Raw genomic sequence first — 47,124 nt, 5'->3', positions numbered from 1 at the left:
CGGCCTGTCCTGTGAAAGGACGACCAGGATCCTCTCGGTCTCCTTCCCACTTCAAACATAGCATGGGAACAACACACAGGATCCTAGGGTCTGCGCCGCGTCGCTGCGCTCCTTGCTCCGCCCTAGGATGACGAAGCGCGGTGATGGCTGCCCGGTATCAACGCGCGCGAATGAACTCCGCGAACGCTGAAACGGCGTTGCGCATCGCCTGCCGGTTTTCCGGCTCGGCCAAGACAGCCTCCACCTCCGGCGGCTTCTTGCCGAGCAGGGCAATCTCCAGCATTTCCTCGCAAAGCACGAACGACATGGTGCGCATGATCTCGGCCAGTGCGGCGCGGGCGAACAGCGAGCGTAACGAGGCATGCGCCAGCATGGCCGGCTTGGCGACGGCGGCGTCGCGCGAGACCAGCCAGTCGAGCGCATTCTTCAGCCCGCCGGGCACGCCGTGGGCATATTCGGGACACGAGACGATAACGCCGTCGGCTCGGGTGACGGCATCGATCAGCGCGGAGGCCTCGAGCGGTGTCCGCTCGCCCTCATCGTCGGGATTGAAGATCGGCAGACGGCCAAGTCCGTCATAGGCGGTGACGCGACAGCCTGGCGGCGCGTTGCGCGCCAGTGCGGCGATCAGCGCCGAATTGGTGGAGGCCGCGCGCAGGCTGCCGGAAATGGCAAGGATGTTCAGCAAGATATCGAACCGTTCAGGACGAATCGTCGTCCCGAAAGCCTACCACATCGTCTGCTTGTAGCCGTCGTCCAGCCAGCGGTCGGTCGCCTCGACCGAATCGGCAAGTGCCAGCTGGTCGCGCAGGATCTGGCCGAGCGTCGGCAGCGTCGCGCGGTCGTACCAGGTTTCCGGCTTCCACAGGTCCGAGCGCATGAAGGCCTTGGCGCAATGCATGTAGGCGGTCTTGACGCTGACCACGACGACGCTCTGCGGCTCCTTGCCGTCGACGGCAAGCCGTTTGCGCAAGCCCCCGTCCACGGTGATGCGGGCTTCGCCGTTGACGCGCAGCGTCTCGTTCATGCCAGGAATGAGGAACAGCAGCCCGACGGAGGGATTGACGAGAATGTTCTCAAGCGTGTCGAGCCGGTTGTTGCCGGGCCGGTCCGGAATGGCGATGGTCGTGTCGTCGAGCACGGCGGCGAAGCCAGGCTTGTCGCCCTTCGGCGTCACGTCGGCATTGCCGGCGCCGTCGGACGAGCCGATCAGTACGAACGGGCTCTTGCCGATGAAGGAGCGGCAATGGCCGTCGAGCGCCTTCAATTCCTTGCGGATCGAGCCGTCGGTCGGCCGCGGCGTCTTGTAGATCGTCCTCAGCTCATCGCGCGTGGTGACGAATTCCATCGCCCTCTCCCTATTTCCCGGCCTTGTCCTCGAGCGAATGGCGCAGGATCAGCGGCATCTGGCTGAAGGTGAACAGAAGCGTGATCGGCATGATGCCCCAGACCTTGAAGGTAACCCAGGTGTCGGTGGAAAAATTCCGCCACACCACTTCATTGGCAAGGGCCAGGAACAGGAAGAACAGGCCCCAGCGGAAGGTCAGCTTGCGCCAGCCTTCGGCATCGAGGCTGAAGGCCGAATCGAAGACATAGCCAAGCAGCGACTTGCCGAAATAAAGGCCGCCGAGCAGCACGCCGCCGAACAGCATGTTGACGATGGTGGGCTTCATCTTGATGAAGATGTCGTCCTGCAGATAGAGCGTCAGCGCGCCGAAGATGAAGACGACGACGCCCGACACCATCGGCATGATCGGCAAGGTGCGCATCAGCAGCCATGAGGCGATCAGCGCGATTGCCGTGGCGGCCATGAACAGGCCCGTGGCGACGAAGATCGGGCCGCCGAATTCGGCCAGAGCAGGGAATTTCTGCACCAGCCATTGGCCGCGCGCATTGGCGAAGAAGAACACCATCAACGGCCCCAACTCCAGCACCAGCTTGAGAAGCGGATTGACGCCTTCCTTCTTTTGTTTTTGCGGGTCGGACGGGTCGCGTTCGAGAATGGGTGGGTTCATGGAATCTCTTTCTTGCGCATGATCTGATCCAAAAAGTCTGCAACTTTTTGGGACATGCTTGCTACGCCACTCCAGCAATCGCCCTGGCGAATTCGCTTGCCGAGAAGGGTTCGAGGTCGTCGACCTGTTCGCCGACGCCGATGAAATAGACCGGCAATTTGTGCTTTGCCGCGATCGCCACCAGAATACCGCCGCGCGCCGTGCCGTCCAGCTTGGTCATCACCAAGCCGTTGACGCCGGCGACATTGCGGAAGATCTCTACCTGGTTGAGCGCGTTCTGGCCGGTGGTCGCGTCGACCGTTTGCAAAACGGTGTGCGGCGCTTCCGGATCGAGCTTGCCGAGCACGCGGACGATCTTTTCGAGCTCGGCCATCAGTTCGGTCTTGTTTTGCAGGCGGCCGGCGGTGTCGATGATCAGCACGTCGGAGCCGGCTTCCCTAGCCTTTTCGAAGGCGTCGTAGGCCAACCCTGCGGCATCGGCGCCGAGCTTGGAGGCGATGACCGGCGATTTCGTCCGTTCGCCCCAGATCTTCAACTGCTCGATCGCCGCGGCGCGGAAGGTGTCGCCGGCGGCGAGCATCACCGACAGGCCGCCATCGGTGAGCTTGGCCGCGAGCTTGCCGATGGTCGTGGTCTTGCCGGTGCCGTTGACGCCGACCACCAGGATGACATGCGGCTTATGCGAAAGATCAAGTTCCAGCGGCATGGCGACGTGGGTCAGCACCTTCTCCACCTCCGCCGCCATGATGGCGCGAACCTCGGTGTCGGAGACATCCTTGCCGTAGCGGCTGGCGGCCAGCGCATCGGTGACGCGCAGCGCGGTTTCCATGCCGAGATCGGCACGGATCAGCACGTCCTCCAGATCCTGCAGCGTCTCCTCGTCCAGCTTGCGCTTGGTGAAGACACCGGCAATGTTGCCGGTCAGTTCCTTGGACGAACGGGCAAGCCCGTCCTTCATGCGCTGGAACCAAGAACGCCTCGGCGCCGGTTCCGGCGCCTTCCGCGGCTCGGCCTTCTGCTCGACTTTCCTGGTGACGGTCACCTTGCCGGGCGCGGGAACGGATCTTGGCGCGGGTTGCGGGACGGCCTGCGGTTCGGGTGCGATCTCGGCGATGATCGGCTGCGATTCGATCGGCGCGGGCTGGCGAATGGGAGGTACGATCTCGGCCGACGGAGCTTCAGCCACGTCTTGCGCAGGTTTGCGCTGCCCCTCGCCCTCTCCCCGTGAAGGACGGGGCGAGGGGGGCGTCAGCGTTGAGGCTTCTTCCTCGAAGTCTGAAAGAGGAGGCGCGGCGTCACCGCTATCTCCCTTCTCCCCGTCTCTATACGGGGAGAAGGTGCCGGCAGGCGGATGAGGGGCTGCGCTGACCTCTGACGGTGGCTGAGCAGGGGCCGGCGCCGGTGTCGGCACCTCGATCGGAGTTGGTGTCCCTGCAGGGACCTCGACCGGCGGCGTCGGCACTTCGACCGGGGCCGGTTCCGGTTGCTTTTCCGGGCGCGACGGAACGATCTCAGGCTCGGACGGCGCGGGTGGCGGTACCTCTTGCGGCCGCGGTTTGGGAGCAGGCTCCGGAACGGCGGGAGGCGTTGGTATTTCCTCGGGCGCCGGCGGCTCGACGGGTGTCTCAGGCGCGGGTTCTTCTTCCGGCTCGGGCTCCGGCAGGGGTTCCGGCGCGGGCGGAACGGCAGGCTCCGGTGCTGGCGGAATGGTCGGTGCCGGCTCGGGCACCGGTTCCTCGATAGGCGCCGGTTTCGGCGCTGGAATCACCTCCGGCTCGACTGTCGGCGTCGGCGCGGCTTCCGCCTCGGGGTCCAGTTCGTCGCGCTTCAAAAACTCCGGAACGACCTGCTCGGCCGCCGGCTTCAGCGCATCGAGCGCTTCCCACTTGATCGGCGGCAGCGGGGCGGTCTCGTCGACCCGCTCCTCGACCACCTCTTTCTTGCCGAACGAAAATATCTTCTTGAAAAAACCAGCCATGCTTTGCGTTTCTCAGGCCGCGCGGGCGGCAAGGGGGGTCGCGATCAGCTTGGTACCGTCGTGGCCTGATATATCGGCCTCGACGATCTCACCCGGCACGCCCGTGCCGAGTGCGGCAAGCGTAAACCCTTCGGTGCGGCCAAGTCCGTCGCGCTCGATCAGGATCGACTGACGGGTTCCGGAAAGCGACGACAGATGGCGCCGATACGCGGCATCACCAGCGGCGCGCAGCCGGGCGGCGCGCTGCTTGACCAATTCGCGGCGGAGCTGCGGCATGCGCGCGGCGGGCGTGCCTTCGCGCGGGCTGAACGGGAAGACGTGGAGGTGAGTCAGGCCACACTCCTCGACGATTTTTTCCGAGTTCTCGAACATCTCGTCGGTCTCGGTCGGGAAGCCGGCGATGATGTCGGCGCCGAACACGATGCCGGGGCGCAGCTTGCGAACGTCCTCGCAGAAGCGGATCGACTGATCGCGCAGATGCCGGCGCTTCATGCGCTTCAGGATCATGTCGTCGCCCGACTGCAGCGACAGATGCAGATGGGGCATCAGCCTGGGTTCGGTGGCGATGGCGTCGAGCAGATCGTCGTCGGCCTCGATCGAATCGATCGAGGACAGCCGCAGGCGCTTCACGTCGGGCACCTGCCTGAAGATGGTTTTTACCAGTCTGCCGAGCTTCGGGGCGCCCGGCAGGTCGGCGCCAAAACTGGTCATGTCGACACCGGTCAGCACGATCTCGGCATAGCCGTTGCCGGCGAGCCGCTTGACCTGCTCGACCACGGCGCCCATCGGCACCGAGCGTGAATTGCCGCGGCCGTAAGGGATGATGCAGAAGGTGCAGCGGTGGTCGCAGCCGTTCTGCACCTGGACGAAGGCGCGTGCACGGCCCTCGATGGCGTCGACCATGTGGCTGGCGGTTTCGCGCACCGAAAAGATGTCATTGACGCGCGCCTTCTCGGTGTCGTTGACGCCGAAATCCGGCAGCGCGCGATAGGAGTTCGCCTTCAGCTTCTCCTCGTTGCCGAGCACGAGATCGACCTCCTCCATTGCGGCGAATTTTTCAGGCTCGGTTTGCGCGGCGCAGCCGGTGACGATGATGCGGGTTTGCGGGTTGTCGCGGCGCGCCTTGCGGATCGCCTGTTTGGCCTGGCGCACCGCCTCGCCGGTGACGGCGCAGGTGTTGAAGATCACGGCGCCGCCTTCCAGCGCGCCGAGGCCGGCGGTTTCAGCCTCGCGCCGCATCACTTCGGATTCATAGGTGTTCAGCCGGCAGCCGAAGGTCACCACATCGATGCCCCTGGACACCGGGCTCTTGGACAGAGCGGACATCAGGCCGCGCTTTCGGTGTCGCGAGCCCATGTTCCGGTCGCCGGATCGAAGCTGCCGGAAAATTCCCATTCGGCCGCGCCGGTGAGGATGACGTGGTCATCGCCGCGCCATTCGACATGCAGCGTGCCGCCGCCGGGGGTCAACAGGCTGACGCTGCGGCCGGTCCGATTGGTTCTGGCGGCTGCGACCACCGCGGCGCAGGAGGCCGAGCCACAGGCCTTGGTCAGGCCGGCGCCACGTTCCCATGTGCGGATGATCATGGTTTCGGGCGAAGTGACCTGAGCGATGGTGATGTTGGCGCGTTCGGGAAACATCGGATGGTTCTCGAGCAGCGGGCCGAAGCGGTCGAGTTCGTAGGACCAGACGTCGCGGTCGACCCAGAAGATGGCGTGCGGGTTGCCCATTGAGACGACAGAGGGTGAATGCAGCACCGGCGCGTCGATCGGGCCGATCTGCAGCTCGATCTTGCGGGTATCATGAAATTCCTCGGCCAGCGGAATGTCCTGCCAGCCGAAGCGCGGTATGCCCATGTCGACCGAGATCGAGCCATCGGCATGTTCGCGCGCGTTGAGAATGCCGGCGACGGTCTCGAAGGTGAAGGTCTTCTGGCCGGTCTCGGCGGCCAGCGCCTGGACGACGCAGCGCATGCCGTTGCCGCAGGCCTGCGCGCTGGTTCCGTCGGAATTCAATATGTCGATGAAAAAGGCGGTGCCCGGCGTCCTGGCGTCGTGGATCGCCATGATCTGGTCGAACCTTGTCGCGGCATCGGCGTTCAGCGCAATTGCCGCGGCCGCCGTCACCCGATCGGCACGGCCACGCATGTCGGCAACGATGATCTCGTTGCCGATGCCGTTCATCTTGGCGAAAGGGGCAGTGCTGGCCATTGCTCCGAAAGTTCCGTGTCCGATTGCCGCTATATGGCGGAAACGGGCAGGAATTACCAGTGCGGAGCCGCTTTACGTCACCGCGAAAATGCCAAGTACCATCAGCAGGAAGATGATCAGAACGATGCCGATGAGGATGCGCGCCCCGGTGGCGGCAGCACCTGCCAGCGCCGGCATGCCGAGCAAGCTCGCCGCCGCGGCGACGATCAGCAAAATGACGATCCATTTGAGCATGGGAATGCCTCGCAAACCGACAGATTTTGAAACCGTGTGAAAAACGCGGCTGCCGCGCTTGGGTTCCCGTCGGCTTGCGAGGCCGCTGCCCGTTGGCCGACCTAGCCGGCGATCTCGATATCGGTGGTGAAGGGCGCCGTCTTGTTCGAATTCTCGTCATGCATGAGAAAGTCGCACCGGTATTTGCCGGGCGGCAAGCCGTCGAGGGACAGGTCCAGCTTGAAGAACAGTTCGCGGTTGTGTGAGCGGGAGGCGACCTGGACACGGCCGACCTTCTCACTCGTGCCGAGAGTCTCGCCAGCCGCGGAAACGACGGTGATGTCGACCGAAAGCGCGATCATGCTGTTGCCGAGACCGTCCGAGCCGTAGCCATAGCCAACAGGCTCCATATAGAGCACGATCTTCTCGCCGGGTTTGTAGATGCGATTGGCACGCTCGCTGTAGATGCCGAAACCGCTTGCGGAATCGACCTGTTTGACGTTCTGGACGGCCAGCGGCATCGCTTGCCAAAGGGCTTCCTCGGCGCCGCGGAATTTGTCCAGCGCGCCGGCGCCATCACCCGACTGCAGCAGTTTTTCGGCCTCGGTGGCGCGATCGGTGATTTCGCCTGCGAAAGCGCATGGCGTCGAAAACGCCAGCGCCATCAGAATTGCCATGATCGATTTCATCTGAAATTCCCCCTCTGCCCGTTAGGCGGACCATCCGCGAAAATGATCGGTCCGTAAATGCCCAACGCAGATGTCAGCCGCGCCCGATCTCGGGCACGCTCCAGATCTCTCCGGGCCGCAAGGCGCGAAAGCGCCCTCGTGGGATGCCTTGATCGTCAAGTGCCTCGGTCAATTTCCGCGCCGGTTCGTCGATCGGTTCGTCGGTGAGCTGGAAGGTGCCCCAGTGGCAGCCGGCGGCGAAAGCGGCGTTGCACAGCGTCATGCCTTGCACCGCTTCCCCCGGATTCTGGTGCTGCGGCGCCATGAACCAGCGCGGCTCATAGGCACCGATCGGCAGGATGGCGAAGCGGAAACCGCCATGTTTCCCGGCCATCTGCCGGTAGTTGATGCCATCGTGAAAGCCGGTGTCACCGGCGAAATAGAGCTTGCTATCAGGCGTTTCGACGACGAAGCCGGCCCACAGCGCCATGCGCCGGTCGCGGGCGCCGCGCGCCGACCAGTGGTGCACCGGCTCGACATGGACGGCGATGCCGTTGCCGACCTCTACCCTGTCGCCCCAATCATGGGCCGACAGCCGCATGCCGGGAATCGCATCGCCGATCAGGGTATCGTTGCCGAGCGGGGTAAGCACCAGCGGGTCGTGGCCGGCCTTCAGCCGCTTCAGCGTGGCGAGGTCGAGATGGTCGTAATGGTTGTGGCTGACCAGCACGAGGTCGATCGGCGGCAGGTCGGCGAAGGCGATGCCTGGCGGATTGATGCGTTTTGGTCCGGCGAAGAAAAGCGGCGACGCACGCTGCGACCAGACCGGGTCGGTCAGGATGTTCAGACCGCCCGTCTGGATCAGCAAGGTGGAATGGCCCACCATCGTTACGTTCAGCGCCGCGCCTTCGACCTTCGCGGCCGGCCTTGCCTGCGGAAAGGGGCTTGGATTCGTCGCCGGCCATTTCGAGCGCTTGCCATTCAACTGCCATTTCAGCAGGTCGGCGAAACGGCCGGGCAGCTGGCCGTCGGGATTGAAGAACAGGGTGCCGTCGAAATGATCGCTGGGCGGGCCGCTATAGTAGCGATTGGCGGCTTTCTTTCTCGCGGCCAATTTTGCGGCTCCAGCAGGTTTCGTCCCCCTGACATAGGCGCTGTGCCTGCTTGCGCAAGCACTTGACCGCCGAATGGCAGGGGAGGGGGCGGCACGGTGTCGACCGGGACCTCAGGGCGATGCGCGACAAGTGGCCCGTGCCATCGCGATTGCGATAAATTTGCAACAAATCTTGCCGCAAACCGTATTTTAACCATATCGGGTTGAAATTTCGCCACCTTCTCCATCTTGGTGGAGGTGAGATTGTGCGGACGGCTTCCCCCAGCCGGATCCGACGGAGGTTGGAATGACTTTTTCGAAAACCGGTCTGGTGGCCGTATCGCTGGCCGCGCTCGTTGCGAGCGGCTGTTCGACGTCACGTTTCTCGTCGATGGATGATCAGCAGCCGGCACCGCTGGAGGCGGCGCCCGCCGGCAAGGTGACCGCGAACCAGTTGCCGCCGCCGGCTTCGCCCGGCACCACGGACCCGTCGCAATTCCCGACCGCGCCGGCGAACACGCAGGTCGCCTCGCTGCCGCCGGACGGCACGGCACCGGCCGGCGCTTCGGACCTCAACGCCGCCAGCGTCGCGGGTGTCTGGAATGCCAACGTTTCGGGCCAGAGCTGCAAGGTGGCGACGCCGCAGACCAAATTCGGCGCCGGCTTCCGCGCCGGGCCGCTGCATTGCCCGGCACCGATCGACGGCATCAAGTCGTGGAACGTCGCCGGCAAGCAGCTCACGCTCTATGACGAGAATGGCGGCGCGCTGGCGCGGCTCTATTCCTCGGGCGGCTCGAAATTCGACGGCCAGACTTCGAACGGCCAGCCGATTTCGCTTACAAGATAGGCTAGCCCTTCCGAATGCATTTCGCCCAGAAGTGGCCCCGTTTTGGGACAGCGACATGCATAAAAGCAAATGACGTGACCAATGCATCTGCGTGACGGCCTCCAGACCCATGCGACCGTCAGGCAGCGCTACGACCATCTGGTGGAAACCGGTGCGATCGGCCGCGATCCGGCGCAGGAGCGGATCACCGCCGCGCTGGACCGGCTGACCGACGAGATTTCGGCCAAGCGACTGGCACACAAGTCCAGCGCGCTGGGCTGGCTGTTTGCCCGCAAGCGCGAGACGCATGAGGCCGTCAAAGGCCTCTACATCCATGGCGGCGTCGGCCGCGGCAAGACCATGCTGATGGATATGTTCTTCGACCTGCTGCCGGTGCGGCGCAAGCGCCGCGTCCATTTCAACGACTTCATGGCCGATGTGCAGGATCGTATCCAGAAGCACCGGCAGGCGCGCAAGAACGGCGACGTCAGGGAAGACGATCCGATCCCGCCCGTGGCCAAGGCGCTCGCCGAGCAGGCCTGGGTGCTGTGCTTCGACGAGTTCTCGGTTACCGACATTGCCGATGCGATGATCCTGTCGCGGCTGTTTTCGGCGCTGTTTGCCAGCGGCGTGGTGCTGGTCGCCACCTCGAACGTGGCGCCGGAAGATCTTTATAGAGATGGACTGAACCGCCAGCTTTTCCTGCCTTTCATCGGCATTCTGCAGCGGCATGCACAGGTGCTCTCGCTCGACGCCGACAAGGACTACCGGCTGGAAAAACTCGCCCGCACACCGGTCTATGTCACGCCGGCCGATGCGGCGGCCGACCAGATACTCGACGAGGCTTGGCAAGCCATGACGCGCGGAGTGCCAGAGGGCCAGACGTCACTTGCCCTCAAAGGCCGGCAAGTGGTCGTGCCGCGCGCCGCCGGCGACGTGGCGCGGTTCTCCTTCGCCGATCTCTGTGAAAAGCCGCATGGGGCACGCGACTACCTGGCGATCGCCGGGCGCTTTTCGACCATCTTCGTCGATCATGTCCCAGTGCTCGGCGAAGGCAAGCGCAACGAGGCCAAGCGCTTCATCCTGTTGATCGACACGCTTTATGACCATCATGTGCGGCTGGTGATGAGTGCAGAGGCTCCGCCGTCGCAGCTTTATCTCGCAAGGCGCGGCGTCGAGGTCTTCGAATTCGAACGCACGGCATCGCGCCTGATCGAGATGCAAAGCCACGACTGGCTGGAGGATTGGGCGGAGCGGCGGAAGATGAAGACGGCGCCAGAAGCGCAGCAGGCGCAGGCGTAGGGACGCGTAGGTTCGCCCCCATGCATCCTTGGTGATTTACGAAACCGTCGCGACGATCGATTCTCCCTCCTCGAGGGGGAGATGGACGGCAGGCCAGAGGGGGGTTGGTTCGACCGGGCGCGGCACAGATGGCGCCAGCGCTTCACGCGAGGCGACCCCCTCTGTCGCCTTTGGCGACATCTCCGGGGGGAGATTTGGTGCCAGTATCACAACGGCGTCATCGCCTGGAAATAGCCTTCTGATTTCCATACTCATTGCGTAAACCTTGCAAGTCGGCTTACAAACTTTGACGTTTACGTAAATCCCAATGTTTCTAACCGATTGAAATTATTCACTCGAAAATAATCGATTGAATATATTTTCCACCGGGGCTACTGGATGCGGCGAAGTCTCGCGGGTCCCCGCTGCATTCCGGCCTCTTCCTCGACGCCGCCAACCCAGATCGCCAGGGATTTGGGCGTCGTCACAGACAAAGGGAAAATTTCCTCACATGGCACGCAACAAGATAGCGCTCATCGGCTCTGGCATGATCGGCGGCACGCTCGCCCACATGATCGGCCTCAAGGACCTCGGCGACGTGGTGCTGTTCGACATTGCCGAGGGTATCCCGCAGGGCAAGGGGCTCGATATCGCGCAGTCATCGCCGGTCGATGGCTTCGACAGCCGCCTCACCGGCATTAACGACTATGCCGGCATCGAGGGTGCCGATGTCTGCATCGTCACCGCCGGCGTGCCGCGCAAGCCGGGCATGAGCCGCGACGACCTTCTGGGCATCAACCTCAAGGTCATGGAGCAGGTCGGCGCCGGGCTGAAGAAATACGCGCCGAAGGCTTTCGTCATCTGCATCACCAATCCGCTCGATGCCATGGTGTGGGCGCTGCAGAAGTTTTCCGGCCTGCCCAAGAGCCATGTCGTCGGCATGGCCGGCGTGCTCGACAGCGCGCGCTTCCGCTATTTCCTGGCCGAGGAATTCAAGGTCTCGGTCGAGGACGTCACCGCCTTCGTGCTCGGCGGCCATGGCGATTCCATGGTGCCGATGATCCGCTATTCGACGGTTTCCGGTATTCCGCTGCCCGACCTCATCAAGATGGGCTGGACCTCGAAGGAGAAGCTCGACCAGATCGTGCAGCGCACCCGCGACGGCGGCGCCGAGATCGTCGGCCTGCTCAAGACCGGCTCGGCCTTTTATGCGCCGGCCGCCTCGGCGATCTCGATGGCCGAAGCCTACCTCAAGGACAAGAAGCGGGTGCTGCCGTGCGCCGCATATCTATCCGGCCAGTATGGCGTCAAGAACACCTATGTCGGCGTTCCCGTGGTGATCGGCGCCGGCGGCGTCGAGCGCATCATCGAGATCGACCTCAACAAGAGCGAGCAGAAGATGTTCGACAGTTCGGTGGCGACGGTGCAGGGCCTGACCGAGGCCTGCGTCAAGATCGCGCCGCAACTCGCCGCCAAGTAACCCGGAGAAGATCCAGATGAACATCCATGAGTATCAGGGCAAGGCGCTGCTGAAGTCTTTCGGCGCGCCGGTGGCCGAAGGCGTGCCGGTGTTCAAGGCGAGCGAGGCGGAAGCCGCCGCCAGGGCGCTGCCCGGCCCGCTCTACGTGGTGAAGAGCCAGATCCATGCCGGCGGCCGCGGCAAGGGCAAATTCAACGAGCTTGGCCCAGACGCCAAGGGTGGGGTCAGGCTGGCGAAGTCGGTCGCCGACGTCGTCACCAACGCCAATGAGATGCTGGGCAACACGCTGGTGACCAAGCAGACCGGCCCGGCCGGCAAGCAGGTCAACCGCCTCTACATCGAGGACGGCGCCGACATAGAGCGCGAACTCTATCTGTCGATCCTCGTAGACCGCTCGGTCGGCCGCGTCGCCTTCGTCGTCTCGACGGAAGGCGGCATGGACATCGAAGCGGTCGCGCACGACACGCCGGAAAAGATCATCACCGTCGCCATCGATCCGGAAAAGGGCGTCACATCGGCCGATCTGAAGGCGCTCAACGGCGCGCTGAAGCTCGACGGTGACGCAGCCAAGGACGGCGACACGCTGTTCCCAATCCTCTACAAGGCCTTTGTCGAGAAGGACATGAGCCTGCTCGAGGTCAACCCGCTGATCGTCATGAAGAACGGCCGGCTGCGCGTGCTCGATGCAAAAGTGTCGTTCGACAACAATGCGCTGTTTCGTCACCCGGATGTGCTCGAACTGCGCGACACCACCGAAGAGGACGAGAAGGAGATCGAGGCGTCGAAATACGACCTCGCTTATGTGGCGCTCGACGGCAATATAGGCTGCATGGTGAACGGCGCCGGCCTCGCCATGGCGACGATGGACATCATCAAGCTCTATGGTGCCGAACCCGCCAACTTCCTCGATGTCGGCGGCGGTGCGTCCAAGGAAAAAGTGACGGCGGCGTTCAAGATCATCACCAAGGATCCGGCGGTCAAGGGCATCCTGATCAACATCTTCGGCGGCATCATGAAGTGCGACATCATTGCCGAGGGCGTCATTGCCGCGGTCAAGGAAGTCGGCCTGGAAGTGCCGCTTGTGGTGCGCCTGGAAGGCACCAATGCCGAGCTTGGCAAGAAGATCATCAACGACAGCGGCCTCAACGTGGTATCGGCCGACGATCTCGACGACGCGGCCAAGAAGATCGTGGCGGCGGTGAAGGGCTGATCTGGTGCCTCCGCGCAAGATAAACCTGGTCGAGGCGGCGGATCAGAAGATCAAGAAGGTTTTCGATCCGCATATCGCCGGCGACGTCAACGATGCCCAGGTCAAGATCGCCAAGTTCGGCGACGTCTTCGACTGGCACGCGCATGACAATGAGGACGAAGCCTTCCTCGTGCTGCGCGGGCGCATCGCAATCGATTTTCGCGACGGCACGGTGGAGCTCTCCAGCGGCGAGTTCATCGTCGTGCCGCGCGCTGTCGAACACCGGCCGCGCTCGCTCAGCGAAGAACCCGTCGTGCTGATGTTCGAACCGGCGACGACGCTCAACACCGGCAACGCCAAGAGCGACTTAACCGTCGCCGACCTGAAGCGGCTCTGACCCATGAACGCAGCCGCCTTCTCCTCGCTCTCGGCCGATCACCAGCGCCTGCAGGCGCTGGTCGGCGCGTGGCGTGGTGAGGAAGAGGTGGCGGCAACCCAGTGGACCGATGCCGGCACAGCGACTTCCGAAGTGCTGGCTGAGGCACAGTTCGGCGGGCTGTTCGTGGTGCAGCGCTATCGCCAGCGTCGCGACGGCACGGTCTCGTTCGGCGCGCACAGCGTGTTTGGCTTCGACCAGCAAAACAGCATCGCCACCATGCATCAGTTCGACTCGATGGGCTTCGTGCCGGCGGCGCCGGCCATGGGCACGTGGAACGGCAACGAGCTCACTCTGGAGCGGTCGGCGCCGCGCGGCGCCGCGCGCGTGACGTACATTTTTGACGGTGCCGACGCCTACCGCATGCGATTGCAGTTCAAACCTGCCGGCAGAGATGCCTGGCAGGACATGGTGAGCGGCGTTTACCGGCGCGTCTCGCCTTCCGAGTTAGGGGAAGGCTGAGCGATGCAGATCATGGGCATGGCGGTTGAAAAAATACACATAATCACACATATATCGGCTGTGTATTTATGTGGAGACAGGCGATGAAGAATGTCACCCTAGCCATGGACGACGCTCTGCTCGAAAAGGCGCGAGGCCTTGCCGGACGTCGCAACACCACGCTCAACGCCCTCATTCGTTCACTCCTTGCGCATGAAGTCGAGCAGGAAGACCGGATGGCCTGGGCCAAGGCGGGAATGAAGCGACTCATGGACGAGGCCGCGAGACAGAGCGACAGCGCCGACACCCCTTACAAGTGGGATCGAAGGGACGCCTATGCCGACCGGGAGGATCGATTGCTTTCTCGACACGAACGTCCTGATCTACGCGGCTTCGGAGAAGAATCGTGATCCACGTCGCGCGCCGATCGCCGCAGAACTGGTATCGAGCACCATCTTTGGCGTGTCGGGGCAAACTTTGGCCGAATTCGCCGCAGTGTCGCGAGCGAAATCCCTTCTGGGCGATGACCTGCTCGATCAGTGGCTGGTTCTCCTCGGGACCTGCCCTTTGGTGCCCGTCGACGAAAGCTACGTCCGCTCTGGGCTGGACCTCGCGCGCCGTTATGGAATTCACTACTACGACGCCGCGCTTCTCGCCGCGGCCGGGTATCTCGGTGCGCCGATTTTCTACACCGAGGATCTCAACCACAACCAGGTTTATGGCTCGGTACGAGCCGTCAATCCTTTCTTGTAATCGCTGAATCCAGAGGCGTTATCACCCATGTCCATTCTCGTCGACAAGAACACCAAGGTGCTGGTGCAGGGCCTGACCGGCAAGACCGGTACGTTCCACACCGAACAGGCGCTGGCCTATCACGGTACGAAAATGATCGGCGGCATCCATCCCAAAAAGGGCGGCGAGACCTGGACCGGCTCCAAGGGCGAGAGCCTGCCGATCTTCGCCACCGTCGCCGAGGGCAAGGCAAAGACCGGCGCCAACGCGTCCGTGGTCTATGTGCCGCCGGCGGGCGCCGCCGAAGCAATCCTCGAAGCGATCGAGGCCGAGATCCCGCTGATCATCTGCATCACCGAAGGCATACCGGTGATGGACATGATCAGGGTCAAGGCGCGGCTCGACCGTTCGACCTCGCGGCTGATCGGTCCGAACTGCCCGGGCGTCTTGACCCCCAACGAATGCAAGATCGGCATCATGCCCGGAAACATCTTCCGCAAGGGTTCGGTCGGCGTTGTTTCGCGCTCGGGAACACTTACCTATGAGGCCGTGTTCCAGACCACCAATGTCGGCCTCGGCCAGACCACCGCCGTCGGCATTGGCGGCGACCCCGTCAAGGGCACCGAGTTCATCGATGTGCTCGAGATGTTCCTGGCCGACGACGAGACCAAGTCGATCATCATGATCGGCGAGATCGGCGGTTCGGCCGAGGAAGACGCCGCGCAGTTCCTCAAGGACGAAGCCAAGCGTGGCCGCAAGAAGCCGATGGCGGGCTTCATCGCCGGGCGCACGGCGCCGGCCGGCCGCACCATGGGTCATGCGGGCGCGGTCATCTCCGGCGGCAAGGGCGGCGCCGAGGACAAGATCGCGGCAATGGAATCGGCTGGCATCAAGGTATCGCCCTCGCCGGCCCGTCTCGGCACGACGCTGGTCGAGGCGATCAAGGGTTGAAATGAGTAAGTGGTGAATAGTGAATGGTGAATGGCTCGGACGGATGAATAGTTGGCCTGGCTGCCGGATCTCGACTCTGCCGCTGACCATTCACTATTCACCACTTACCATTCACTCCAAAAAGGAGACGGAGCCGGGCTCCGCGGACAAAAATGGCAAGACAAGATCAGGCCAACGACCAGTTTTCGCTCACCTCTTTCCTCTATGGCGGCAATGCCGATTACATCGACGCGCTCTACGCCGCCTATGAGGACGATCCGGCCTCGGTCAATCCCGAATGGCAGGAGTTCTTCGCCGGGCTGAAGGACGATGCCGGCGATGTGCGCAAGAATGCCAAGGGCGCTTCATGGGCGAAGCCCTCCTGGCCGCTGCAGGCCAATGGCGAACTGGTGTCGGCGCTCGACGGCAATTGGGGCATCGTCGAGAAGACGATCGAAAAGAAGGTCAAGGACAAGGCGGTCACCAACGGTGTCGTCCTTTCCGATGCCGATGTGCACCAGGCGACGCGCGATTCCGTGCGCGCCATCATGATGATCCGCGCCTACCGCATGCGCGGCCATCTGCACGCCAATCTCGACCCGCTTGGCATCGCCAAGCCGCTCGAGGACTACAACGAATTGTCGCCGGAAAATTACGGCTTCACCGCTGCCGATTACGACCGGCCGATCTTCCTCGACAATGTGCTCGGGCTCGAATTCGGCAGCATCCGGCAGATGCTGGAAATCCTGACGCGCACCTATTGCTCGACGCTCGGCGTCGAGTTCATGCATATTTCCGATCCTGAGGAAAAGGCCTGGATCCAGGCGCGCATCGAAGGCGCCGACAAGGAGATCACCTTCACCGCCACCGGCAAGAAGGCGATCCTGCAGAAGCTGGTCGAATCCGAAGGTTTCGAACAATTCATCGACGTCAAGTACAAGGGTACCAAGCGTTTCGGCCTCGACGGCAGTGAAGCACTGATCCCGGCTCTGGAGCAGATCATCAAGCGTGGCGGCCAGCTCGGCATGAAGGAAATCGTGCTCGGCATGGCGCATCGCGGACGGCTGAACGTGCTTTCCCAGGTGATGGCCAAGCCGCACCGCGCCATCTTCCACGAATTCAAGGGTGGCTCGGCGGCACCCGACGAGGTCGAGGGCTCGGGCGACGTCAAGTACCATCTCGGCGCCTCGTCGGACCGCGAGTTCGACGGCAACAAGGTGCATCTGTCCTTGACTGCCAATCCCTCGCATCTGGAAATCGTCGATCCGGTGGTGATGGGCAAGGCACGCGCCAAGCAGGATTATCTGTTCGGCCGCAGCCGCGAGGAAATCGTGCCGCTGGAAGAGCGCGCCAAGGTGCTGCCGCTCTTGCTGCACGGCGACGCCGCCTTCGCCGGCCAGGGCGTGATCGCTGAAATCCTCGGCCTGTCCGGCCTGCGCGGCCACCGCGTCGCCGGCACGCTGCATTTCATCATCAACAACCAGATCGGCTTCACCACCAATCCGCGCTTCTCGCGCTCGTCGCCCTATCCGTCCGACGTGGCCAAGATGATCGAGGCGCCGATCTTCCACGTCAACGGCGACGACCCGGAAGCCGTGGTGCACGCCACCAAGGTGGCGATCGAATTCCGCATGAAGTTCCACAAGCCCGTGGTGGTGGACATGTTCTGCTACCGCCGCTTCGGCCACAATGAGGGCGACGAGCCGGCCTTCACCCAGCCGATCATGTATCGCAACATCCGCACCCACAAGACGACGGTGCAGATCTATGCCGACCGCCTGATTGCAGAGGGCCACATCACCCAGGCCGAGTTCGACCAGATGAAGGCCGACTGGCGCGCGCATCTGGAATCCGAGTGGGAAGTCGGCCAGCACTACAAGCCCAACAAGGCCGATTGGCTCGATGGCGCCTGGTCGGGCCTGCGCACGGCCGACAACCAGGACGAACAGCGGCGCGGCAAGACCGCCGTGCCGGTCAAGACGCTGAAGGAAATCGGCAAGAAGCTGACCGAGGTGCCGAAGGATTTCGAGGCGCACAAGACGATCATCCGCTTCCTCGAGAACCGCCGCCAGGCGATCGAATCCGGCGAAGGCATCGACTGGTCGACGGCCGAGGCGCTGGCCTTCGGCGCCATCCTGCTCGACGGCAATCCGATCCGCCTGTCGGGCCAGGATTCCGAACGCGGCACCTTCTCGCAGCGCCATTCGGTACTTTACGACCAGCGCGACGAAACCCGCTACATCCCGCTCAACAATCTGTCGGCCGCACAGGCCGGCTACGAAGTCATCAACTCGATGCTGTCGGAAGAGGCGGTGCTGGGCTTCGAATATGGCTACAGCCTGGCCGAGCCGAAGGCACTGACGCTGTGGGAAGCACAGTTCGGCGACTTCGCCAATGGCGCCCAGGTGGTGTTCGACCAGTTCATCTCTAGCGGAGAGCGCAAGTGGCTCCGAATGTCGGGCCTCGTGTGCCTGTTGCCGCACGGCTATGAGGGCCAGGGTCCGGAACACTCCTCGGCCCGGCTCGAGCGCTTCCTGCAGCTTTGCGCCGAAGACAACATGCAAGTCGCCAACTGCACGACGCCGGCCAACTACTTCCACATCCTGCGCCGGCAGCTGAAGCGCGACTTCCGCAAGCCGCTGATACTGATGACGCCGAAGTCGCTGCTGCGCCACAAGCGGGCGGTGTCGACGCTGCCGGAAATGTCGGGCGAAAGCTCGTTCCACCGGCTGCTGTGGGACGATGCCCAGCTGCTGCCCAACCAGGCGATCAAGCTCACCAAGGATTCCAAGATCCGCCGCGTCGTGCTGTGCTCGGGCAAGGTCTATTACGACCTCTACGAGGAGCGCGAGAAGCGCGGCATCAACGACATCTACCTGCTGCGCGTCGAACAGCTCTATCCATTCCCGGCCAAGGCGCTGATCACGGAACTGTCGCGCTTCCGCAATGCCGAGATGGTCTGGTGCCAGGAGGAGCCCAAGAACATGGGCGCCTGGTCGTTCATCGACCCGTATCTGGAATGGGTGCTGGCGCATATCGACGCCAAGCATCAGCGGGTCCGCTACACCGGCCGCCCGGCGGCCGCTTCGCCAGCGACCGGGTTGATGTCCAAGCATCTCGCCCAGCTCGCCGCCTTGCTCGAAGACGCGCTCGGTGAATAGAACAGAGCGCCCCAATAGAGCAGAATTGGGCTGACAAAACAGAACCCGACAAGAAACGGACAGGCACAATGGCTACCGAAATCCGCGTTCCCACTCTCGGCGAATCCGTCACCGAAGCAACCATCGGCAAATGGTTCAAGAAGGTCGGCGACGCGATCGCCGCCGACGAGCCGCTGGTCGAGCTCGAGACCGACAAGGTGACGGTGGAAGTGCCCGCCGCCGCCGCCGGGACGCTGAGCGAAATCACCGTCAAGGAAGGCGAGACTGTCGGCGTCGGCGCGCTGCTGGGTTCGATTTCGGCAGGTGGCGCGGCCGCAGCGCCTGCGACCAAGCCGCAGGCGGTGTCGCAGGCCTCGTCGCCGGATGCTGCGTCGACCGGCAAGCAGGCCGCGGCCGAGACCGCCAAGATCGCCGGCGATGCCGGACCGGTCGAGCCGCGCAGCATGCCGCCCGCGCCGGCGGCGGCGAAACTGATCGCCGAACACAATCTCTCCGTCGACCAGCTCTCGGGTTCGGGCAAACGCGGCCAGGTGCTGAAGGGCGACGTGCTCGACGCCATTTCCAAGGGTGCGCCATCGCAGCCGGCCGAGACGGCCAAGGCCGCACCGGTTGCCGTGCGGGCGCCGTCCTCGGGCGACGACGCATCGCGCGAGGAACGCGTGCGCATGACCAAGCTGCGCCAGACCATCGCGCGCCGTCTCAAGGAAGCGCAGTCGACCGCCGCGATGCTGACCACCTTCAATGAGGTCGACATGTCAGCGGTGATGGCGCTCAGGACCAAATACAAGGACGTGTTCGAGAAGAAGCACGGCGTGAAGCTCGGCTTCATGGGCTTCTTCACCAAGGCCGTGACGCACGCCTTGAAGGAAATCCCTTCAGTCAACGCGGAGATCGACGGCACCGACATCATCTTCAAGAACTACGCCCATATCGGTGTCGCCGTCGGCACGGAAAAGGGCCTGGTCGTGCCGGTCGTGCGCAATGCCGACCAGATGTCGATAGCCGAGATCGAAAAGGACATCGGCCGGCTGGGCATCGCCGCACGCGACGGCAAGCTGTCGGTCGCCGACATGCAAGGCGGGACGTTCACGATTTCCAATGGCGGCGTTTACGGGTCGCTGATGTCGACGCCAATCCTCAACGCTCCGCAGTCGGGCATCCTGGGCATGCACAAGATCCAGGACCGGCCTGTCGTGGTCGGCGGCCAGATCGTGATCCGGCCGATGATGTACCTGGCGCTCAGCTACGATCACCGCATCGTCGACGGCAAGGAAGCGGTGACCTTCCTGGTGCGCGTCAAGGAAAGCCTGGAGGATCCGGAACGGCTGGTGCTCGATCTCTAGGGTTGGTGCCGATCCGGCTTTTAAACGGTAGGCAAGGGGAAGGGATCTGCGCGGCAGAATGACGACTTATTCCCTTAGCCTTTCTAAGGTTCTTTCGATCGTATCGATCGCGGCCGGCATGGCGTTGGCCGTCGCTGGCGCTCATGCTGCCTGCCCGATCGAGCTCGCCGTCTATGGCGACACGCAGAGCGGCGCCGAGATCAATTTTACGCCGACCGGCACCTCGGCGTCCGTCACCAACACGTTCCGGATGATCCTCGACAACAATGTGGTGCTGAACGGTATCGTCATGTGGAACGAGGGCGTGTCGCGGCCGAACGGCGCGCTGATGTACAAATGCCCGGAGGGCGACGTCACCGGCGAGGAGCTTGCCGCCTGCACGCCCTGGCATGGTGTCATCTACACATCGGATGACAAGGGCAGCATCGGGCTGCTGCCGGCCGAAGGCGTCGTGGCGCCGAAGATGCTTATCCTGCCAGATCTCGGTCCGGCGCTGCGCCAATCCTCGGCCTATGGCGGCAGCGGGTTTTCGAAAGTGCCGTGGGATGTGTTTGCCTTGAAGGGATGCCAGGAATGAGCGCGACGCAAAAAGTGCTGCTGGTCACCGGCGGCAGCCGGGGCATCGGTGCGGCGATCTGCCGGGTCGGCTCGAAGGCCGGCTACCGTGTCGCGGTCAACTACGCCTCGAACCGGAATGCCGCCGACGCACTGGTCGCCGAGATCAAGGCCGGCGGCGGCGAGGCTTTTGCCGTCAAGGGCGATGTCGGCGCCGAGTCCGATATCGTGGCCATGTTCGGCGCAGTAGACCGCGCCTATGGCCGGCTCGATGCCTTCGTCAACAATGCCGGCATCGTTGACGTCAAGGCGCGCGTCGACGAGATGGATGTGGCGCGGCTCGAACGCATGATGCGCATCAACGTCGTCGGCTCGTTCCTTTGCGCCCGCGAGGCGGTGAAGCGCATGTCGACCCGTCATGGCGGGTCGGGCGGATCCATCGTCAACATCTCGTCGGCGGCAGCGACATTGGGGTCGCCGGGCGAGTTTGTCGACTATGCCGCCTCCAAGGGTGCCATCGACACTTTTACCATCGGGCTCGCCCGTGAGGTCGCGCTGGAAGGCATCCGCGTCAATGCGGTGCGGCCGGGCCTCATCGATACCGAGATCCATGCCTCTGGCGGACAGCCGGACAGGATAGAACGGTTCCGCGATTTACTGCCGATGAAAAGAGCGGGCACCGCGGATGAAGTCGCGGGTGCGGTTCTCTATCTTCTATCCGATGCCGCGTCCTATACGACGGGCGCGATCCTGAATGTCAGCGGCGGCCGCTGAGCCCCAATCAAGAAGGACAGTATCATGGCTTATGACGTCGTTATCATCGGATCGGGACCAGGCGGCTATGTCTGCGCCATCAAGGCGGCGCAGCTCGGGCTTAAGACGGCGGTGGTCGAGAAGAACGCGACCTTCGGCGGCACCTGCCTCAACATCGGCTGCATCCCGTCCAAGGCGCTGCTCCATGCCTCCGAGATGTTCGCCGAGGCCGGGCATTCCTTCGACACGTTGGGCGTCGAGATACCGGCACCGAAGCTGAACCTGAAGAAGATGATGGCGCACAAGGATGCGACGGTGTCTTCGAACGTCAACGGCGTCGCCTTCCTGTTCAAGAAGAACAAGATCGATGCGTTTCGCGGCACCGGCAAGGTGATCGCGGCTGGCAAGGTCTCGGTGACTGGCGAGGACGGCAAGGTCGAGGAGATCGAGACCAAGAACATCGTCATCGCCACCGGCTCGGATGTCGCCGGCATTCCCGGCGTCAAGGTCGACATCGACGAGAAGGTGATCGTGTCTTCGACCGGCGCGCTGTCGCTGGACAAGGTGCCAGGCCATCTGGTGGTGGTCGGCGGCGGTGTCATCGGGCTTGAGCTCGGCTCGGTGTGGGCGCGGCTTGGCGCCAAGGTCACCGTGGTCGAGTTCCTCGACACGATCCTGGGCGGGATGGACGGCGAGGTATCCAAACAGTTCCAGCGGCTTTTGTCGAAGCAGGGTTTCGAGTTCAAGCTCGGCGCCAAGGTCACCGGCGTCGCCAAGGCGAAGAAGGGTGCCACCGTCACCTTCGAGCCGGTCAAGGGCGGTGCCGCTGAGACCATCGAAACCGACGCGGTGCTGATTTCGACGGGACGCCGCGCCTATTCCGACAGCCTCGGGCTGAAGGAAGCCGGCGTCGACGTCGACGAACGCGGCCGTGTCAAGACCGATGGCCATCTCAGGACCAACGTTCCCGGCATCTATGCCATCGGCGATGTCATCGCCGGGCCGATGCTTGCGCACAAGGCCGAGGATGAGGGCGTGGCGGTAGCGGAAACCATTGCCGGCCAGGCCGGCCATGTGAATTACGACGTCATTCCGAGCGTCGTCTACACCAGCCCCGAAATTGCCTCGGTCGGCAAGACCGAGGAAGAGCTGAAGAAGGCAGGCATCGACTACAAGGTGGGAAAGTTTCCGTTCAGCGCCAATGGCCGGGCACGCGCCATGCTGCACACCGATGGTTTTGTGAAGATCCTCGCCGACAAGGCGAGAGACCGCGTGCTCGGCGTGCATATCGTCGGCTTCGGCGCCGGCGAGATGATCCACGAGGCGGCGGTGCTGATGGAGTTCGGCGGCTCGTCCGAGGATCTCGCCCGCACCTGCCACGCGCATCCGACGATGTCGGAAGCGGTGAAGGAGGCGGCGTTGGCAACGTTCTTCAAGCCGCTCCACATTTAGCTAAAAGCGACCAACGCTTCGTGGTCCCAGGGCGGAGCGGAGCGAGCGACGTCGCCGTGACCTGGCATCCATGCCGCGACGAAAGTGCGCTGCGGCGGTGCGGAATTCTGTTCCGCCACTCTTCTCGGCTGCGACATGAATCCTCGGGTGAAGCCGACGAGCGCGCGGCACTTTCGCCCCAAAGCAAAACGGCCCGCCTTTCAGCGGGCCGTTTGTATTTGATGTCGGGCCGATCTATTGGGCCGGCGCTGGGGCCGGTGCGGGTGCGGGCGCTGGCGCGGGCGCGGGTGCCGGGGCCGGGGCAGGCGCCGGTTCCGCAGGTGCAGGTGCGGGTGCAGGCGCGGGTTCGGCCGGCTTCATCGGTTCCGCCGGTGCGGGCGCGGGGGCCGGTGTGCTGGCCGCCGGCGGCTCGGCCGGTGCCGGGCGCTCACCACTTCTTCCGAAAACATAATACGCGACAACCGCCAGAATAACGACGACCAGTGCAATCAGCCAACCACTGCCGCCGCCGCCACTTGGCCTCGGAGTGTTGGTGGATGGATTGAACGGGTCGTTTGGATTCGGTGCGTTCGCCATAAAAGTGTCCTCCGTGGATGAAAAATATCAATCAACACCAATCAACGCGCAATCATCGAACTGGTTTCACGCTAGGGTTGGAAAACGCCAAAAACAAGGACAATCCTGCCTCTCCGGAGCCGGAATGGCGTCGTTTCGCCACGCAGTGCACCGGGTTTGTGCCTGCTATGGTCGTTTCGGAGGATTTTACCGTGATGAATCGCACAGCGCAGACTGTCCCGAATCACTACGACGCTCTTGCCGGAGCCCAGTTCGCCGACCGCTATGTGCTGATCACCGAAGGTCTTTCGTTGACCGCACTCGGCGCCGCCGAACGGGCTTTGGGGCGAACGCCGCGATGGGTCGGTAGGCTCACGGCGCTGCGCAACCTTGCCGTCAGGCCGTTCCGGCTGAAGACAGGCCTCGAACCCGCGGTGTTGCCGGCTGGCCGGATCGGAATATTTCCGCTCATAAGCCAGTTTCCCGGCAAGGTCGTGCTTGGCCTCGACGATCGGCATCTCGATTTCCGCGTCCTGGTCGAAGTCAGGGATCTCGGCATGGGCCGGCAGGAGGTGGCCGCAACGACGGTCGTCAAGACGCACAATTGGCTCGGGCGCGCCTATCTGGCGATCGTCATGCCGTTTCACCGGATCATCGTTCCGGCGATGCTGGCTCAGATCCTGGTCAAGTAAAGCTAAAGTCCGACAGGCGTGACGGTGTAACCGGCCTTGCGGAAATCCTCGACCAGGCCTTCGGGGCCGGGAAGGTGGAGGGCACCGACCGCCATGAAGGCATTGCCCCTGGCAAGGATCGGTTCGGCATGCTCGACCATCACCTTGTTGCGGCTGGTGATCATGGTTTCCTCGAACGCCGCATAGCCCGCGGGGTCGTCCTGTCCTTCTGGCATGGCCGCGCGAAACAGCGGCCAGAACATGCCGGTGTCGCCGCGTTGGTAGAGCACGATCATGGTTTCGTTGATGTCGTTGACCTTGTCGCCGAGCTTCAGCGTGTCGACGAGGCCCTTCATGTGAAAGGCCAGCGGCAGCGAGGCCATGGCGCGCAGCTGGCTTTCAGCCGTCTCCAACCCTTCCACCGACTTGCCGGCAGCCTTTGCACCTTCCGCCAGCTTGACGTCGAGAACCGGTGCGCCACCGGATTGGCGGGCGAGTTCGCAGGCCGGCAGCGCCATCATGGCCGAGAGCATCCACGGCTTCATCTTGGCAACGGTCGCCGGCGGGATGCCGCGGGCGTCGAGGGCGGTGTTCATGGCCGCCGCATCGTCGGGCGACAGCAGCGACGCCAGCGTCGTGCTATCGGTGAACATCATCAGGTCCGGCTCCTTGAGCATCGCGACCATCATCTTCTGCTTGTCGAGCACGTCGGTGGTTTCGATGACGATGGTGCCGGCGGCGTCATAGGCCTTCTGGGCGTCCGACGGCAGAGCGGTGACGCGCGGGTCGGTCATATGCATGGTGCCGAACAAGAAGGACGGCTTCTCACCCGGTTTATCCAGCTTCCACAACAAGCCTTTGCCATTCGGTGTGGCCGCGGCTTCCGCCTCGATCTTGCGGTAGGTCGCCGGATCGTCCTTCTGCAAGGCCGACAGCATGTCGGCGCCGGTGCAGGTCGGGATTTCGGCATGCGCCCTGCCGGTCGCGAACAGCAACACGGCGAGGAACGACAGGAAAAACAGGACGTTGAGCGCGACAAGCAGCTTCAGGGAGATGTGAGCCGCACGGTCGGCGATGGCGATGACGCGTTTCATGATCCTCTTCTAGGACCGAAAAGCGGCAAAACGGTTAATCGGAGCCGTGAAATTGTCTTTGACCGGTTCTGGTTTCTCGGCGCGGACGTTTGAGCCGCTTGCGTTGATACGGTATGCCTCGGCAATTGGTGGTAACCCCCCACTTCGTCATCCACGGGCGGAGCAAGGAGCGCAGCGACGCAGCGCAGACCCGAGGATCCTGTGTGTTGTTCCCATGCTATGTTTGAAGTGGGAAGGAGACCGAGAGGATCCTGGTCGCCTTTCACTTCAAAGCGCCACTATGGTGCAGAATTCTGCACCGCCGCATTCTTCGGCCAAGGTCCCGGCATGGATCCCAGGGTCTGCGCGCCGCTTCGCGTCGCTCCGCCCTAGGATGACGAATTTGGGGGCTTCCAGCGGTTATGCCCTTGGATGCGCCGCCTCATAGATCTCGAGCAGCCGCGCCGTGTCGACGCCGGTGTAGATCTGCGTCGTCGACAGGCTGGCGTGGCCCAAGAGCTCCTGGATGGTGCGCAGGTCGCCGCCGCGCCCCAGCAGATGCGTGGCGAAGGAATGGCGCAGCGCATGCGGCGTCGCGGTGGCGGGCAGGTTGAGCGCCGAGCGCAGTTTCGCCATGTCGCGCTGGACGATGGCCGGGTTGAGCGGGCCGCCACGGGCGCCACGGAACAACAGTCCCTTGGGGTCGAGATGATAGGGGCAGAGCCGGCGGTATTCGGCGATGGCACGCAGCGCCACCGGCAGCACCGGCACCAGCCGCGTCTTGCCGCCCTTGCCGGTGACGCGCAGCACGGTGTCCGCCTCGGATGCCAGCTCGGCGCCGGCCAGGCCGAGCGCCTCGGAAATGCGCAGGCCCGAGCCGTAGAGCAGCGTCAGCACGGCGGCGTTGCGGGCAGCGATCCAGGGCTCTTCCGCCAATTGGCCTTCGACGGAAACGATATGCTTGGCATCGCTTGCCGTCAGCGGCTTGGGCAGCGATTTGGGCTGGCGCGGCGCGCGAAGTGCTGCCGCACCCGCGGCATTGGCAAGACCGCGCCGCTCGAGGAAACGCAGCAGCGAACGGATGCCGGCGAGACCCCGGCCGAGCGTGCGGGCGCCGGCGCCGGCGTTGCGCCGTGCAGCGAGAAAGCCGCGCAGATCGGCCGGGCGCAGGTTGGCGATGTCCGAAATGCCGGGAGAGCCGCCGCAATGGCCGGTGAGGAAATGCAGGAACTGCCTGACATCACGCTCATAGGCTTCCACCGTCTCGGGCGACAGCCGACGTTCTCGCGCGAGCATCTTCAGCCAGCTTTCGCGTGCCGCCAGGAGGTCGGGTTTGGCCGGGATAAGGAATTCCTGCATGGCGTGCTTCCAATCGTTGTTTCATGCATGTCGTCGTCCCCAAAACCGGAGCCACTTTTGGGCGACATGCATTGGCGGCCATTTTCCGGCAGCCTGGTTAGGAAGCGGTGAAGAGCGCGTCATTGAAATGACGAACGGGGAGCGTTAGAGCAAAGCCAAAGGATGTCGCGCCATGAGCAAGCCCCAGAACCCTGTCCAGATGGCCGTGATCGGCGCCGCCCACGGCATCAAGGGCGAATTGCGGGTGAAGACCTTCACCGGTGAGCCGCTGGCGCTGGCCGATTACGGGCCGCTCTATGACAAGGACGGCCGCGCCTTCCAGATCATCGACATCAGGCCCGCCAACACCGTCGTCGTGGTTCGCTTCAAGGGCATTGCCGACCGCAACGCGGCGGAGGCGCTGGCCGGCACGGAGCTGTTCGTCGACCGCTCGATGCTGCCGGACGACGGCGAAGAAGACGAATTCTATCATGCCGACCTTGTCGGCCTGGAAGTCCGGGACGACACGGGTGCTGTGCTCGGCAAGGTGGTCGCGGTGCATAATTTCGGCGGCGGCGACATTCTCGATGTGACATTGGGCGGGCGCAAGGGCGTGCTGATTCCGTTCACGCAGGCCGCCGTGCCACAAGTGTCGATCGCCGAAGGCTTCGTCCGTGTCGACCCGGCGGCGGCCGGGCTGGTCGAGGACGAGGATGGCGATGGCCCGCGCGAAGAAGACTTCGACCCGAAGGGCAGGCCGCGCGGACCGAGCGACGCCGGGGGCAACCGGTGAGTTTTTTCGCCTCGGTGCTGACGCTCTATCCCGAGATGTTCCCGGGCGCGCTCGGCCTGTCGCTGGCCGGGCGTGCGCTCGAGGCCGGCACATGGTCTCTGGAGGTGGTCCAGATCCGCGACTTTGCCACCGACCGCCACCGCACCGTCGACGGCACGCCGGCCGGCGGCGGCGCCGGCATGGTGATGCGCGCCGATGTGCTGGCAAAAGCCATAGACCACACTTCGCCGGTGGACGATTTGCGGCCGCGGCTGCTGATGAGCCCGCGCGGCAGACCGCTGACCCAGGCGCGCGTGCGCGAACTGGCCGCCGGTCCTGGTGCCGTCATCGTCTGCGGGCGTTTCGAAGGCGTCGACCAGCGGTTGATCGAAGCGCGTGGCCTGGAAGAGGTTTCGATCGGCGATTTCATCCTCTCCGGCGGTGAACCGGCGGCACTCGTGCTGCTCGATGCGGTGGTGCGGCTGTTGCCCGGCGTGATGGGCAATGCTGTATCGGGCGAGGAGGAGAGTTTCGAGAACGGCCTGCTCGAACATCCGCACTACACGCGACCGCAGGAGTTTGAAGGCCGCGAGATTCCCGAGGTGCTGATTTCGGGCAACCACAAGAAGATCGCTGCCTGGCGGCGGGCTCAGTCCGAAGCGCTGACGAGGGAGAGGCGGCCTGATTTGTTGGGCGCCGCTGCTCAGCCTTTCCAAAAGTAATAGAAGGCCAAAAAGAGGCCGACGGCGACGACGAAGCCGCGCACCGCGTTTTGTGGCACGCGCTTGGCGATCCAGACGCCCGCATAGCCGCCAAGCGCGCCGCCCGGGATCATGACGATCGCCTGAGGCCAGGCGACGACGCCGCCCGAGACGAAGACGACGATCGCGACAGCGGCGATGACCATGGCCAGCATGTTCTTCAGTGCGTTCAGCCGGTGGTAGTCGCCGGCTTGTGTGAGGCCGAGCGTTGCCAGCATCATCACGCCCATGCCGGCGCCGAAGAAGCCGCCATAGATGGCGGTGGCGAACTGCGCCAGCGAACCGGCGAGTGAGCCCACCGACGCTTCATGGCCGGGTTTTGGCGCGGGCTTTAGCCAGGGCCCTGCGGCGAACAGGGCCGTCGCGCCCAACAGCAGCCATGGCACCAGGGCGCGAAACGACGGGTTGTCCAGCGCCAGCAGGATCAGCGCGCCGGCCAGCGCGCCGGTCGCCGAGATCAGGCACAGCACAAGCGCGCCGCGCCAGAAATGCCTGATGTCAGCCGAGTAGGCGAGCGTCGAGGTGATGTAGCCTGGAAATTGCGTGACCGAGGAGGTGGCGTTGGCGACGATCGGCGGCAGGCCGACCAGTGTCATGGCGCCGAAGGTGATGAAGGTGCCGCCACCGGCGACCGCATTGGCGGCGCCTGACAGAAAGCCCGCCAGGAACAGCAGGATGGCATCGAAGACAGACATGGGGGTGGCCGCTCAAAACTGTGGTATCGCAGCCTTAGGAGGCCTGAGGGACCGGAGCAACCCGGCACGGCAAGATTACGATGGTGCCATGCGAGCAGAAAAATGCGCGGCCAAGGCGTGACAAAGCCGCGAAATAGCTGTATGTGCCCGCCCGTACCGGCCAGAGAGAATCTGCCGGACCCGTCAACAATGACGGTGTAGTCGCCCCTGCCCGATGTTTCAAAGACAAATGTCTCGAACAAAGGGCATAGCCGAGCGGTCAATGGAACTGCAAGGCGAGTGTCGGACGCTCTGACTGTCGGAAGAACAAGAAGTGGACTATTGAGATGGATATTCTCCGTCAGCTCGAGGCCGAACAGGCCGCCAAGATCGAAGCCAAGCGCAAGCTTCCCGAATTCCAGCCCGGCGACACAGTGCGCGTCCAGGTCCGCGTGACCGAAGGCACCCGCACCCGCGTCCAGGCTTATGAGGGCGTCGTCATCGCCCGCGCCGGCGCCGGCTTCCAGGAGAACTTCACCGTTCGCAAGATTTCCTACGGCGAAGGCGTCGAGCGCGTGTTCCCGGTCTACTCGCCGATGATCGAAGGCGTCGAGATCGTGCGCCGCGGCAAGGTGCGTCGCGCCAAGCTCTATTACCTGCGCGATCGTCGCGGCAAGTCGGCCCGTATTTCGGAAAACACCGGCGTGCGCGCCCGCAAGCTGAACGACGAGGAGCGCGATGCGCTGAACGCCGAGAAGGCCCGCATCGAGGCCGAGAAGGTGGCAGCCGCCGAGGCTCTGGCCGTCGAGAAGGCCGCCCAGGACGCCGCCGAGAAGAAGGCCGCCGCCGAGGCAGCTGAAGCCGCCAAGGCAGCGGAAGCAGCCACCGCCGAATAAGATTTTCGACGAGCATGTTCAAAAAGGCGGCTTCGGCCGCCTTTTTCGTTCCCGGGGAACGGTTTGGGCCTGGCAGGAAATCCGCGGTTGACTCCATTTATATCGCGTACTAAGCAATCGTGCACGATTTAAATGGAGAAGCGAGATGCCTGCATTGTATTCCACCCAAGCCCGCGCCGCCGGCGGCCGCGCCGGCCATGTCCAGAGCGATGATGGCCTGCTCAGCCTCGACCTTGCCATGCCCAAGGAGCTTGGCGGCAAGGGCGGCGCCACCAATCCCGAGCAGCTTTTCGCCGCCGGCTATGCCGCCTGCTTCGAAAGCGCCATGCGCTTCATCGCCGGCAAGCAGAAGCTGCCGCTGCAGGACGCTTCGGTGACGGCCAATGTCAGCCTGCACAGCAATGCGCAGGGCGGATTTGTGCTTGGCGTGTCGCTCGCGGCGGAAACGAAAGGTCTTGATCAAACAGCGGCGGAAGCGCTTGTATCGGCGGCGCACCAGGTTTGCCCCTATTCCAACGCCATCAAGGGCAACATCGAAGTGGCGCTTTCGGCAAAGGCGCTTCCGGCAAAGGCAGCATGACCGCGGAACCGACAACCAAGTCCAAGCAAACCCCGGCGCAATTCGCCGGGGCGGCAAAACTCGACCAACAGCTCTGCTTCGCGCTCTATTCGGCAAGTGGACTGATGACGCGGCTGTATCGGCCGCTGCTCGATCCGCTCGGCCTGACCTATCCGCAATATCTGGCCATGCTGGCGCTGTGGGAACGGGCACCAAGCACGGTGGGCGAGCTTGGCGAAGCGCTCGGGCTCGATTCGGCGACATTGACGCCGCTGCTCAAGCGGCTGGAGGCAGGTGGCCTGGTCACGCGCCGTCGCGACCCCGCCGACGAGCGCCGCGTTCTGGTCGAGCCGACGGCGAAGGGCCAGGCACTGCGCGAGCAGGCCAGAAGCGTGCCGGCGGCGATGCTTTGCAATCTGCCGCTGGAAGCCGACGAGTTGAAATCCCTGCACCACACCCTGACGCGGTTCGTCTCCGGCTTGCGCAAGGCGGATCCCGGCACCGCGAACCAGAGGTGATCGCCGCCGCGGCACTGTTCCTTCTCGAATTGCGGGATTGAAGGTATTGGATTCCGCTTTCGCGTGCACTGACGCAGCGGAGCGTCTTGCATGACGCTTGCGGAAAGCTAAAGTCGGCGCCGGATTTTCCTGCAAGCCCGGCCATGCCCGGGTCATTCAATTCCCGGGGAGTGTGTGTCATGACCAAATCGAAACTGCTGCTGGCAGGCCTGCTTGCCCTCGTCCTGGCGCCCGTTGCCGCCTTCGCGCAGGCGCTGCCCGATCTCGGCGGCAAGAAAGTGGTGGTGGTGACCGAAAACGCCTATCCGCCGCTGCAGTTCATCGATGCCAAGACCGGCAAGCAGATCGGCTGGGAATACGACGCGATGAACGAGATCGCCAAGCGGCTCAATTTCACGGTCGAGTACCAAAACACCTCCTGGGACGCGATGATCCAGGCGGTTTCCGACAACCAGTACAACATCGGCATGACCGGCATCACCATCAAGGACGACCGCAAGGAGAAGGTCGATTTTTCCGACCCCTATATGCGTTCGGAACAGTTCATGCTGGTGCGCGGCGATGAAAGCCGCTTCACCGACGCCAAGACCTTCGGCGCCTTCAAGGACGGGCTGGTCGGCGCGCAGGCCGGCACCACGCCCTTCTACACCGCCGTCTACAGCGTGCTCGACGGCAACGAGCAGAACCCGCGCATCAAGCTGTTCGAGACGTTTGGTGCGACGGTGCAGGCGCTGAAATCCGGCGATGTCGATGTCGTGCTGACCGACGGCACCGCGGGCAAGGGCTATGTCGATGCTTCCGAAGGCAAGTTGAAGCTGATCGGCGGGCCGCTCGGCACCGAGGATTTTGGCTTTATCTTCCCGAAGGGTTCGGATTTGGTGAAGCCTGTCAACGCGGCCATCGCCGCGTTGAAGGCCGACGGGACGCTCGAAGCGCTGAACAAGAAGTGGTTTCTTGATTATAAGATGGGGCAGTAGGCCCTGTCGCCGCTTTCGCTAATCGCAAACGCCAAGCAACAGGCGTGGTTGGCAAAGCTGCCAATCTCCCTCCTTGCGGACCCCCGCAAGGGGGGAGATCGGCTGCCCTTGCGAAGGCAGCCGTTCACCAGCGTTGGGAATTGATGCCCCCCGCTTCCTCCAAAGCCGACTTCCCCTGGTGGCTCGTCGTTGCCGTAGCCATCGCGATCGCGGTGGCCGTCTTCGTCGCCACCAGCGACCTCTACGCCCAGGTCTTCGCCACCGTTGCCAAGGGCATCGGCATCACCATCTTCGTCACCGTGATCGCCTTCGTGCTGGCCTCGGTCATTGGCCTCGGCATCGCGCTGATGGGAATGTCGGGTTCGCGTTTGATGCGCCAGATCGCGCGCTTCTATGTCGAGATCATCCGTGGCGTGCCGATCCTGGTGCTGTTGTTCTGGATCGCCTTTGTCGGTGCGCCGGCCTTTGTCGCGGGCTGGAACGCGCTGACCGCGCCGCTGCAGAATTCCGGGCTGTTCGGCGAGCTGCTGGTGCGCGACGTTTCGCTGCTGTGGCGTGCCATCATGGCGCTGACCATCGGCTATTCGGCCTTCATCTCGGAGGTTTTCCGGGCCGGCATCCAGGCGGTGGAGAAAGGACAGATCGAGGCGGCGAAGGCGCTCGGGCTGAGCCGGGCGCAACGCTTCCGGCTGATCGTGTTCCCACAGGCTATCCGCACCATCCTGCCGCCGCTCGGCAATGATTTCGTCGCTCTGGTCAAGGATTCCTCGCTGGTCTCGGTGCTCGGGGTCGCCGACATCACACAGATGGGCAAGGTCTATGCCGCCGGCTCGTTCCGCTTCTTCGAGACCTATTCGATCGTGGCCTATATCTATCTCATCCTGACGGTAGGCCTGTCCTTGGCCTTGCGGGCACTGGAACAGCGACTGCATCGTCAGCACGAGCAATAGTTTTCGGGCCAAGACAGCGCTACGATCTCTCAGCATTCTCGTTGAGGAGGTCCCATGATTGTCGACAAAGCCAATGCGGCGCTGGATTCGGTCTATACGGCCGACACGCCGGAGGCGCTTGAAGAGGCCTATGCCGCCTGGGCCGCGACCTACGACAGCGAAACCGCGTCGCTCGGGTATCTCCTGCCTTTCCTGATCGCCGCCTGGGTGGCGCGCCATGTGCCGGCGGGAGATGGGCCCTTGCTCGATGCCGGCTGCGGCACCGGTCTGTCGGGGCCATCGTTGAAGGCACTCGGCTACCGCGACATTGCCGGGCTCGACCTTTCCGACGACATGCTGAAGATCGCCGGCAGCCGCAATGCCTACAGCGAGCTGAAACAGGCGATGCTCGGCGGTCCGCTGCCATGGCCGGACGGCCATTTCCGCGCCTTCTTCTCGACCGGCGTGTTCACCATCAGCCACGCGCCGGCATCCGGCCTGCACGAACTGGTGCGCATTACCGGCCAGGGCGGGCATGCGATCTTCACCGTGCGCGACCAGGTGTTTGAGAGCGGCGGCTTTCAGGCCGTGTTCGACGAACTGGAACAGATGAAAAAATGGCGGGCGGTCGAGCAAAGCCCATGGTTCCGCTGCTATGCGATCGCCGAGCCGGATGCGTTGGTGAAGACTTTTGTGTTCGAAATCCTGTAGCGGAATGAAGCCTGGTCTTCGGCGTCCAAGCACCCAGCGGCCGGAACCATGTGCACGTCAGTGCGTTCCAAAAGCTTGGGGCCGCGCCCGGCCTCACTGCGGGCTATGCCCGGCCGCGGTAATTCCGCACAAGAGGAGACGGTTGAATGGCGTCCGTCCGTTATATCGTTGCCGACGTAGACAAGGCGGTAGAATTTTACCGAGACAATCTCGAATTCAAGGTCGAAATGCACAATCCTGGCAAGTTCGCGGCGCTGCTTCGCGACGATCTTACGCTGTATCTCAGCGCTCCAGGTGCGGGAAGCGGTGGTCAGGCCGGAGGTGATCCGGAACCAGGCGGATGGAACAGGTTCATGGTCGTAACCAAGGGGCTCGATGCCCTGATCGACCGGTTGCGCGCGGCCGACGTGACGTTCCGCGGGAACATCAGCGATGGCGGTGCGGGCCGGGCTATTCTGCTTGAAGATCCGTCGGGCAACGTCATTGAGCTGTTCGAATTCAAGAAGGACAGACGGTGATCTCCCCATTTCGTGGGGCGAGGAACCAGGTTCCGCGAAGGCGCGCAATTGCCGAAAAGCCAAAACATTGGTATGAGCCACGCCATGGAAGAGCTTTTTGGCGATCCGGCCTATAAGGGGTTCGTGCTGCAGGACAGGAAACGCCTGCCGTCGCGCTTCTCCGCGCGCGTGTCCGGGGCGCTGACCAGCCGGCTTAGCTAGGCCGACCTGTCCAGGTCGTTTCGCCGGGCCGAAAGTCAGGCGTCTGCTCTTTCCCTTTCTCATATCGACGGATTTACGCACATGAGCGCACCGCGCACCCTCTACGACAAGATTTTCGACGACCATGTCGTCGACCGCCAGGATGACGGCACCTGCCTGCTCTATATCGACCGCCACCTCGTCCATGAAGTGACCAGCCCGCAGGCTTTCGAAGGCCTGCGCATGACCGGCAGAAAAGTCCGGCATCCGGAAAAGACGCTGGCCGTGGTCGATCACAATGTGTCGACCTCGCCCGAGCGCAAGTTCGGCATCAAGAACGAGGAAAGCCGCATCCAAGTCGAGGCGCTGGCCAAGAACGCCAAGGATTTCGGCGTCGAATATTATTCCGAGAACGATATCCGCCAGGGCATCGTCCACATCATCGGTCCGGAGCAGGGTTTCACCTTGCCCGGCATGACCATCGTCTGCGGTGACAGCCACACCTCGACCCATGGTGCTTTCGGCGCATTGGCGCACGGCATCGGCACGTCCGAGGTCGAGCATGTGCTGGCGACGCAGACGCTGATCCAGCGCAAGGCCAAGAACATGCTGGTGCGCGTCGACGGCCAGCTGCCGGAAGGCGTCACCGCCAAGGACATCATCCTGGCGATCATCGGCGAGATCGGCACCGCCGGCGGCACCGGCTATGTCATCGAATATGCCGGCGAGGCGATCCGTGCGCTGTCGATGGAAGGCCGCATGACGATCTGCAACATGTCGATCGAAGGCGGCGCGCGCGCCGGCCTGATCGCCGCCGACGAGACGACCTTCGCCTATGTCAAGGACAAGCCGCGCGCCCCGAAGGGCGCGGCCTGGGATGCGGCGCTCGAATACTGGAAGACGCTGCAGTCCGACGAGGGCGCGCATTTCGACAAGGTGATCGTGCTCGACGCGGCCAAGCTGCCGCCGATCGTCTCCTGGGGCTCGTCGCCCGAGGATGTCGTGTCGGTGCAAGGCATCGTGCCGAACCCGGAAGACATCACCGATGAAAACAAGCGCACCTCCAAGCAGCGCGCGCTCGACTATATGGGGCTGACGCCGGGCACCAAGATCACCGATATCTCGCTCGATCGAGTCTTCATCGGCTCCTGCACCAATGGCCGCATCGAGGACCTGCGCGCCGTTGCCAAGGTGGTCGAAGGCAAGACGGTCAGCCCGCATGTCGATGCGATGATCGTGCCGGGTTCCGGCCTGGTCAAGGAACAGGCGGAAGCCGAAGGCCTCGACAAGATCTTCATCGCCGCCGGCTTCGACTGGCGCGAGCCGGGTTGCTCGATGTGCCTTGCCATGAACGACGACCGGCTGAAGCCGCATGAGCGCTGCGCCTCGACCTCGAACCGAAATTTCGAGGGACGCCAGGGTTTCAAGGGCCGCACCCATCTGGTGTCGCCGGCGATGGCGGCGGCGGCGGCGATCGCAGGGCACTTCGTCGACATCCGCGAGTGGAAATAGCAGGAAGCGCCGGCTTCGTGCGAATACCAGGCCCCGGAGCGCTTTGCGGCTCCGGGGCTTTTTTTAACCGGTTCGTTCACATATTCTCCTTCGCTTAACCGCTTGTTTGCGCTTGCGCTCTAAGTCTTTCCCGACGTAAGCGGGGAAATCACAGTCGTTTGGACACGGGCCTGCTCATAGCGCTGCTCAACCCGACGATAGCGTTGGCGCTCGGCGCCGCGTTCCTCGTGCTATGGTCCTATCAACGCCACCGCCCCTATCTGGCTGTGCTGGCGATCTGCTACGGTCTTTCGGCGGTAGGCTTCCTGCTGCAGTATTTTACCTTGCCGATCGGCATGCCGCTGACCAAGCTGGCTTCGAACATCTGCTTCACCATCGCCGGCTGCTGCCTGTCCAGCGCCATCGTCCATCGCCATGGCCGCAAGGTGCCCTATGTGGGGATTGGCGTGTTGGCGGGCGGCGGCCTGGCGTCGTTTTGCTGGTTCCTGTTCGTCGCGCCGGATCTCACCTGGCGCATCCTGGCGATGAATTTCGCTTTCGGCGGTATCAGCCTTCTGGTCGCCGCCGAACTGCGCCCGGTGCGCAACAACGGTCCGACCGAAAAAATCCTGTTCGTGCTGTCGCTGCTGTCGGGCGTCAACTTCTTCGTGCGCACCCTTGTCGTCGTCATCGCGCACGGGCCCTTCACCAGTTATGACGGTTTCTATGGCTCGTCCTACTGGACGACGGCGCTTCTGTCGCACGCGCTGCTGTCGCTGCTCATTGCACTGTGCCTGTTCTCCGCCGCCGCGCTCGACGTGATGAAAGCGTTGAAGACCGAGACCTATACCGACCCGCTGTCGGGCCTGCTCAACCGGCGTGGCTTCGAGGAACGCGGCATGCTGCTCCTGCGGCACTGCGCCACGGCCCGTTTCCCGGTCGCGCTGGTGCTGGCCGACCTCGATCATTTCAAGGCGCTCAACGATGCGCACGGGCATGCGTCGGGCGATCGGGTGATTGCCGATTTCGCCGCCAAGCTTCGGTCGGCGGCGGGCGCGCGCGGTGTTGCCGGGCGTATCGGCGGCGAGGAATTCGCCGTGCTGCTGCCGCTCACCGATCTCGCCGCCGCGCGGCTGTTCGCCGAGGCGGTGCGCACGGTTTATTCGGCCGGTCATGTCGACGGGCTTCCTGCCGGGACGAAGGTGACAGCCAGCTTCGGCGTGGCGGCCCGCAGCGGTGACGAGACGCTGGAGCCGCTGATGCGCCGTGCCGACGACGCGCTCTACAAGGCCAAGAAGAATGGCCGCGACAGCGTGCGCCTGTCCTATGAGAGGCCGGAAACGGCGTTCGTGCCGGCGTCGCTCAAGACAGGCTGACCCTGTCCAGACGAGTTGGCGTTAACGTCTTCTTCGCCCGTCGATGCTTAGCTGTCGGGACGGGTGCGGGAAGAACATGAGCGGCGCCAACTTCATCCTGTTGATCAATTTGTCGGTTGCCGGCCTGCTGGCGGCATCCTTCATGGCGGTCGCGTTTCATGACGTCGGCCGTGCGCCGGCGCGTTTGCTGGCGTTTGGCTACCTGCTGGGCATGGCCTATTCGGCGATCGAATTCAGCATTCCCGCTTTCTCCGACGCGCGGCTCCCGGTCGTTGCCGCCTTCGCGGTTTTCCTTGGCGCGACCATTGCGGTCAATGGCGGACTTGCCCGCAAATACGGCGTGACGCCGCCCTGGCTGCCGATGCTGTTGTCCCTGGTCGCCTCGGCCATAGCTGTGTATTTCGTGCAGGACCTGCCGCGCCAGTCGCTGGTGCGCATGATTGCCTACCAGCTTCCCTATGCGGTCATGCAGTTCGTCGGGTTGGCCATCGTCTGGTCGTCGAGGCAAAGCCTCGCCCGTCTCGACCGCATCCTGATGGCGGTGCTGGCGGCCTGCGGCCTGCAGTTTGCCTCCAAGCCGTTCATCGCGCATGCGCTGGGCGGCTGGGGCGCCAATCCGCAAGCCTATCTGCAAAGCAGCTACGCGCTGGTGTCGCAGTCGCTCGGCACTGTGTTTGCGCTGGCGCTGGCGCTGCTGATGCTGGCCATCCTGGTCCGCGACGTGCTTGCCGAAGTGACGTCGAAATCGGAGACCGACACGCTTTCGCGCCTGCTCAACCGCGGCGGCTTCACCCGCCATGCGGAGCTGGCGGTGCTGGGCGCGATGCGGCAAGGCGTGCCGGTCGCCCTGGTCATCGCCGACCTCGATCACTTCAAGAGCGTCAACGACAGTTTCGGCCACGCGTCCGGCGACCGGGTGATCGAGACCTTCGCCGGCTTCCTGCGCGAGGCGGCCGCCGGCCATCATGTCGCCGGCCGCGTCGGCGGCGAGGAGTTCGCCATCATGCTGCCGGGAACCAATCTTGCCGCCGCCCGGCTGTTCGCCGAGGGCACGCGCAGTGCTTTCGGCGCGCTGCCCATCGATGGGCTGCCGGCGGACAACCGCTGCACCGCGAGCTTCGGCGTCGCCGAGCTTCATCCGAGCGAAGACTTTGCCGATCTGATGCGGCGCGCCGACCAGGCGCTTTACCAGGCGAAGAATGCCGGGCGCGATTGCGTACGCGTCTCCGCCGGGCCGGCCGGCAACGGGTCGTCAGCCGGGATGGAAGCCAGAGCAATTCCAGGAAAAGTGTGAAACGGTCTTCCCGGGAAAAGCGCCTAGCGCTTTCCCCTGAGAATCGCGTCCAAACGAAGAGTCTAGCGGCAGGGGCTGAGTTCCGGCATCTCACCGTCGGAAAGCCCGTACATATAGGAACGGCCCTTCACCAACACCGGCGGCCGGTAGCAATCGCTATAGCCTGATATCTCGTCGGCTTCGTTCTCGTAGATCACCTTGGGCTGGCCGGCGCTGGTGTAGTCGGACAGTTGCTTGGCCAGCCTGCCTTTGCCGACGAGGATGCGCTTGTAGCCGGCGGCGCTGTCGATGACGAGATTGCCGAAGGAATCGGCGTAGACGCGATCCTGATGACGTGTTCCGGCGAGCGCGGGCGCTGCCGGGCCGACGATCGAGGCCGCCACTATGAGCGCCGCAACGCGCGACCTGCCCGAATTCGAACGCATGGCGTCCTCCGTGTCTTGAGGAAAGCCTCCTCGAATCGGAAATTAACGATTTCTTAACCTTTGTTAAGAGGCTGACGCGCTTCGCGGTGATGTCTCGGTAAACATGGTTAATATCCGTTAATATCCGACTGGATGGAAAGCCCGGTGGCCATCATTCGGCCATGCTTGGCCGCACCATCGCGCTCGGCGTCCGTCTCGGCGTCGGGATGACCTTGATGTTGGCAAAGCATCGCGGCTGATTCGCCGCGCGGGAGGACAGCCTATGGCGCTAGGCCGGACGTTTCGGGCAACGCTTGCCCTTTCGCCGCTTCTGATCGCCATGGCCTGCGTGCCGCAGGGCAACGAGCCCAAGGCCGGCAACAAGATCGCCGCATTGGCCTCGCCGGCGCTCTCGGCGGGTGGCACCGTCACCGATGTGACCGCGCCGCAGCCGCGCACCGCGACCTACAGCTGTGCCGACGGCGGCAGGATAACCATCGAGAATCTCGGTACCTTGGTGCATGTCGTCGGTTCCGACGGCGCCAGCGAGGACTGCAGGCCTCGCCGGCCAACCAGAACAGCCGTTACGAGCAGGCGCATGACGCGATTGTGATCGACGGTCGCGAGGCGCTGGTCATGAAGGCGGGCTCGACGCCGGTGACCTGCAAGCGCTAGCGCGAATCTCAATACGGCCAGCCTTGGGCCAGACATGCTGCACTGCAGCGATATCGAGCCGGCTTCAGGGCATGAGCGCCTAATCGATTGAAGCCCGAGGCAGCTTTTTAGTCAGACTAAATTACGTTTTCGAAACGGTTTTCCGGCTTTGACGCGGTGCAAAAAGAGCATTAGAAACCGGCTGTCCGAAGTCGCAGCCGGAAGCGGCAATGCCGCATTTCCACCTGAGGCAGGAGACGCCGAACTGGGGGAGCCATGAGCAAATCACCAGCCACCCGCGCCAGACCTCTTTCGCCGCACCTCACGGTGTACCGGCCGCCGATCACGATGACGATGTCGATCATCCATCGTATTACCGGCGGCGCGCTGTATTTCGGCACGCTGCTGGTCGCGCTGTGGCTGATGGCGGCGGCAAGCTCACAGGCGACCTTCGACTGGGTCAGCTGGGCCTTCGGCACCTGGCTCGGCCGGTTGATCCTGTTCGGTTACACCTGGGCGCTGATGCATCACATGCTGGGTGGCGTGCGCCATCTGGTCTGGGACACCGGCGCCGGCCTCGAGAAGCACACGGCCTCGAAGATCGCCTGGGCGACGCTGGCCGGCTCGATCCTGCTCACGCTGCTGATCTGGATCGCCGGCTATATGGCGCGAGGAGCCTGATCATGAGCGGCAACAACTCCGACATGCGCACGCCGCTGGCGAAGGTCCGCGGCCTCGGGTCCGCCCGCGAGGGCACCGGACATTTCTGGCGCCAGCGCCTGACCGCGATCGCCAACATCCCACTGATACTGTTCTTCGTCGGCTTCCTGATCGCGCTCAACGGCGCAAGCTATGCCGAAGTGCGGACAGCGCTCGCCAACCCGTTCGTGGCGCTGGTGATGGCCCTGGTGCTCGTCTCCGGGCTCACCCATATGCGGCTCGGCATGCAGGCGATCATCGAGGATTACGTGCATGGCGAGGGCATCAAGCTGGCGCTGATCGCGCTCAACACATTTTTTCCCATAGCGGTCGGCGTCGCCTCGATCTTCGCCCTGCTCAAGCTGACATTCGGAGGCTGAGTTGGCCAAGGACGCAAAACAAGCCAACAGCGCTGGCTACACTTATGTCGACCACAAGTTCGACGTGGTGGTCGTCGGTGCCGGCGGTGCCGGCCTGCGCGCCACGCTCGGCATGGCCGAACAGGGCCTGCGCACCGCCTGCATCACCAAGGTGTTCCCGACCCGCTCGCACACGGTGGCGGCGCAAGGCGGCATAGCCGCTTCGCTTGCGAACATGGGACCCGACAATTGGCAATGGCATCTCTTCGATACCGTCAAGGGTTCGGATTGGCTGGGCGACATCGACGCGCAGGAATACATGGTCCAGCAGGCGCCCGCCGCCGTCTACGAACTCGAACATTACGGCGTGCCGTTCTCGCGCACCGAAGAAGGCAAGATCTATCAGCGGCCGTTCGGCGGCATGATGATGAATTTCGGCGAAGGCCCTCCGGTGCAGCGCACCTGCGCCGCCGCCGACCGTACCGGCCATGCCATGCTGCATACGCTCTACGGCCAGTCGCTGAAGCACAACGCGCAGTTCTTCATCGAGTATTTCGCGCTCGACCTGATCATGGAGCCGGACGGCACCTGCACCGGCGTCGTCGCCTGGAACCTCGATGACGGCACCATCCACCGCTTCTCGGCCAAGATGGTGGTGCTGGCGACGGGCGGCTATGGCCGCGCCTATTTCTCGGCGACCTCGGCGCACACCTGCACCGGCGACGGCGGCGGCATGGCGGCGCGTGCCGGCTTTCCGCTGCAGGACATGGAGTTCGTGCAGTTCCACCCGACCGGCATCTATGGCGCCGGCTGCCTGATCACCGAAGGGGCGCGCGGCGAGGGCGGCTATCTCGTCAATTCCGAAGGCGAGCGCTTCATGGAGCGCTACGCGCCGTCGGCCAAGGACCTTGCCTCGCGCGACGTCGTCTCGCGATGCATGACGCTGGAAATCCGCGAAGGCCGCGGCGTCGGCCCGAAGAAGGACCACATTTTCCTGCACCTCGACCACCTCGATCCTGCCGTTCTGCACGAGAGGCTGCCGGGCATTTCGGAATCGGCCAAGATCTTCGCCGGCGTCGACCTGACCAAGGAGCCGATCCCGGTGCTGCCGACGGTGCACTACAATATGGGCGGCGTGCCGACCAATTACTGGGGCGAGGTGCTCAACCCGACAACACTCAATCCCGACCAGGTGTCGCCGGGGCTGATGGCGGTCGGCGAGGCCGGCTGCGCCTCGGTGCACGGCGCCAACCGGCTCGGCTCGAACTCGCTGATCGATCTGGTGGTGTTCGGCCGCGCGGCGGCGATCCGGGCGGGCCAGGTCATCGACCGCAATTCGGCGATCCCTTCGCCCAATGAGGCCTCGGTCGAAAAGATCATGGACCGCTTCGATCGGCTGCGCCACGCCAACGGTTCGACGCCGACGGCGGTACTGCGCGAGAAGATGCAGAAGGCGATGCAGGAAGACGCTGCCGTGTTCCGCACTCAGGAATCGCTGGACAGTGGCTGCGAACGCATTTCCCGGATCTGGGGCGAGCTCAAGGACATAAAAGTGTTCGATCGCTCGATGATCTGGAATTCCGATCTGGTCGAGACGCTGGAACTGGAAAACCTGATGGCCAACGCCATCACCACGGTCCACGGCGCCGCGGCGCGCAAGGAGAGCCGTGGCGCGCATGCGCGGGAGGATTTTTCGGCGCGCGACGACAAGGTCTGGCGCAAGCACACTCTTGCCAAGGTGAGCGAAGACGGCGAGGTGACGCTCAGCTATCGGCCAGTGCACACCGAACTGCTGCTAAAGGAAGAAAATGGCGGTATCAACCCGGCCAAGATCGCACCGAAGGCCAGGGTGTATTGACGATGGCGCCGACGGCCGCGGGATATTCCGACACGCCCCTTCCGGCCAAGCTCGGCCTGAAGGACGGCATGACCGCCGCCTTCATCGCGCTCCCCCACGACCTTGACGATCTCATGGAAGCCGCGAATTTCTCTTCAGTCGACCGGCTGGCCGATTGGTCGCGGATTTCAGGCATTCGGCTGAAATATGACGCCGTCCATGCCTTCACCCGGCAGCGTGCCGAGATCGAGGATCGCCTCGGTGATGTCGAGGCGGCGATCAAGCGCGACGGCATGGTCTGGGTATCCTGGCCTAAAAAGGCATCGAAGGTGGCTACCGACGTCACCGAAGGCGTCGTTCGCGCCGAGGCGCTGAAGCGCGACCTTGTCGACGTGAAGGTAGCCGCCGTCAATGAAATCTGGTCCGGGCTGAAGCTCGTCATCCGAAAGGACCTGAGGTAATGGTCGAACTGACGCTTCCCAAGAACTCGAAGATCCAGCAGGGCAAGACCTGGCCGAGGCCGGAAGGCGCCACCAATCTGCGCGAATACCGCATCTACCGCTGGTCGCCGGACGATGACGAGAACCCGCGCATCGACACCTATTTCGTCGACATGGACGATTGCGGGCCGATGGTGCTCGACGCGCTGCTGTGGATCAAGAACAAGATCGACCCGACGCTGACCTTGCGCCGCTCCTGCCGAGAGGGCATTTGCGGCTCCTGCGCCATGAATATCGACGGCTCCAACACGCTGGCCTGCACCAAGGGCTGCGACGACATTTCCGGCGCCGTCAAGGTCTACCCGCTGCCGCATATGCAGGTGGTCAAGGACCTGGTGCCCGACCTCACCAATTTCTACGCCCAGCACGCCTCGATCCAGCCATGGCTGAAGACGGTGTCGCCGGAGCCGGCCAAAGAATGGCTGCAAAGCCATGAGGACCGGGAGAAGCTCGACGGGCTCTACGAGTGCATATTGTGTGCCTGCTGCTCGACCTCGTGCCCAAGCTACTGGTGGAACGGCGACCGCTATCTCGGCCCGGCAACGCTTTTGCAGGCCTATCGCTGGCTGATCGATAGCCGCGACGAGGCCAAGGGCGAGCGGCTCGACGATCTCGAGGATCCATTCAGGCTCTATCGCTGCCACACCATCATGAACTGCGCGCAGACCTGCCCCAAGGGCCTCAACCCGGCCAAGGCGATCGCCGAGATCAAGAAGATGATGGTGGAGAGAAGGGTCTAGGCGGCAGGTTGGTTGCCGGCGCGAACAAATCCAATGAGCGATGATCTTCCCATCCTTTCCCCCGTCGAAGTCCGTGTGCTCGGCTGCCTGATCGAGAAGAAGGAGCTGACGCCGGATGTCTATCCGCTGACGCTCAATTCAGCACTGGCCGCCGCCAACCAGAAGACGGCGCGCGAGCCGGTGATGGCGCTGGAGCAGGCCGAGGTGCACCGGGGGCTGAAGCTGCTCGAACAAAAGGGGCTGGTGCGGCAGATGTTCGGTTCGCGCGTCGAGCGCTACGAGCACCAGATGGCGCAGCGCTTCTCGCTGACCACGCCGCAGACCGCTTTGATCGGCCTGCTGTTGCTGCGCGGGCCGCAGACGGCACATGAACTGCTGGCGCGGAGCGAGCGCATGGCACGGTTCTCATCGATCGAAGATCTGCGTGCCGAGCTCGATATGCTGATCGGCCGCCGACCGCCGCTCATCCAGGAAATCCCGCGCGGACCAGGCCAGCGCGAGGACCGCTACGTGCATCTCCTCAGCGGCCCGGTGGACGTTGCAACCCTTTCGGCGCAGCGGAGCGCGTCGGTCCTGCCTGCTTCCGACCTGGAGGCGCGGTTGGAGGCGCTGGAGCAGGAAGTCGCCGCACTTCGCGCCCGGCTAAACGCGCTGGGCGCGTAGGCCCCGGCGCGCGCCTGTGCGTTCGCGCCGGGTCTTCACACCGGATGCGGCGTTGTCAGCCGAGCCTGGCGTCGAGCGATACGTTGATGGCGCCGAGCGCTTTCGAGACCGGGCATCCGGCCTTGGCCTTTTCGGCCAACTCCCCAAACTTCGCCGCATCGATGCCCGGCACCTTGCCGACCACGGTGAGGGCGCTGCCGGTGATACCGGTGCCTGGAACCAGCGTCACCACCGCCTTGGCGTCGAGTTCCGTGGCGGGCGTGCCGTTCTCGGCCAAGAAATGCGAGAACTGCATGGCAAAGCAGCCGGCGTGTGCGGCGGCGATCAGCTCTTCCGGATTGGTGCCGGATTTGCCGCTCTCGTCCTCGAAGCGCGCCTTGAACGAATAGGGCGTGCCCTTCAGGGTTCCGCTCTGCGTGTCGAGCGTGCCCGTGCCCTCTTTCAGATTGCCTTTCCAGACGGCGTTTGCTGTGCGGTCCATGAAGTCCTCCTTGGTTTCGTGGCTGGGGTCGTCGTTGCTGGTTGCCTGGGTGAACCGGCGTCCAGTCAACTATAGCGCGCGCCGACGCGAAGGCCACTGCGCTCTTTGAACCGCTGCACGGGTGGTGGCCAAATTCTTTTCAAGAAAATGCGCGTGCAAAAATGTCGACTTTGGTCTGCCTCGCCCGTCCTGCGGGCGGCCACGGATTTGTGGCCGGATGGAGGTTCGCATGGACAATCTGTTTTTCGCACTGTGGAAAGGCGCAGGGCACAAGGCCGGGCGACCAGAAGAGTTCTGGCTGCATCCGCCGGCGTCCGGCTTTGGCCGGCTTCTGGCGGCGGTTGCCATCATCGGGATCGCGGCATGCCTTCTTGACCATGTGGCGGCGGTCAAGGGCAATGCTGACACCCTCGTCGCCGCATCCTATGGTTCGACGCAGCAAGGGAGCTGGAAATGAAATATGTCTGCCTGGTCTATGGTGAGGAAAAGGACCTCCATGCCATGACGCCGGAGCGTCTGGCCAAGCTCGATGCCGATTCGATGGCTCATGACCGTTCGTTGGATCAGCGTGGGATACTGATCATCGCCCAGGCGCTGCAATCGGTGAAAAATTCGAAGACCCTTCGCAGGCGCAAGGGCAAGAGCCTGATCACCGACGGCCCGTTCGCCGAAACCAAGGAGCAATTGCTCGGCTTCGTCATGATCGAGGCTGATAATCTTGACCAGGCGCTGGAGATCGCCGCCGAGATTCCGCTGGCCGAAATCGGAACTATCGAGGTGCGCGCGATCTACGATGTGCCGGGATCGTAGAGCCCTGCCATGCATTGCGGCCACGTGAACCAGGCGTTCGGTTGAGCCAACGTCCTGGTACATGGTCGTGCGCAACGTTTGCGTGTTGAAGCAATGCCGGAGTTCTCCTATCGTCGCCGGGATTTTGGGGGATGTCGTCATGCCGTTCTTGATTGCTATTTTTGGCGTGTTGGGCGCGGCGGCGTTCTGGTGGTATCGGATGAAGGCGATGAACGATGCGGCTCGCGAGGTCGCGGACGTCGTCGGGCGCGTGCAAGGCAACATCCGCCGCAAGAAGCTGCGCAAACAGGCGGCCCTGTCGCCGTTGACGGCGATCGACGATCCGGTGGTGGCCGCGGCGACGCTGATCACCGCCATCGTCTCCGAGAATGGGCCTATCCTGCCGCAGCGCGAGGCCGTCATTCGCGCGGTGATTTCCGAGATCGCCGACAAGAAGAAAACGGACGAAGCGGTGGTCTACGCCAAATGGGCGGCGGCACAGATCGACGACACCACTGTTGTCATCGACAAGCTGGCGCCGTTCCTGCGCGAACGCCTCGATGTCGCCGAGCGAAACGACCTGCTGCGGATGGTCAACCGCGCCGCTCAAGGCGGCGAGAAACGCCTCGAGATATCCGACCAGCGCATACTGCGGCTGCGGCAGAAGCTGGGCTTCGAGGTGAACTGAGGACGGCGCTCAGATCGCCTCGCCCTTCAACAATCGAGGCGTGCTAGGGGACAGGCCCGATGCCTGGCGGATAAAAAACTCCTTCAGGCGCGGCATGCGTTCGACCAAGCCGAGGCCGATGTCGCGGACGGTGCGCAGCGGGCCGATGTCGTTGGAAAACAGCCGGTTCAGCACATCGGTCGTGATGCCCATCTGCACCGTGTCGAAGCGGCGCCATTGCTGGTAGCGTTCGAGCACGTCGAGCGCGCCGATGTCTTGGCCGAGCCGGTCGGCCTCGACGATCACCTCGGCAAGTGCGGCGACATCCTTGAAGCCGAGATTGAGACCCTGGCCGGCGATCGGGTGGATGCCGTGGGCGGCGTCACCGGCGAGCGCGATGCGGGGTGCTACGAAGGCACGCGCGATGGTGAGGCCGAGCGGCCAGGCGCGCGGCTTGTCGGCAACGCGGATTTCGCCGAGCTTCAGGCTAAAGCGTTGTTCGAGTTCGTGCTCGAAGATGAGGTCGTCGCCGGCCACCAGCTTCTCGGCATCTTGCGTGCGCTCGACCCAGACGATCGACGAGCGGTTCGTACCGTCATCACCGGGCTTCAGCGGCAGCGTGGCGAAGGGGCCGGCCGGCAGGAAATGTTCTTCGGCACGACCGTTGTGCGGGCGTTCATGCGCAACCGTGCAGACGATGCCGGACTGACCGTATTCCCATTTCACCGTCTTGATGCCGGCCATGTCGCGCAGCTTGGAGTTGACGCCGTCGGCGGCGATCAGCAGCCGCGCCTTCAGCGTCGCGCCGTCGGCGAGATGCACGGTGATGCCGGCGCCGTTGGTTTCCAACCCCTGTACCGCGACGCCCTCGATGATGTCGATGCCGAGTTTTTCGGCGCGGGCCCGCAAGGCACCGTTCAGCACCTTGTTGGCGACCATATGCGCAAAGGGCTCGCCCGGCGCCACTTCGCCGTCGAAAGTCAGGAAGACCGGACGCACCGGATCGGAGGTGCGCGAATCGGTGATGATCATCTCGGTGATCGCCTGCGCCTGCGGCGCGATCTCGGCCCACACGCCGAGCTGCTCAAGCATGCGGCAGGCGGCGGCGGCAATGGCCGAAGCGCGGCCATCTCTTTGCCAGACACCAGCGGGCGCGGCATCGACGAGAGCGATGGCGAGACCCGGGCGCGCCTGCTTCAACGACACGGCGCTGGCCAGGCCGACATAGCCGGCGCCGGCGACCAGAACATCGAGCCCGGACTTTGTTTTCGCGCTTGGCCTG

Annotated in this window: 52 protein-coding genes (1 of these 52 running past the window's edge); 37 read left to right on the top strand and 15 right to left on the bottom strand. The window is 63.6% G+C overall.

The window, feature by feature from the left end; translation table 11 throughout:
• Positions 1 to 157 precede the first annotated feature (157 nt).
• The 9 genes from NKH03_RS18595 to NKH03_RS18555 form a co-directional block, all read right to left on the bottom strand.
• Positions 158 to 688, bottom strand: a complete 531-nt coding sequence (locus NKH03_RS18595; protein ID WP_352969698.1) for an NADPH-dependent FMN reductase — start codon at positions 686 to 688, stop codon at positions 158 to 160.
• Between the two features lie 39 nt (positions 689 to 727).
• Positions 728 to 1,348 (bottom strand): pyridoxamine 5'-phosphate oxidase family protein, encoded by a 621-nt coding sequence (locus tag NKH03_RS18590; protein WP_352969696.1) that lies wholly within the window; start codon positions 1,346 to 1,348, stop codon positions 728 to 730.
• A gap of 10 nt (positions 1,349 to 1,358) precedes the next feature.
• Positions 1,359 to 2,015, bottom strand: coding sequence for a septation protein A (locus tag NKH03_RS18585; RefSeq protein WP_352866343.1), 657 nt, complete (start codon positions 2,013 to 2,015; stop codon positions 1,359 to 1,361).
• Positions 2,016 to 2,076: 61 nt separating this feature from the next.
• Positions 2,077 to 3,525, bottom strand: a complete 1,449-nt coding sequence (gene ftsY / locus NKH03_RS18580; RefSeq protein ID WP_502913526.1) for a signal recognition particle-docking protein FtsY — start codon at positions 3,523 to 3,525, stop codon at positions 2,077 to 2,079.
• Between the two features lie 480 nt (positions 3,526 to 4,005).
• The gene (gene mtaB, locus NKH03_RS18575; protein ID WP_352969694.1) at positions 4,006 to 5,319 is read right to left on the bottom strand and encodes a tRNA (N(6)-L-threonylcarbamoyladenosine(37)-C(2))-methylthiotransferase MtaB; all 1,314 of its coding nucleotides are present in this window, start codon (positions 5,317 to 5,319) and stop codon (positions 4,006 to 4,008) included.
• Positions 5,319 to 6,203 (bottom strand): diaminopimelate epimerase, encoded by an 885-nt coding sequence (gene dapF / locus NKH03_RS18570; RefSeq protein WP_352969692.1) that lies wholly within the window; start codon positions 6,201 to 6,203, stop codon positions 5,319 to 5,321. The genes mtaB and dapF overlap by 1 nt, the downstream gene beginning before the upstream one ends.
• A 72-nt stretch (positions 6,204 to 6,275) precedes the next feature.
• Positions 6,276 to 6,437, bottom strand: coding sequence for a DUF1328 family protein (locus NKH03_RS18565; RefSeq protein WP_128304269.1), 162 nt, complete (start codon positions 6,435 to 6,437; stop codon positions 6,276 to 6,278).
• Between the two features lie 101 nt (positions 6,438 to 6,538).
• Positions 6,539 to 7,105, bottom strand: coding sequence for a hypothetical protein (locus NKH03_RS18560; protein ID WP_352969690.1), 567 nt, complete (start codon positions 7,103 to 7,105; stop codon positions 6,539 to 6,541).
• A 73-nt stretch (positions 7,106 to 7,178) separates the two neighbouring features.
• Complete coding sequence (locus NKH03_RS18555) at positions 7,179 to 8,198, bottom strand: MBL fold metallo-hydrolase (RefSeq protein ID WP_352969688.1); 1,020 nt, start codon at positions 8,196 to 8,198, stop codon at positions 7,179 to 7,181.
• Between the two features lie 286 nt (positions 8,199 to 8,484).
• Here NKH03_RS18555 and NKH03_RS18550 point away from each other — a divergent pair, with 286 nt between their 5' ends.
• From NKH03_RS18550 to NKH03_RS18480, 15 genes are all read left to right on the top strand, one after another.
• Entirely contained in the window at positions 8,485 to 9,024 is a 540-nt protein-coding gene (locus tag NKH03_RS18550; RefSeq protein WP_352866329.1) for a protease inhibitor Inh/omp19 family protein, read from the top strand.
• 81 nt (positions 9,025 to 9,105) lie between these two features.
• The gene (zapE, locus tag NKH03_RS18545; protein ID WP_352969686.1) at positions 9,106 to 10,305 is read left to right on the top strand and encodes a cell division protein ZapE; all 1,200 of its coding nucleotides are present in this window, start codon (positions 9,106 to 9,108) and stop codon (positions 10,303 to 10,305) included.
• Between the two features lie 490 nt (positions 10,306 to 10,795).
• Entirely contained in the window at positions 10,796 to 11,764 is a 969-nt protein-coding gene (gene mdh / locus NKH03_RS18540; RefSeq protein ID WP_352866323.1) for a malate dehydrogenase, read from the top strand.
• A gap of 16 nt (positions 11,765 to 11,780) precedes the next feature.
• Complete coding sequence (sucC, locus tag NKH03_RS18535) at positions 11,781 to 12,974, top strand: ADP-forming succinate--CoA ligase subunit beta (RefSeq protein WP_352969684.1); 1,194 nt, start codon at positions 11,781 to 11,783, stop codon at positions 12,972 to 12,974.
• Between the two features lie 4 nt (positions 12,975 to 12,978).
• Positions 12,979 to 13,350 carry a cupin domain-containing protein gene (locus tag NKH03_RS18530; protein WP_352866319.1) on the top strand — a complete coding sequence of 124 codons (372 nt, stop codon included), beginning with the start codon at positions 12,979 to 12,981 and terminating at the stop codon, positions 13,348 to 13,350.
• Between the two features lie 3 nt (positions 13,351 to 13,353).
• Positions 13,354 to 13,851: a DUF1579 family protein gene (locus NKH03_RS18525; protein ID WP_352969682.1), complete on the top strand. Its 498-nt coding sequence runs from the start codon at positions 13,354 to 13,356 to the stop codon at positions 13,849 to 13,851.
• A gap of 83 nt (positions 13,852 to 13,934) precedes the next feature.
• Positions 13,935 to 14,240, top strand: a complete 306-nt coding sequence (locus NKH03_RS18520; protein WP_352866315.1) for a hypothetical protein — start codon at positions 13,935 to 13,937, stop codon at positions 14,238 to 14,240.
• Positions 14,167 to 14,583 carry a PIN domain-containing protein gene (locus NKH03_RS18515; RefSeq protein ID WP_352663844.1) on the top strand — a complete coding sequence of 139 codons (417 nt, stop codon included), beginning with the start codon at positions 14,167 to 14,169 and terminating at the stop codon, positions 14,581 to 14,583. The genes NKH03_RS18520 and NKH03_RS18515 overlap by 74 nt, the downstream gene beginning before the upstream one ends.
• A gap of 27 nt (positions 14,584 to 14,610) precedes the next feature.
• The gene (gene sucD / locus NKH03_RS18510; protein ID WP_352969680.1) at positions 14,611 to 15,513 is read left to right on the top strand and encodes a succinate--CoA ligase subunit alpha; all 903 of its coding nucleotides are present in this window, start codon (positions 14,611 to 14,613) and stop codon (positions 15,511 to 15,513) included.
• Between the two features lie 152 nt (positions 15,514 to 15,665).
• Positions 15,666 to 18,653: a 2-oxoglutarate dehydrogenase E1 component gene (locus NKH03_RS18505; protein ID WP_352879796.1), complete on the top strand. Its 2,988-nt coding sequence runs from the start codon at positions 15,666 to 15,668 to the stop codon at positions 18,651 to 18,653.
• Between the two features lie 68 nt (positions 18,654 to 18,721).
• Entirely contained in the window at positions 18,722 to 19,996 is a 1,275-nt protein-coding gene (odhB, locus tag NKH03_RS18500; protein WP_352969678.1) for a 2-oxoglutarate dehydrogenase complex dihydrolipoyllysine-residue succinyltransferase, read from the top strand.
• Positions 19,997 to 20,114: 118 nt separating this feature from the next.
• The gene (locus NKH03_RS18495; protein WP_502913525.1) at positions 20,115 to 20,573 is read left to right on the top strand and encodes a hypothetical protein; all 459 of its coding nucleotides are present in this window, start codon (positions 20,115 to 20,117) and stop codon (positions 20,571 to 20,573) included.
• On the top strand, positions 20,570 to 21,325 hold the full coding sequence (locus NKH03_RS18490; protein WP_352969674.1) for an SDR family oxidoreductase: 756 nt from the start codon (positions 20,570 to 20,572) through the stop codon (positions 21,323 to 21,325). The genes NKH03_RS18495 and NKH03_RS18490 overlap by 4 nt, the downstream gene beginning before the upstream one ends.
• Before the next feature lie 24 nt (positions 21,326 to 21,349).
• Positions 21,350 to 22,756 (top strand): dihydrolipoyl dehydrogenase, encoded by a 1,407-nt coding sequence (gene lpdA / locus NKH03_RS18485; RefSeq protein WP_352969672.1) that lies wholly within the window; start codon positions 21,350 to 21,352, stop codon positions 22,754 to 22,756.
• A 770-nt stretch (positions 22,757 to 23,526) separates the two neighbouring features.
• On the top strand, positions 23,527 to 24,003 hold the full coding sequence (locus tag NKH03_RS18480; RefSeq protein WP_352969670.1) for a DUF2867 domain-containing protein: 477 nt from the start codon (positions 23,527 to 23,529) through the stop codon (positions 24,001 to 24,003).
• Between the two features lie 2 nt (positions 24,004 to 24,005).
• Here NKH03_RS18480 and NKH03_RS18475 read toward each other — a convergent pair whose 3' ends face one another.
• Positions 24,006 to 25,076, bottom strand: a complete 1,071-nt coding sequence (locus NKH03_RS18475) for a TraB/GumN family protein (RefSeq protein ID WP_352969668.1) — start codon at positions 25,074 to 25,076, stop codon at positions 24,006 to 24,008.
• A gap of 399 nt (positions 25,077 to 25,475) precedes the next feature.
• Positions 25,476 to 26,414, bottom strand: coding sequence for a tyrosine recombinase XerC (locus tag NKH03_RS18470; RefSeq protein WP_352969666.1), 939 nt, complete (start codon positions 26,412 to 26,414; stop codon positions 25,476 to 25,478).
• 172 nt (positions 26,415 to 26,586) lie between these two features.
• Here NKH03_RS18470 and rimM point away from each other — a divergent pair, with 172 nt between their 5' ends.
• Complete coding sequence (gene rimM, locus NKH03_RS18465) at positions 26,587 to 27,186, top strand: ribosome maturation factor RimM (protein ID WP_352969664.1); 600 nt, start codon at positions 26,587 to 26,589, stop codon at positions 27,184 to 27,186.
• Complete coding sequence (gene trmD, locus NKH03_RS18460) at positions 27,183 to 27,887, top strand: tRNA (guanosine(37)-N1)-methyltransferase TrmD (RefSeq protein WP_352969662.1); 705 nt, start codon at positions 27,183 to 27,185, stop codon at positions 27,885 to 27,887. The genes rimM and trmD overlap by 4 nt, the downstream gene beginning before the upstream one ends.
• Here trmD and NKH03_RS18455 read toward each other — a convergent pair.
• Entirely contained in the window at positions 27,869 to 28,621 is a 753-nt protein-coding gene (locus NKH03_RS18455) for a sulfite exporter TauE/SafE family protein (RefSeq protein ID WP_352969660.1), read from the bottom strand. The genes trmD and NKH03_RS18455 overlap by 19 nt on opposite strands.
• A 326-nt stretch (positions 28,622 to 28,947) precedes the next feature.
• On the opposite strand from NKH03_RS18455, the gene rplS reads away from it, so the two are divergent.
• From rplS to NKH03_RS18405, 10 genes are all read left to right on the top strand, one after another.
• The gene (rplS, locus tag NKH03_RS18450; RefSeq protein ID WP_352866290.1) at positions 28,948 to 29,496 is read left to right on the top strand and encodes a 50S ribosomal protein L19; all 549 of its coding nucleotides are present in this window, start codon (positions 28,948 to 28,950) and stop codon (positions 29,494 to 29,496) included.
• A gap of 145 nt (positions 29,497 to 29,641) precedes the next feature.
• The gene (locus NKH03_RS18445) at positions 29,642 to 30,076 is read left to right on the top strand and encodes an organic hydroperoxide resistance protein (RefSeq protein WP_352969658.1); all 435 of its coding nucleotides are present in this window, start codon (positions 29,642 to 29,644) and stop codon (positions 30,074 to 30,076) included.
• Positions 30,073 to 30,573, top strand: a complete 501-nt coding sequence (locus NKH03_RS18440; protein WP_352969654.1) for a MarR family winged helix-turn-helix transcriptional regulator — start codon at positions 30,073 to 30,075, stop codon at positions 30,571 to 30,573. The genes NKH03_RS18445 and NKH03_RS18440 overlap by 4 nt, the downstream gene beginning before the upstream one ends.
• 179 nt (positions 30,574 to 30,752) lie before the next feature.
• The gene (locus NKH03_RS18435) at positions 30,753 to 31,550 is read left to right on the top strand and encodes a transporter substrate-binding domain-containing protein (RefSeq protein ID WP_352969653.1); all 798 of its coding nucleotides are present in this window, start codon (positions 30,753 to 30,755) and stop codon (positions 31,548 to 31,550) included.
• A 143-nt stretch (positions 31,551 to 31,693) separates the two neighbouring features.
• Positions 31,694 to 32,500 (top strand): amino acid ABC transporter permease, encoded by an 807-nt coding sequence (locus tag NKH03_RS18430; protein WP_352969651.1) that lies wholly within the window; start codon positions 31,694 to 31,696, stop codon positions 32,498 to 32,500.
• Positions 32,501 to 32,554: 54 nt separating this feature from the next.
• Positions 32,555 to 33,190, top strand: coding sequence for a class I SAM-dependent DNA methyltransferase (locus NKH03_RS18425; protein WP_352879818.1), 636 nt, complete (start codon positions 32,555 to 32,557; stop codon positions 33,188 to 33,190).
• Between the two features lie 146 nt (positions 33,191 to 33,336).
• Positions 33,337 to 33,708, top strand: coding sequence for a VOC family protein (locus tag NKH03_RS18420; RefSeq protein ID WP_352969649.1), 372 nt, complete (start codon positions 33,337 to 33,339; stop codon positions 33,706 to 33,708).
• A 282-nt stretch (positions 33,709 to 33,990) separates the two neighbouring features.
• Positions 33,991 to 35,400, top strand: a complete 1,410-nt coding sequence (leuC, locus tag NKH03_RS18415) for a 3-isopropylmalate dehydratase large subunit (RefSeq protein WP_352630805.1) — start codon at positions 33,991 to 33,993, stop codon at positions 35,398 to 35,400.
• Positions 35,401 to 35,558: 158 nt separating this feature from the next.
• Entirely contained in the window at positions 35,559 to 36,755 is a 1,197-nt protein-coding gene (locus NKH03_RS18410) for a GGDEF domain-containing protein (RefSeq protein ID WP_352879822.1), read from the top strand.
• A 76-nt stretch (positions 36,756 to 36,831) separates the two neighbouring features.
• Complete coding sequence (locus NKH03_RS18405) at positions 36,832 to 38,049, top strand: GGDEF domain-containing protein (protein WP_352879824.1); 1,218 nt, start codon at positions 36,832 to 36,834, stop codon at positions 38,047 to 38,049.
• 62 nt (positions 38,050 to 38,111) lie between these two features.
• Here the strand turns inward: NKH03_RS18405 and NKH03_RS18400 are convergent, their stop codons facing one another.
• Positions 38,112 to 38,474, bottom strand: coding sequence for a hypothetical protein (locus NKH03_RS18400; RefSeq protein WP_352866272.1), 363 nt, complete (start codon positions 38,472 to 38,474; stop codon positions 38,112 to 38,114).
• Positions 38,475 to 38,736: 262 nt separating this feature from the next.
• On the opposite strand from NKH03_RS18400, the gene NKH03_RS18395 reads away from it, so the two are divergent.
• The 7 genes from NKH03_RS18395 to NKH03_RS18365 all read left to right on the top strand — a co-directional run bounded on the left by NKH03_RS18395 (position 38,737) and on the right by NKH03_RS18365 (position 43,905).
• Positions 38,737 to 39,066, top strand: a complete 330-nt coding sequence (locus NKH03_RS18395; RefSeq protein WP_352969647.1) for a hypothetical protein — start codon at positions 38,737 to 38,739, stop codon at positions 39,064 to 39,066.
• A gap of 317 nt (positions 39,067 to 39,383) precedes the next feature.
• Positions 39,384 to 39,788 carry a succinate dehydrogenase, cytochrome b556 subunit gene (sdhC, locus tag NKH03_RS18390; RefSeq protein WP_352866270.1) on the top strand — a complete coding sequence of 135 codons (405 nt, stop codon included), beginning with the start codon at positions 39,384 to 39,386 and terminating at the stop codon, positions 39,786 to 39,788.
• 2 nt (positions 39,789 to 39,790) lie between these two features.
• Positions 39,791 to 40,186, top strand: a complete 396-nt coding sequence (gene sdhD / locus NKH03_RS18385; protein ID WP_352866268.1) for a succinate dehydrogenase, hydrophobic membrane anchor protein — start codon at positions 39,791 to 39,793, stop codon at positions 40,184 to 40,186.
• A gap of 1 nt (position 40,187) precedes the next feature.
• Complete coding sequence (sdhA, locus tag NKH03_RS18380) at positions 40,188 to 42,023, top strand: succinate dehydrogenase flavoprotein subunit (protein WP_352879830.1); 1,836 nt, start codon at positions 40,188 to 40,190, stop codon at positions 42,021 to 42,023.
• 2 nt (positions 42,024 to 42,025) lie between these two features.
• Entirely contained in the window at positions 42,026 to 42,463 is a 438-nt protein-coding gene (locus NKH03_RS18375) for a DUF3052 domain-containing protein (RefSeq protein WP_352866263.1), read from the top strand.
• A complete protein-coding gene (locus tag NKH03_RS18370; RefSeq protein ID WP_352866260.1) occupies positions 42,463 to 43,242 on the top strand; it encodes a succinate dehydrogenase iron-sulfur subunit in 780 nt (259 codons plus the stop codon). The genes NKH03_RS18375 and NKH03_RS18370 overlap by 1 nt, the downstream gene beginning before the upstream one ends.
• Before the next feature lie 33 nt (positions 43,243 to 43,275).
• The gene (locus NKH03_RS18365; protein WP_352969645.1) at positions 43,276 to 43,905 is read left to right on the top strand and encodes a YceH family protein; all 630 of its coding nucleotides are present in this window, start codon (positions 43,276 to 43,278) and stop codon (positions 43,903 to 43,905) included.
• 55 nt (positions 43,906 to 43,960) lie between these two features.
• On the opposite strand, the gene NKH03_RS18360 is transcribed toward NKH03_RS18365, so the two are convergent.
• Complete coding sequence (locus tag NKH03_RS18360; RefSeq protein WP_127260082.1) at positions 43,961 to 44,386, bottom strand: OsmC family protein; 426 nt, start codon at positions 44,384 to 44,386, stop codon at positions 43,961 to 43,963.
• A 229-nt stretch (positions 44,387 to 44,615) separates the two neighbouring features.
• Here NKH03_RS18360 and NKH03_RS18355 point away from each other — a divergent pair, with 229 nt between their 5' ends.
• The 3 genes from NKH03_RS18355 (at position 44,616) to NKH03_RS18345 (ending at position 45,863) form a co-directional block, all read left to right on the top strand.
• Complete coding sequence (locus NKH03_RS18355) at positions 44,616 to 44,843, top strand: hypothetical protein (RefSeq protein ID WP_352969643.1); 228 nt, start codon at positions 44,616 to 44,618, stop codon at positions 44,841 to 44,843.
• Positions 44,840 to 45,196, top strand: coding sequence for a YciI family protein (locus tag NKH03_RS18350; RefSeq protein WP_352969641.1), 357 nt, complete (start codon positions 44,840 to 44,842; stop codon positions 45,194 to 45,196). The genes NKH03_RS18355 and NKH03_RS18350 overlap by 4 nt, the downstream gene beginning before the upstream one ends.
• 139 nt (positions 45,197 to 45,335) lie before the next feature.
• A complete protein-coding gene (locus NKH03_RS18345; protein ID WP_352866251.1) occupies positions 45,336 to 45,863 on the top strand; it encodes a hypothetical protein in 528 nt (175 codons plus the stop codon).
• Positions 45,864 to 45,872: 9 nt separating this feature from the next.
• Here NKH03_RS18345 and NKH03_RS18340 read toward each other — a convergent pair whose 3' ends face one another.
• Positions 45,873 to 47,124: the 3' portion of a ubiquinone biosynthesis hydroxylase gene (locus NKH03_RS18340; protein WP_352969706.1), read on the bottom strand. Its footprint extends 26 nt past the window's final position; 1,252 of the gene's 1,278 nt are visible here — the last part of the coding sequence; its start codon lies off the right edge, out of view; the stop codon is at positions 45,873 to 45,875.

Origin of the sequence: Mesorhizobium sp. M1406 (genome assembly GCF_040317555.1) — a bacterium.
Taxonomy (GTDB): Bacteria; Pseudomonadota; Alphaproteobacteria; order Rhizobiales; family Rhizobiaceae; genus Mesorhizobium.
This window is presented reverse-complemented; position numbering and strand designations above follow the sequence as displayed.

What these genes read in the sequence shown, in the direction of transcription:
- NKH03_RS18560 (WP_352969690.1), bottom strand. Translation starts at nt 7,105, where the DNA reads ATGAAATCGATCATGGCAATTCTGATGGCGCTGGCGTTTTCGACGCCA.
- zapE (WP_352969686.1), top strand. Translation starts at nt 9,106, where the DNA reads ATGCATCTGCGTGACGGCCTCCAGACCCATGCGACCGTCAGGCAGCGC.
- NKH03_RS18370 (WP_352866260.1), top strand. Translation starts at nt 42,463, where the DNA reads ATGGTCGAACTGACGCTTCCCAAGAACTCGAAGATCCAGCAGGGCAAG.
- NKH03_RS18520 (WP_352866315.1), top strand. Translation starts at nt 13,935, where the DNA reads ATGAAGAATGTCACCCTAGCCATGGACGACGCTCTGCTCGAAAAGGCG.
- NKH03_RS18360 (WP_127260082.1), bottom strand. Translation starts at nt 44,386, where the DNA reads ATGGACCGCACAGCAAACGCCGTCTGGAAAGGCAATCTGAAAGAGGGC.
- NKH03_RS18470 (WP_352969666.1), bottom strand. Translation starts at nt 26,414, where the DNA reads ATGCAGGAATTCCTTATCCCGGCCAAACCCGACCTCCTGGCGGCACGC.
- NKH03_RS18350 (WP_352969641.1), top strand. Translation starts at nt 44,840, where the DNA reads ATGAAATATGTCTGCCTGGTCTATGGTGAGGAAAAGGACCTCCATGCC.
- NKH03_RS18430 (WP_352969651.1), top strand. Translation starts at nt 31,694, where the DNA reads ATGCCCCCCGCTTCCTCCAAAGCCGACTTCCCCTGGTGGCTCGTCGTT.
- lpdA (WP_352969672.1), top strand. Translation starts at nt 21,350, where the DNA reads ATGGCTTATGACGTCGTTATCATCGGATCGGGACCAGGCGGCTATGTC.
- NKH03_RS18550 (WP_352866329.1), top strand. Translation starts at nt 8,485, where the DNA reads ATGACTTTTTCGAAAACCGGTCTGGTGGCCGTATCGCTGGCCGCGCTC.
- NKH03_RS18590 (WP_352969696.1), bottom strand. Translation starts at nt 1,348, where the DNA reads ATGGAATTCGTCACCACGCGCGATGAGCTGAGGACGATCTACAAGACG.
- NKH03_RS18345 (WP_352866251.1), top strand. Translation starts at nt 45,336, where the DNA reads ATGCCGTTCTTGATTGCTATTTTTGGCGTGTTGGGCGCGGCGGCGTTC.
- NKH03_RS18435 (WP_352969653.1), top strand. Translation starts at nt 30,753, where the DNA reads ATGACCAAATCGAAACTGCTGCTGGCAGGCCTGCTTGCCCTCGTCCTG.
- NKH03_RS18365 (WP_352969645.1), top strand. Translation starts at nt 43,276, where the DNA reads ATGAGCGATGATCTTCCCATCCTTTCCCCCGTCGAAGTCCGTGTGCTC.
- NKH03_RS18515 (WP_352663844.1), top strand. Translation starts at nt 14,167, where the DNA reads ATGCCGACCGGGAGGATCGATTGCTTTCTCGACACGAACGTCCTGATC.
- NKH03_RS18445 (WP_352969658.1), top strand. Translation starts at nt 29,642, where the DNA reads ATGCCTGCATTGTATTCCACCCAAGCCCGCGCCGCCGGCGGCCGCGCC.
- sdhD (WP_352866268.1), top strand. Translation starts at nt 39,791, where the DNA reads ATGAGCGGCAACAACTCCGACATGCGCACGCCGCTGGCGAAGGTCCGC.
- NKH03_RS18425 (WP_352879818.1), top strand. Translation starts at nt 32,555, where the DNA reads ATGATTGTCGACAAAGCCAATGCGGCGCTGGATTCGGTCTATACGGCC.
- NKH03_RS18420 (WP_352969649.1), top strand. Translation starts at nt 33,337, where the DNA reads ATGGCGTCCGTCCGTTATATCGTTGCCGACGTAGACAAGGCGGTAGAA.
- sdhC (WP_352866270.1), top strand. Translation starts at nt 39,384, where the DNA reads ATGAGCAAATCACCAGCCACCCGCGCCAGACCTCTTTCGCCGCACCTC.
- rimM (WP_352969664.1), top strand. Translation starts at nt 26,587, where the DNA reads ATGAGCAAGCCCCAGAACCCTGTCCAGATGGCCGTGATCGGCGCCGCC.
- NKH03_RS18525 (WP_352969682.1), top strand. Translation starts at nt 13,354, where the DNA reads ATGAACGCAGCCGCCTTCTCCTCGCTCTCGGCCGATCACCAGCGCCTG.
- odhB (WP_352969678.1), top strand. Translation starts at nt 18,722, where the DNA reads ATGGCTACCGAAATCCGCGTTCCCACTCTCGGCGAATCCGTCACCGAA.
- mtaB (WP_352969694.1), bottom strand. Translation starts at nt 5,319, where the DNA reads ATGTCCGCTCTGTCCAAGAGCCCGGTGTCCAGGGGCATCGATGTGGTG.
- NKH03_RS18440 (WP_352969654.1), top strand. Translation starts at nt 30,073, where the DNA reads ATGACCGCGGAACCGACAACCAAGTCCAAGCAAACCCCGGCGCAATTC.
- sucD (WP_352969680.1), top strand. Translation starts at nt 14,611, where the DNA reads ATGTCCATTCTCGTCGACAAGAACACCAAGGTGCTGGTGCAGGGCCTG.
- sucC (WP_352969684.1), top strand. Translation starts at nt 11,781, where the DNA reads ATGAACATCCATGAGTATCAGGGCAAGGCGCTGCTGAAGTCTTTCGGC.
- NKH03_RS18395 (WP_352969647.1), top strand. Translation starts at nt 38,737, where the DNA reads ATGGCGCTAGGCCGGACGTTTCGGGCAACGCTTGCCCTTTCGCCGCTT.
- NKH03_RS18505 (WP_352879796.1), top strand. Translation starts at nt 15,666, where the DNA reads ATGGCAAGACAAGATCAGGCCAACGACCAGTTTTCGCTCACCTCTTTC.
- rplS (WP_352866290.1), top strand. Translation starts at nt 28,948, where the DNA reads ATGGATATTCTCCGTCAGCTCGAGGCCGAACAGGCCGCCAAGATCGAA.
- NKH03_RS18495 (WP_502913525.1), top strand. Translation starts at nt 20,115, where the DNA reads ATGGCGTTGGCCGTCGCTGGCGCTCATGCTGCCTGCCCGATCGAGCTC.
- NKH03_RS18375 (WP_352866263.1), top strand. Translation starts at nt 42,026, where the DNA reads ATGGCGCCGACGGCCGCGGGATATTCCGACACGCCCCTTCCGGCCAAG.
- NKH03_RS18355 (WP_352969643.1), top strand. Translation starts at nt 44,616, where the DNA reads ATGGACAATCTGTTTTTCGCACTGTGGAAAGGCGCAGGGCACAAGGCC.
- leuC (WP_352630805.1), top strand. Translation starts at nt 33,991, where the DNA reads ATGAGCGCACCGCGCACCCTCTACGACAAGATTTTCGACGACCATGTC.
- NKH03_RS18565 (WP_128304269.1), bottom strand. Translation starts at nt 6,437, where the DNA reads ATGCTCAAATGGATCGTCATTTTGCTGATCGTCGCCGCGGCGGCGAGC.
- dapF (WP_352969692.1), bottom strand. Translation starts at nt 6,203, where the DNA reads ATGGCCAGCACTGCCCCTTTCGCCAAGATGAACGGCATCGGCAACGAG.
- mdh (WP_352866323.1), top strand. Translation starts at nt 10,796, where the DNA reads ATGGCACGCAACAAGATAGCGCTCATCGGCTCTGGCATGATCGGCGGC.
- NKH03_RS18400 (WP_352866272.1), bottom strand. Translation starts at nt 38,474, where the DNA reads ATGCGTTCGAATTCGGGCAGGTCGCGCGTTGCGGCGCTCATAGTGGCG.
- NKH03_RS18455 (WP_352969660.1), bottom strand. Translation starts at nt 28,621, where the DNA reads ATGTCTGTCTTCGATGCCATCCTGCTGTTCCTGGCGGGCTTTCTGTCA.
- NKH03_RS18585 (WP_352866343.1), bottom strand. Translation starts at nt 2,015, where the DNA reads ATGAACCCACCCATTCTCGAACGCGACCCGTCCGACCCGCAAAAACAA.
- NKH03_RS18490 (WP_352969674.1), top strand. Translation starts at nt 20,570, where the DNA reads ATGAGCGCGACGCAAAAAGTGCTGCTGGTCACCGGCGGCAGCCGGGGC.
- NKH03_RS18480 (WP_352969670.1), top strand. Translation starts at nt 23,527, where the DNA reads ATGAATCGCACAGCGCAGACTGTCCCGAATCACTACGACGCTCTTGCC.
- NKH03_RS18475 (WP_352969668.1), bottom strand. Translation starts at nt 25,076, where the DNA reads ATGAAACGCGTCATCGCCATCGCCGACCGTGCGGCTCACATCTCCCTG.
- NKH03_RS18405 (WP_352879824.1), top strand. Translation starts at nt 36,832, where the DNA reads ATGAGCGGCGCCAACTTCATCCTGTTGATCAATTTGTCGGTTGCCGGC.